The following is a 55746-nucleotide window of genomic DNA, read 5'->3' as shown; positions in this document are numbered from 1 at the left end:
ACCCGGGCACCCGCCGGATCAATCGCCGGCTTGCCGTCCTTGATCAGCGCCACATCGGTGGTGGTGCCGCCGATGTCGCTGACCAGCGCGTGATCCGCCCCGGTCATCCATCGCGCGCCGACGATCGAGGCCGCCGGCCCCGACAGGATCGTCTCGATCGGCCGCTCCCGCGCCTGTTCGCCGCTCATCAGCGCGCCGTCGCCGCGCACCACCATCATCGGCGCCTCAATGCCCAGATCGCGCAGCGTATCCTGCGCCCGGCCGATCAGCCGGTCGATCATCCCGATCAGGCGGGCGTTCAGAACCGCCGTCACCGCCCGCTTGGGCCCGTTCAGCTTGGCCGACAGCTGATGCGAACAGGTTGCCGGCGCGCCGGTCAGCTCATGAATGATCCGCGCGGCTTCCATCTCATGCGCCGGGTTGCGGGTGGCAAAGACCCCGGCCACGGCAAAACCCGTCACCCCTTGCCCCTCGGTGCGCAGAAACTTCTCCAGCGACTCCAAGTCCAGCGGCGCCGCCTCGCTGCCCGCATGGGTATGGCCGCCCGCCAGCACCAGCGCCGGATCGCCCTTCAGGGCATCCTTCAGCCCATGCCGGTCCAGATCGGCCTCGGCAAAGCCGATATAGATCAGCGCCACCCGGCCGCCCTGGCCCTCGACCAGCGCATTGGTGGCCAGCGTGGTGGACAGGGCCGCCAGCGACACCTCCTGCGGCTGCACTCCGGATTGCTCCAGAACCGCCCGGATCGCGCCGCCAACGCCAATCGCCAGATCCTGGCGCGTCGTCAGAGACTTGGCGGAGGCGATCACCTCCTTCTCGTCGCGGATCAGCACCGCATCGGTATAGGTTCCGCCCGTGTCCACTCCCAGCAGCAGCGCCATGCCCAGCCCTCTCAAACTCTGTTCGCCGGACCGGGTGTAACGCCTATTTGCGCCGCGTCCATCCTGTTTGCGTCACGAAAGCCTTTGAACTGCCCAAGCCGCTGCGTCGGCCACCGCCGGGTCCGGATCCTCCACCAGCCCCTGCGCCGCCGGCCGCAGCTCTGGCAGCCCGGAATTGCCAATCGCATAAAGCACATTGCGCACAAAGCGGTCGCGCCCGATGCGCTTGATTGGCGAACCCGAGAACATCGCCCGGAACGCCGCATCATCCAAAGCGGCAAGCTCCTCCAGCTTCGGCGCCTTCAGCTCCTCGCGCGCGGCATAGCGCATGTCGCTGGCCGCCACCGCAAACTTGTTCCACGGACAGGCCGCCAGACAGTCGTCGCAGCCATAAATCCGGTTGCCCAGCTTGCCCCGCAGCTCTTCGTCCACCGGCCCCTTGTGTTCAATGGTGAGGTAGGAAATGCAGCGCCGTGCATCGACCTGGTAGGGCGCCGGAAAGGCATCGGTCGGGCAGCTGTCCAGACAGGCCCGGCAGGATCCGCAGCGGTCCGGTTCTGCCTTGTCCGCCGGCAGCTCCAGCGTGGTGAAAACAGACCCTAAAAAGGCCCAATTCCCCCAATCCCGGCTCACCAGATTACTGTGCTTGCCCTGCCAGCCCAGCCCCGCCGCCATGCCCAGCGCCTTTTCCGGCACCGGCGCGGTGTCGACAAAGACTTTCACCTCGCAGTCCTCTCCCGCCTCGGCAATCAGCCAGCGCGCCAGCCGCTTCAGCCGTTTCTTGACCAGGTCGTGATAATCCTTATTGCGGGCATAGACCGACACCGCACCGCGGTCCGCCTGCCCCACCACCGCCATTGGGTCTTCCTCGGGCGTGTAGCTTTCGGCCAGCATGATCACCGACCGCGCCTCGGGCCACAGCTGCGCCGGGTCGCCCCGCCAATGGGTGCGCTCTGCCATCCAGCCCATCTGCCCGTGATAGCCCGCGTCCAGGAACGCCCGCAGCCGTCCAGGCACCTCCGGCACATCCCACGGGCGGCAGATCCGGCAGGAGACAAACCCCTCCGAGAGCGCCTGAGCAACCAGTCTTTGCTTGATGCCGGATCCGTCTTTCATCTGGCTGAAAATATCCTCGGGGGTGAATTGAGCCGCAGGCTCAAGAGGGGGCAGACAGCCCCCTAACCCCGTTGATATCAGAAATCCAGGTCAGTGTAATGCGGCGGCGGCCGGAAGCCCGGCACCTGATCCGCCAGGATCGACCGGAACGCAGGCCGCGACTTGATCTTGGCGTACCAGTCCTTGACCACTGCCGACCGGTTCCAGTCCACGTCCGAAATGTAATCCAGCGACGACAGATGCGCTGCAGCGGCGAAATCCGCCAGCGTCATCATGTCCCCGGCCAGCCAGCGCCGGTGGTCCAAGAGCCAGGCCATGTAATCCAGATGGTATTTGATCGCCTTAGCGCCGGCCTTCACGTTACGGCTGTCCGGATAGCCCTCACCGGTGATCTTCTTGTTCACCCGCTCATACAGCAGCTTGGAGGTCACCTCGTGGTGGAACTTGTCGTCAAACCAGCTCACCAGCCGGCGCACTTCATACCGGCCCTCGGCATCCTTCGGCATCAAGGGCGGCTCCGGCCGCGTGTCTTCCAGGTATTCGCAGATCGCCGCGCTTTCGGCCATCATCTGGCCGTCCAGCCGGATCACCGGCACCTTGGCGGCCGGGTTGCGGCGCAGGAAGTCGGGATCCTGCTCCCAATAACGCTCCTCGACCAGCTCAACCTCGATCTTCTTTTCCGCCAGCGACAACCGCACCTTGCGGCAAAAGGGGGACAGCGGAACGTGGTACAGGCGCGCCATGGCTACAGGAAATCTCCAGAAACGTTACTACGGATACCCAGCAATGCCTTGGCCGGGAGAAAGATTCAATCCTCGAAACAATCGGCCCGCCCATCTGCGCGAATGGTGGCCGCCCCATCCATGATCTGCCCCGCCCGGCGCTGCACGAAACTGCTGGGACGGCGGGCCGAACGCTCTTTGGGATTGGGCAGAACCGCGGCAATCAGCGCCGCCTGGCGTGAGCTCAGCTGATCCGGGCCCACCCCGAAATATTTGCGCGCCGCGGCCTCGGCGCCGAACACACCCTCGTCCATTTCGGCAACGTTCAGATAGACCTCCAGGATGCGCCGCTTGCTCCAAACGATCTCCACCACCGGAGTCAGCAGCGTCTCCAGCACCTTGCGCGGCCAGCTGCGGCCCTGCCACAAAAACACATTCTTCACCACCTGCTGCGAAATCGTTGAACCGCCGCGGGCGCCGCCTGCCTCGATCGCGGCCTGAATGGCGCGGGCGTCAAATCCCCAATGGCGGCAGAACTGCGCATCCTCCGCCGCCACGACAGAGCGCGCCAGCACCGGCGCCATCTCCTCCAGCGGCACCCACATCCGGTCCACCTCGCCCAGCCGCCGCTTCTCGGCCCAGATGGTATGGGTAACCGGCGGGTTCACCACGGAAAACAGCAGGATCAGGAAAAGAAACACTGCCGCAACCGCAAGCACTGCGCGCAAGACCCAGCGCCGCAGACTGCGCAGCGGCTGAATCCGCCGCTTCGCCGTCTTCTTGCTGCTCCTGGTTTTCTTCTTTTTTGCAACTGCCTTGGCCATGACTCTCTATAGGATGGCAGCCAGGCATTCACAAAGGGTCAGTTGCCTTGCTGCCGCAATCTGCCGGTCCGGCGTTTTCGGGGGCCCGGAAGGGGCGCTGTCCCTCTTGAGCCTGCGGCTCAATTCACCCCGGGATATTTCGGGCCAGATGAAGGCCTGATCCGGCTGCGCGGCGGCGCGCGGGACAAGAAAAACCCCAGCAAGCCTGCGCCTGCGGGGGTCACTTTCAGTCTTTGGGCCGGCTTATTCCGCCGGAACGGCAGCCTGTTCCTGCATCACAGGATGCGCCAGCTTGTCGAGCATCTCTTTCGGGCAGACTTGCAGGAAGTTGCTCTTTTCGATGTCCCAGTGCTGCAGGATCTCCGCGGCCTTGCGGCTGCCGGTTTCCTCCAGGTGGCGTTCGATGAGGCTTTTCAGCTCCGCCTCCCAATGCGCCACGGTGACCGGGCAGGTGACCAGGGATTCCATGTTCATCAGGGTCTCGGCCTTGCCCTCAGGGTCATAGAGATAGGCCATGCCGCCGGTCATGCCCGCGCCGAAATTGGCACCGATGGTGCCCAGGATCACCGCTACGCCGCCGGTCATGTATTCGCAACCGTTGGAGCCGCAGCCCTCGATCACCACCTTGGCGCCGGAGTTGCGCACCGCAAAGCGCTCACCCGCGCGGCCGGCCGCAAACAGGTAGCCGTCGGTGGCGCCGTACAGCACGGTATTGCCGATGATGGTGTTTTCCGAGGCCACCAGCGGGCTCACCTGCGGCGGGCGCACCACAATGGTGCCGCCCGACAGGCCCTTGCCGACATAGTCGTTGGCATCGCCCGACACTTCCAGCTTCAGCCCCGGGGCCGCAAAGGCGCCCAGCGCCTGGCCGGCAGAGCCCTGCAGCTTCACCGTCAGGTGATCCGGCTGGAAGGAATTCCGCATCCCGAAGTTGCGAACAATGTGGCTGGAGGTGCGGGTGCCCACGGTGCGGTGGGTGTTCTGGATCGCATAGGACAGCTGCATCTTCTCGCCGTCCTGCAGGAAGCGGGCGGCGTCGCGCACGATCTCCGCATCCAGCGTGTCCGGCACCGCATTCCGCTCCTTGTCACGGTTGTAGACGATATTGGCAGAGCCATCGACAGTTATCAGCAGCGGGTTCAGGTCCAGATCGTCCAGATGGGCAGAGCCGCGCGACACCTGTGCCAGCAGGTCGGCCCGGCCGATCACCTCATCCAAGCTGCGGGCGCCGATGGAGGCGAGGATTTCCCGCACTTCCTGGGCGTAGAAGGTGATCAGATTCACCACCTTGTCCGCATTGCCGGTAAACTTGGCGCGCAGGGATTCGTCCTGGGTGCAGACGCCCACCGGGCAGGTGTTGGACTGGCACTGGCGCACCATAATGCAGCCCATGGCGATCAGCGCAGCGGTGCCGATGCCGTACTCCTCGGCGCCCAGCATTGCGGCCATCACAATGTCGCGCCCGGTGCGCAGGCCGCCGTCGGTGCGCAGCGTCACCCGCTCGCGCAGGTTGTTCATCGCAAGCACCTGATGCGCCTCGGTCAGGCCCATCTCCCACGGAAGGCCCGCGTATTTGATCGAGGTCGCAGGCGACGCCCCGGTGCCGCCGTTGTGACCCGAGATCAGGATGATGTCAGCCTTCGCCTTGGCAACGCCCGCGGCGATTGTGCCAACGCCCGAAGACGCCACCAGCTTCACCGTCACCTTGCAGCGCGGGTTGATCTGCTTCAGGTCGTAGATCAGCTGCGCCAGGTCCTCGATCGAGTAGATGTCGTGGTGCGGCGGCGGCGAGATCAGGGTCACACCCTTGGTGGAGTGGCGCAGGCGGGCGATCAGGTCGGTGACCTTCATGCCCGGCAGCTGGCCGCCCTCGCCGGGCTTGGCGCCCTGGGCCACCTTGATCTCCAGTTCTTCACACTGGTTCAGGTATTCCGCGGTCACACCAAAGCGGCCCGACGCCACCTGCTTGATCTTCGCAGACGGGTTGTCACCGTTCGGCTCCGGCACAAAGTGCGCCGGATCCTCGCCGCCCTCGCCGGAGTCGGACTTGGCACCGATCCGGTTCATCGCCACGTTCAGGGTCTTGTGCGCCTCAGGGCTCAGCGCGCCCAAGGACATGCCCGGCGTCACGAACCGCTTGCGGATCGCGGTGATGCTCTCCACTTCCTCCAGCGGGACCGGCTTGCCCAGCGGCTTGATCTGCAAGAGATCGCGCAGGTGGATCGGCGGGTTCGACTGCATCTTCGCAGAATACTGCTTCCACAACTCATAAGACGCGCGGTTGCAGGCCATCTGCATCATATGCATCGAGGTGGCTTCCCAGGCGTGGGTCTCGCCCGACTTGCGTGCCTTGTAGAAGCCCCCGATGGGCAGCACGCCTTCCTGAGTTTTCCAGGCTTTGGCGTGAATTTCCTCCGCCTTGGTCTGGATGCCGGTCACACCGATACCGGAGATGCGCGAGGTCATGCCGGGGAAATACTCGGCACACATGGCCCGGGACAGACCCACCGCCTCAAAATTCAGGCCGCCGCGGTAGGAGGACACTACCGAAATCCCCATCTTCGCCATGATCTTCAAGAGACCCTGGTCGATGGCCTCGCGGTAGCGCGCGACGTTCTCGGTCAGGCTGCCGTCCAGCAGGCCGCGCTCGATGCGGTCGGCCAGCGAATCCTCGGCCAGATAGGCGTTCACCACTGTGGCGCCGCAGCCGATCAGCACCGCGAAATAATGCGGGTCGATACATTCGGCAGAGCGCACGTTCAGCGAGCAGAAAGTTCGCAGCCCCTTGCGGGTCAGATGCGAATGCACGGCGGATGTCGCCAGGATCATCGGCATCGCGACCTTGCTGGCGTCCGAATACTGGTCGGTCAGCACGATATGGCCCGCGCCCGAGCGCACCGCCTCCTCGGCCTCAGCCCGGATCCGCTCCAGCGCCGCGCTGAGGGAGCCGCGGCCCGGTGCAAAGGTACAGTCAATCTCGGCCAGCGGTGCGTTGAACTGCTGCACCAGCATGTCCCACTGGGCGTTGCCGACAAAGGGGCTTTCCAACACTATGATTTCAGTCTGGGAGCTGTCCTCGTCCAGCACGTTCTTGAGGTTGCCAAAGCGGGTCTTGAGCGACATCACCCGGAATTCGCGCAAGCTGTCGATCGGCGGGTTGGTCACCTGGCTGAAGTTCTGGCGGAAGAAGTGGCTCAGCGGGCGGTACATCTTGGACAGCACAGCAGAGGGCGTATCATCACCCATCGAGGCCAGCGTTTCCTTGCCGTCCTCGGCCATCGGCGCCAGGATCTGCTCCAGCTCCTCAATCGAATAGCCAGCCGCGACCTGGCGGCGGCGCAGCTCTTCGCCCGAGAACAGCGGCTGTTCGGTGACGCTGGCGAGGGTTGTGTCCAGATCGTTGATCCGCTTGACCCAGTCGCCGAACGGCAGCGCGCGGGACAGCTTGTCCTTGATCTCGGTATCGCGGAACAACTTGCCCTTATCCATGTCCACGGCCAGCATCTGGCCCGGGCCCAGCGCGCCCTTCTCGACCACCGATGCCTCGTCAATCGGCACCATGCCCGCCTCGGACCCTGCAATCACCAGCCCATCGCCGGTGACGACATAGCGCATCGGGCGCAGGCCGTTGCGGTCCAGGCCCGCGCAGACCCAGCGGCCGTCGGTCATCGCCAGCGCCGCTGGGCCGTCCCAGGGCTCCATCACGGAGTTGCAGTAGGAATACATGTCGCGCCAGGCCTGCGGCAGCTCCACCGCCTGCTTGGACCAGCTTTCCGGCACCAGCATGGTTTTCGCCATCGGCGCCGAACGGCCCGCGCGTACCAGAACCTCAAACACGCCATCCAGCGCGGCAGAGTCGGACGCGCCGCCCGGCACGATCGGCTTGATGTCCTCGGCATAGTCGCCAAAGGTCGAGGAGGCCATGCGGATCTCATGGCTCTTCATCCAGTTCAGGTTGCCCTTCAGCGTGTTGATCTCGCCGTTATGCGCCAGCATCCGGAACGGCTGCGCCAGCCACCACTGCGGGAAAGTGTTGGTGGAATAGCGCTGGTGATAGATCGCGAATGCGCTCTCGAACCGCTCATCCATCAGGTCCGGGTAGAACACCGCCACCTGCTCCGCCAGCATCATGCCCTTGTAGATGATCGAGCGGCAGGACAGCGACGCGATGTAAAGGCCCGAGATGCCAGCCGCTGCCGAGGCCTTCTCGATCCGGCGGCGGATCACGTACAGCTCGCGCTCAAAGGTTTCCTCATCCACACCTTTGGCGTTTGAGATCAGGATCTGCTCAATCTCGGGGCGGGTCGCGTTGGCCTTCTCCCCCAGGCAGGACACATCCACCGGCACGTGGCGCCAGCCATAGATGGAATAGCCCATGCGCAGAACTTCGGTTTCCACGATGGTCCGGCAGCGCTCCTGGGCGCCGAAATCGGTGCGCGGCAGGAACACCTGGCCCACTGCCATCAGCTCATCCTGGCGCGGCTCGTGGCCGGTGCGGCGGATCTGGTCATAGAAGAACGGCACCGGGATCTGCACATGGATACCCGCGCCGTCGCCGGTCATGCCGTCGGCATCCACCGCGCCGCGGTGCCAGATCGCCTTCAGTGCGTCGATGCCGGCCTCAACCACCTTGCGGCTCTTCTTGCCGTCGACCGAGACCACCAGCCCCACACCGCAGGACGAATGCTCTTCTTCCTCGGAATAGAGACCGTTCTCGGCCATCCACTTGCGCTTGGCTTCCTCAGCCTTGACCCATGCGGCATCAAATTTGGTCATGACGTTCTCCGATTAACTGATGGCGCAGCATGCGGCTGCGGCCGGTTGAGTCTGCAGATCCAGGGCGCGTTCGCCCCAGGCGCGGGGCACCGCGCGGATCCGTTGCATAAGGGTTTTCACCCGGTCCTGATCGTCCTGCCAGACGGCGCCGATCACCGGATAGAGGATGCCCGCTTCGCGCAGCGGGTCGATGACATCGTGGCTGTCGCGGTCCGCCAGGTAGTGGTGGATGCCGGGCCCCTGCGGGAAGGCCTGCCAATGCTGCGCGTCCTCAGCGTTATGGCGGCCGTGCAGCAGGGTGCACTGCACCTGCCCGCCCATCGCCTGATCCAGCGCCGGGCGGGTGAAATCCGCGATCCGGCTGCGCGCCTCGATCCAGCGCTGATCAGCTGGGAAAGTCCCGGGGCGCGGGCAGTATTGCGGCGCCAGCGCCAGGGCGCGGCCTGCGCCCAGCTCCGCAGCATAAGACAGCGCCCCGTAACCGCCCATCGACACGCCCACTGTCATCAGGCGGCGCAGGCCGTGCCGCCGCACGTAGCCGGAAACAGCCCGCAGGATCGCTGCCGCAACCCCCTCGCCCTGAAACCAGCCCTGGCGGCGGTCGGTGACAAAGATGCAATGCCGCGCACCGCCGTCCGAGGCACTGGCAGCAAACTCCAGAAGCCCGCGCTTGGCGGCATTGGCGTGATAGCTGGTGAACACAATCATGCCGCCTTCCCCGCGCCCTTCCAGCGCACGGATCTCTACCGCCGCATCCGCGTGGAGGCGGCGGGATCTCAGGCGGAACATCGCCTGGCGGAGGGATTTGCGGATCATCAGCGGCATGGCAGTCACGTCAGCAGAGGGCCGGGCGGGCCTCAGGCCTCTCCATCAGCGGTTTCGGCAAACATGGCACGGCATTCCTCGCCAGTCATCCGCCGGTGGGCGCCGGCAAAGGCATAGCCCGCGGGCTTTTCGTCGATAAAGAATTCCAGCTTCAGCTCGGTGCCGCCTGCGTTCTCGAACAGGCCCGCCGACATCTGCGTCTGGCCGTGCATCCTGCCCGGCGCGGTCATCCGGTACCACAGCACCGATCCGCACTCGCCGCAGAAGGCGCGCTCTGCCCACTGCGAGGACTGGTAGGTCCGCACCGGGCCCAGCGCCGCATAGCCGGTGTCGGCCTGAAAGCTCAGGAACGGGCCGCTGGCCCAGCGTTGGCACATGGCGCAATGGCATGCGGTCACGGAGGCCTGAACCGGCGTCGCGGTGACGCTCACTGCGCCGCACATGCACTGTCCCTGCAATTCGCTCATATCCATTGTCCTTTGCTGGCTGGGTCAGCAAGGCTGACCTTGGCGCTGCTCTGTTGCTGCCCGCCGGTGCACAGGGGGTGCACAGGCGGTGTACGGGGGGTGCCGGGGTTATTCCGCGGCCACCGCGGCCTTGCTGTTCAGCTTTTCGATGATCGCCTCGGCGCAATCGCGGCCGTCCTTGATCGCCCAAACCACCAGCGACGCACCGCGCACGATGTCGCCCACCGCATAGACGCCGTCCAGCTCGGTGGCACCGGTCTGGAACGCGGCCTTGATGGTGCCCCAGCGGGTCACCGGCAGCTCCGGCTGGTCCCACAGGGCCGGCAGTTCTTCCGGCTCAAAGCCCAGCGCCTTGATCACCAGATCGGCTTCCTCGACGTAGTCCGCGCCTTCGATCACTTCCGGCGCCTGGCGGCCCGAAGCATCCGGCTGGCCCAGGCGCATCTTCTGCACCATCACGCCGGCAACCTTGCCGCCGTCGTCGGTGAAACCCTTGGGCGCCGACAGCCATTCAAAGACCACGCCTTCTTCCTCGGCGTTCTGAGTTTCACGCTGCGAGCCCGGCATATTGGCGCGGTCGCGGCGGTAGAGGCATTTGACAGAGGTCGCGCCCTGGCGGATCGAGGTCCGCACGCAGTCCATCGCGGTATCGCCGCCGCCGATCACCACAACCTTTTTGCCTTCTGCGTTCAGGCTGCCGTTGTCGAACTCCTCAACGTTGTCGCCAAAGCTCTTCTTGTTCGATGCACACAGGAAGTCGATTGCCTTGACGATCCCTTCGGAACCGCTGCCCGGCATCGCCAGATCGCGCGATTTATAGACGCCGGTGGCAATGATCACTGCTTCATGCTGGCTGCGGATCTCGTCAAACGAGATGTCCTCGCCCACGTTGCAGTTCAGCTTGAATGTCACGCCGCCGTCGGCCAGCAGCTTGTTACGGCGCTCGACCACGTCCTTTTCCAGTTTGAAGCTGGGGATGCCGTACATCAGCAGGCCGCCGGCGCGGTCATAGCGGTCATAAACGGTGACCTGCACGCCGGCCTTGCGCAGCATGTCCGCCGCCGCCAGGCCGCCGGGGCCCGCGCCGATGATGCCAACGCTCTCGCTCCGCTCGGCCAGCGGCGCTGCGGGCTTGACCCAGCCGTTTTCCCAGGCGGTGTCGGTGATGTATTTCTCAACCGAGCCGATGGTCACGGTGCCGTGGCCCGACTGTTCGATCACGCAGTTGCCTTCGCACAGGCGGTCCTGCGGGCAGATGCGGCCGCAGATCTCCGGGAAGGTGTTGGTGGACTGGCTGACCTCATAGGCCTCTTCCAGACGGCCGGTCGCGGTCAGGCGCAGCCAGTCGGGGATGTTGTTGTGCAGCGGGCAGTGGCTTTGGCAATACGGCACACCGCATTGGCTGCAACGGCTGGCCTGTTCCTCGGCCTTGGCAGCAGCGTACTCCGCGTAAATCTCATTGAAGTCTTCCTTGCGTACACTCGCGTCACGCTTTTGAGGCATGTCGCGTTCGATCTGCACAAATTTCAGCATCGGTTGCTTGGCCACGGGCTGGACTCCATCGTTTGTCTGGCTGCGAGAGCACCGTAAAGGTACTGGAGCGCTTTATGTCAACTTTGCTGACCTATTTTGCCAGCACTTTACTTCTGATACCGTGTTCAACGGAAATGTACAGAAATTTTAGGTCCGCATCGGACCATAATATCCGCTTCCCAATCCGGGGGCAGGATTTATACAGAGTCACGACTGTTTACGGCCCGTTCGCGGCCAGCAAAGGATGATTTCAGGATGCCGCTTTTCCAATTGATCCTGGTTGCGCTGATCCAGGGAATTACCGAATTCCTGCCTATCTCCTCCTCTGGCCACCTGATTCTGCTGCCCGGCCTGACCGGACTGGAAGACCAGGGCCAGGTGATCGACGTCGCCGTGCATGTGGGCACCCTGGCCGCCGTGATGATCTATTTCTGGAGCGACGTGCGCGAGGGTCTCGCGGGCCTGCCCCGCGCGCTCACGGGCCGCACGGACACGCCGGGGTCACGCCTTGCGATGGGGCTGATTATTGCCACCATCCCCACCGTTCTGTCCGGAGCTGTGCTGCATTTCACCGGCCTCAGCGATGCGCTGCGGTCAATGGCGGTGATCGGCTGGACCATGCTCGGCTTCGGGCTCGTGCTGTACTGGGCCGACCAAAGGGGCGCGGAGGTAAAGCAGACCGGCGACTGGGGCCCGCGCGACGCGCTGATCATGGGGCTGTGGCAGATGCTGGCCCTGATCCCCGGCACCTCGCGCTCCGGCATCACCATCACCGGCGCGCGCCATCTGGGCTACACCCGCGAGGACGGCGCCCGCATCGCCATGCTGATGTCGATCCCGACCATCATCGCCTCGGGCGTTCTGCTCGGAACGGAGGTGGCGCTGGAGGCCAACACAGCCCTGATGCGCGACGCAGCGATTGCAGCGGCCCTTGCCCTGCTGTCGGCACTGGCTGCGCTCAGCCTGATGATGCGGCTGCTGCGCTCTGTCAGCTTCACGCCGTATGTGATCTACCGGGTGATCCTGGGGAGCATCCTGCTCGCCATCGCCTACAGCAGCTGAGCCGGAAACGAAAAACGCGGGGAAATCCCCGCGCTTTCAGATCCTTGAACCGTTGGAAAAATCAGGCGCCGTTGCGCAGATTGCGGGCCGAGTTGGTCATCTCATCATACTGGCCGGAAGGGCGGAATTTCCACAAGTAGTCCGGCAATACCGCTTCCAGGCTGACCGGGCTGATACCCAAATCGCTAAATCCCTTGGCGCCCTCGGACACAACGTTGTCCGATTTCAGGCTCCGAAGCTGGTCACGGGTCAGCACCTTGTTTGCGATCAGCTGGAAGCTGGCTGCCTGCAGCATGTCGAAACCGAAGGCCACCAGCCAGGCAGCAAACCGCGGCAGCGACAGGATCAGGCGGCGGCGGTGGATCACCTCCAGCATCTGCTCCATCAACTCGCGGAAACTTTTGACCTCGGGGCCGCCCAGCTCATAGATGCCGCCCTCTGCCTCGCCCGTGGCGCCCAAGACCGCAGCCTTGGCCACATCGTCGACATAGACCGGCTGGAACCGGGTGCTGCCGCTGGCAATCGGCAACACCGGCGACAGGCGGGTCATGCCGGCGAAGCGGTTAAAGAACTCGTCCTCGGCCCCGAAGATCACCGAGGGGCGCAGGATCACCGCACCCGGAAAATGCTGCAGCACTGCCGCTTCGCCCGCAGCCTTGGTGCGGGAATACGCGCTGTCTGCGTCCGCATCGGCGCCGATCGCCGAGATTTGCACCAGGCTGGCAATGCCCTCCTGCGCGGCGATGCGGGCGATGCGCCCCGCGCCTTCGGCGTGAACGGCGCCGAACGTGTTCTTGCCCAGCTCGTTCAGGACGCCCACGCAATTTACCACCGCATCCGCGCCCTGCATCACCGCGGCCACGGACATGTCATCGCGGACATTGCAGAACACCGGCTCCACCTGGCCCGGAACACCGTAGGGTTTCACATGCATGGCTTCATTGGGACGGCGCACCGCGACCCGCACACGCCAGCCTGCCTTGGCCATGCGCCGCGCAATGTAGCGGCCCACGAAACCGGATCCGCCATAGATCGTGACCAGTTTGGACATCTTTTGGCTCCTGAACTTAGCTGCCCCTATGCCTTAGCGCCGCAAGGGGCGTCAAACAAGGCGCAAAACGTGGGATTACGGCCACAATGACGGCTGAAACCGCAAGGGACGTTAACAGCTTCCGGGAAATCAGCCGGTTTGGTTAACCCAGCCTTCAGCCTCCCCCTGTTAAGGCAAATTGATGTACCCGAAACACGCGTTTCGGCGGTTGTTCAGGAGGTCGGTTCCAATGGTCAGCGCACAGGATAAATCCCTGGTCCGCAAAACTTTCGAGAGCGAGCGGATGGATCTCGATGCCTTCGCCACCGCCTTTTACGCCAAGTTCTTTGCCGCCTGCCCCGAAGTCCGCCCCCTGTTTTCCCGCGACATGACCCGGCAGGAGGAAAAGCTGCTGGCCATCCTGACCCATGTGGCCGAGGCGCTGGACGATTCCGCACGGCTGGATGCGATCCTCAGGCAGCAGGGGGAGAAGCACCGCAAACGGGACGTGTCGGATGCGCATTTCAGGGGCTTCATCACTAGTTTCACCGGCGCCCTGTCAGACACGCTTGGCCCGGACTGGAGTGCCGAAGCAGAGCTGGCCTGGACCAGGTTCCTGACATTTGTGGCGGGCAAAATGAATTTTGTAGTGCAGCGCTAAGCAGCTCCAGGCGGCACCCTTGCGCATAGCCGGCCGCCCTTCCCTTTTCCGTTTGACGCCCCTTGCGAACCAGCTTATACGCCGGTTCCACGACACCTGCCCAGGTGGCGGAATTGGTAGACGCGCTAGCTTCAGGTGCTAGTGTCCGTATGGACGTGGAGGTTCGAGTCCTCTCCTGGGCACCATTTCCCCTCATTAGATGCACACGCTGTTGACCGGCACGGCGGCCTTTCCAGCCCCCTAACGCTGCCTGCAACGGTCTTGGGTTGTACCGCAAGACGGGTGGAACGGCAGGGAGGCCCCCGCCGTTCACATTCTTTCACGGTGTATCAGTTCGGCTCTTTCACCGCGTCCTGCTGTTCCGTTTTCACGTCCGCGTCAGAGTCAGGACCGGGTTCCGCGTCCAGGCCGGGTTCCGCAAAGTCTGCTTCTTCCACATCATGCGCTGTGTCAGCCTGCTTGCTGCCCAGCGCACCGGTGATCAGCGGCAGCATGTGGGCCGCTGCGTGGCTGGCAACCTCCGGCGTTTCCGGGCGCTTCCAGGACAGCGTGTCGAAGCTGGTGCAATGCTCGCAAACCGGCTCCCACTCGGCATGGATGTGGTTGCAGTTGGCGCAGACCCACTGCGGCCCGCGCGGAGCCGTCAGCGCCTTGGCCAGCCAGCCCTGCACAACCTTATCATCCGCACCTTCGCCGCGCTCAATCGCCGCCATCAGCGTCAGCGCCCGCGCATCCGGAGCGCGCTCTGTCAGATCACTCAGCCAGCGGCGGGCTTCGGGGAAGTCTTCGGCCACGATGTTCAGCTCTGCCATCACAAGCCGGGTTTCATCATCCTGCGGATTAAGCCGGGCCAGCTGGTCGAAACGCGCAACGCGCTCGGCGGCGCTTTCGTCCGGCTCAACCTCGGCAAAGGCATGCGCCAGATCGGGGTGCGGCTGGCTTTGCCAGGTCTTTTTCAGCAGCCGGACCGCCGGGCGCTTTTTGCCCTTGGCGAGATAGGCGCGGGCCGCCATCGCCGCGGCGGGCACCAGATCGGGTGACAGCCGGTTGGCTTCGATCGCCTGTTCACGCTGCTCGATCGTGGCGTTTTCGTCGATGACTCCCTTGGAGGCGGACAGCGCCAGCACCGCGTCGCGGCGCTTGTAGACATCGCGCGGCAGGGTGCCGGTCTTGAGCTTGGTCGACAATGTCTTGCGGGCGCCGGCCCAATCCTCGGCCTGTGCTTGCAAGCGCAAGAGAGTATCCTGCACCTCTTCATGCTTGGGCCGCAGCGCCAGCGCCTTCTCGGCCAGCTGGCGGGCGGTGTCGGTGTCACCTTGGGACAACTTCTGCTTCATAATCCCGCGCACGCCGACAAAGCGGGTCTGCTGGTTCGACAGCAGCCGTTTATAGGCATCGGCCGCCTTGTGGCTGTCGCCGCTCATTTCTGCAGCCTGCGCCACCAGAAGGTCGGTCAGCTCCGGATTCTGCAGGTATTTCTCCGCCCGCGCCGCCTTGGCCAGGGCCAGCCGCCCCTCGCCCGAGGCCAGCGCCATCAGGCCCTCCGACAGCGCCCGGTAGCCCTTGCGCTCGCGCCCCTTGTCCCAATAGCGCGACAAGGCGGTCTCGTCCCCGTTCAGGAACCGCAGCGTGGCCACCAGCAGCGACAGCAGTTTGAGAAACAACCAGACCGCCACAACAAGCACGCCCAGAGCGATCACCGATTGCAGTGCGCTGAGGGTGTATTCGGTGCCGGCAACGGTAATTTGCACACCGCCGGCGGTTTCCATCAAAAGGCCCGCACCAAATGCCAGGAGCGCGACAATCGCGACAAATACGAGGATTTTCAACAACGACCAGAGCATGGCGGCTTCCTTATTTGGCTTGCAGGCTTTGGGCCAGATCAGCGGCAGCGTTCACCGCTGCCACCCGCGCGTTTGCCGCCGCTTCCCAGCCGGTCAGGGCAGCGCGGGCTGTTTCCGGCAGCGCGGAGAGTTCGGCCAGCGCCTCCTCAATCCGGCCAGCGGCCACGGCGGCCTCAGCCCGGGACAGGATGGCATCCGGATCATCGCCGTCGCGCGGTGCAACTGAGCGGGCGCCAAGGTGGCGGTTCACATAATCCAGCAGGCTGCCGCTGCCCTTTGCCTCTTCGCGGGCTGCGGCCAGCGCCTCGCGGGCAGCCGGGGCAAAACCATCGCGCAGGGCGGTCAGCGTGGCCACACCGGTTTCCGCCGGTCCGGAGAGCGTTTCCGGAACCTCAACGCTCAGGAGTTCAAGCTGCTCCACGTTGGAGGCATAGCTGTTGCCGCTGTCCAGGGCGGACCGCAGCTGCGCCAGCTGGGTCTGGGCGCTGGCGATGCGGGCAGCTTCGGCGCTGGCGGTTTCCATTTCTTCGGCCTCGGCCAGCTTCTGATCAATCTCCGCACGCTGTGCCGCTAGGCTGTCCTGCAGCTTGCCCAGTTCCGCCTCAAACGCAGCAACCGCTTCGGGCGATGCGCCTTCCAGCGGGCGGGTTTCCAAAGCGGACACACGTTCGGCCAAGGCGTCCAGATCCGTGCGCAGCGCCTCATCCGGGGCCTGAACTGTTTGCGCCTGTTTCAGCGCCTCGATATCTGCTGCCAGGGTGTTTGTGCGTTCGGCGAGCGGAGCAAGGTCCGGTGCGCGGTTCTCCTCAACCTGCTGCTTCAGCGCGGCAAGCGCCGCTTGCATCTCCGATTGGCTGGTTTCCAGCGCCGTCAGATCCGCGCTGCTTCTCTGCAGCGACGGCGGCAGGACAGAGTCGAGCCAGCCAGCCTGTCCGGCCACAAAGCCAATCCCCGCCGCCACCACGCCACCCAGGAGGGCTGCGCCAAAGCCGCCGCGCTTTTCGACCACCCGCTCGATTTCACGGGGTTGTGCCGCCGCGGTGGCAGGTTCCGCGGTCTCAGCCGGCGTGCCGTCCTGCGTTGTTTCCCTGTCAAAGGGAGACACAAACTCGGTCTCGGTCTCGGTCTCGGTCTCGGTCTCGGTCTCGGTCTCGGTCTCGGTCTCGGTCTCGGTCTCGGTCTCGGTCTCGGTCTCGGTCTCGGTCTCGGTCTCGGTCTCGGTCTCGGTCTCGGAAAGCGGGGAGTCTGTATCCTCAGGCGTGTCAACCGCCTCTTCCGCCTGATCCCCGGTCACATCCTGTTCGGGCGCTTCCGTGGTCTCGTCAACCGGCTTGATTTCACCGGGGCCAGGCTCAGTCACGTCTTCCGGAGTTTTCTTATCAGCCACGCCGGCCTCCCCCTCGATTCCTAAAATACATTCTTGCGAACACGCTGGACACTACTCCGCACGCCTGTTCCCCTCAAGCTGCGACAGCTGCGCTGCGGCATCAAGGACAGCAGTTGCCAATGCCGCAGCGTCCAGAGTCTTACTGACCCGCAACGTCTTGCAATTCAAGCCTTTCAGCGGCTCCGCCACCGCTGGACTGAGGGCAATCAGATGCAAATGCGCGGCATCCCCGCACAGATTGGCAAAATGACGCGCAGTTCTGGGAGAGAAAAGCGGCACAATCACATCAGTTTGCGCAGCAAGCAACGACTTGGCCTCTTGGGTCAGCGGCAGAAGCACCTGATCATACAGGGTTTGCTCCTGGCAGGGGATGCCCTCGCTGGTAAGCCGCCCGGAAATGTCGCCCCGTGCATGGGCGCCGCGCAGATGCAGCAGCGGCACCTCGGGGCGCTGGCTGAGCAACGCCTGAACCAGTTCCTCAGCGCAACGGCCCAGGCAGGACGCCTGCCAGCCGGCCTCAGCCGCGGCTTGGGCCGTGCGCTCCCCCACACAATAGGCGGTCAGGCGCGCGGCGGTTTCACGTGAAGCGGCCTCGACCCCGTTGGCAGAGGTGAAGATCACCCCTTTCACACCGTCCAGACTGACCGGTGCCTGCGCCGGCCGGATCTCCATCAGCGGCGCATAGATCACCTGCAGCCCGGCGCGCGCCGCTTCGGGCAGACCGGCCACAAACCGCTCTGCCGCTGCCAGCGGGCGTGTCATCAGCAAAGGCACCATCGCGGGGCTCCCGGGATTGTTTGCAAGCCTCATAGGTGGTAGCCCCGGCGGCAATTCGATGCAACGGTAAGGCAATGACAGAGACCCTGACAATTCTGGGGCTGGAAAGCAGCTGCGACGACACTGCTGCCGCGGTGGTGCGGCAGGCAGAGGGCGCACAGCCCGAGGTTCTGTCGTCGGTCGTCTTCGGCCAGACTGAGCTGCACAGCGCCTTTGGCGGCGTGGTGCCGGAGATCGCGGCGCGCGCCCACGCCGAGAAATTGGACATCTGCGTGCGCGATGCGCTGGCAGAGGCCGGACTGACCCTGAAGGATATGGATGCCGTTGCCGTGACCGCCGGCCCGGGGCTGATCGGCGGGGTGATGTCGGGCGTGATGTGTGCCAAGGGGATTGCCGCTGCGACGGGCCTGCCGCTGATTGGTGTCAACCATTTGGCGGGTCATGCGCTGACCCCGCGGCTGACCGACGGAATTGCCTATCCCTACCTGATGCTGCTGGTCTCCGGCGGGCATTGCCAGTACCTGCTGGTGCGCGGGACGGAGGATTTCACCCGTCTGGGCGGCACCATCGACGACGCCCCCGGCGAGGCCTTTGACAAGACCGCCCGCCTGCTGGGCCTGCCGCAGCCCGGCGGCCCGTCTGTGCAGGCCGAAGCCGCAACCGGTGATCCCAAGCGGTTCCGCTTCCCGCGTCCCTTGCTGGACCGGCCGGATTGCAACTTGTCGTTTTCCGGTCTGAAGACCGCACTGATGCGGATGCGCGATCAAATCGCGGCAGAGAAGGGCGGCCTGACCCGCCAGGACCGGGCCGACCTGTGTGCCGGGTTTCAGGCCGCCGTTGTGGACACCCTAGCGGAGAAGACCCGCCGTGCCATCCGTCTGTATCTGGAAGAACAGCCCGCGGCGCCAACCGTCGCCGTCGCCGGCGGTGTCGCGGCGAATACCGCCATTCGTGCCGCGTTAGAGACTGTTTGCACGGAGTCCGGTGCTGCCTTTACCGCGCCGCCGCTGCGCCTGTGCACCGACAATGCCGCGATGATTGCCTATGCCGGGCTGGAACGGTTCAAAACCGGTGCCCGCGATAGTCTGGACCTCACCGCCCGCCCCCGCTGGCCCCTGGACCAAAGCAGCCCGGCACTGATCGGATCGGGCCGCAAGGGAGCCAAGGCATGAGCGTTTCGGTTCTGGGTTCCGGCGCCTTTGGCACTGCGCTGGCGATCTCGCTGGCCGGCAACGGGCCGGTGACACTGTGGGCGCGCAGTGCGGACCACGCCAAGGCAATGCAGGACAGCCGCCGGAATGAGGCCCGCCTGCCCGGTGTTGATCTGCCCGAAACCCTCACAGCCACTGCGGATGCGGCGCAGGCCTGCACCTCTGAGGCTCTGCTGCTGGCTGTACCCATGCAAAAGCTGCGCAGTGTCTTGGAAGAGCACAAGGCACATCTGACAGGAAAGACCCTGGTCGCCTGCTGCAAGGGCATTGAGCTGCATTCCGGACTGGGTCCGGTGGCGGTGATGCAGGAGGTCCTGCCAGAGTCTAATGCTGCGCTGCTGACTGGGCCGAGTTTTGCCGCGGATATCGCCTGCGGCTTGCCAACTGCGCTGACGCTGGCCTGCGGCGACGCGGACTTGGGCAAAGCGCTGCAGGAGCAGCTGACCACCGCCAACCTGCGTCTCTACCGTACCACCGACACAATCGGCGCCGAGCTGGGCGGGGCGCTGAAGAACGTGATGGCGATTGCCTGCGGTGCGGTGATCGGCGCGGGGCTGGGCGACAGCGCCCGCGCCGCGCTGATGACCCGCGGGTATGCCGAGATGCAGCGCATGGCGCTGGCCTGCGGCGCCAAGGCCGAAACGATGGCCGGGCTGTCAGGATTTGGCGATCTGGCGCTGACCTGCACATCCGACCTGTCACGCAACTACCGGCTGGGCCTGTCGATCGGGCGCGGCGAAACCTTTGATTCCAGCATCACGGTCGAAGGCGCCGCAACGGCGCATGCGGTGGCAGAACAAGCCCAAAAGATGCAGCTGGATATGCCGATCACGCAGACGGTAACCAATTTGCTCGATCAGCGCTTGACCATTTCCGAGGCGGCGGCTCAATTACTTAAAAGACCGTTAAAAGAGGAATAAAATGCTCATCGCATTGATCGCCCGCGACAAACCCGGCCATTTGCAGACCCGTCTGGACAACCGCGACGCCCATCTGGCCTATATCAACGACACCGGCGCCGTGGCGCAGGCGGGCCCGCTGCTGGATCAGGATGGCAATATGGCCGGCTCTCTGGTTATTCTGGACGTCGAAGACATGGCAGCAGGCGAGGCCTGGGCGGCCAACGACCCGTATAACAAGGCCGGCCTCTTTGAAGCTGTCGAACTGATCACCTGGAAGAAAGTTATCGGCTGATGCGCTACTGGCTGTTCAAATCCGAACCCTCCACCTGGAGCTGGGACGACCAGGTCTCCAAAGGCGAAACGGGTGAGGAATGGGACGGCGTGCGCAACTACCAGGCGCGCAACTTCATGCGCGAAATGAACATTGGCGACCGCGGGTTTTTCTATCACTCGCAGAAAGAGAAATCCGTGGTTGGAATCGTCGAGGTCTGCGCAGAGGCGCATCCGGACAGCACTACCGAGGACGATCGGTGGGAATGCGTCGACATCAAAGCGGTGCGCCCCTTTGCCAAACCGGTGAGCCTGGACCAGATCAAAGCCGACCCGCGCCTGGAAGAGATGGTGCTGGTGAAAAACTCCCGCCTTTCGGTGCAGCCGGTGAGCGAAGCGGAATGGGCCGCCGTCTGCGCGCTGGGGGAGACAGATCCAGGCTGATCTGCCACTCTGCTCTCAAGCGGCTGAAACCATTGAGGGAAGCATTATGGAATTTCTGAGTGTGATTGCGGCAGCAGCGGCAGCGTTTGTGCTGGGAGCGGCCTATTACGGTGCCCTGGCCCAGCCTTGGGTCGAAGCCTCTGGCGTGGAATGCGACGAGACTGGCAAGCCGAAAGGCGGTCAAAGCCCGATGATCTTTGCCATGGCGATTGTCCTGCAGCTGATTGTTGCGGGCATGATGCGGCATGTATTCAGCCTGTCCGGGATCGAATCCCTGGGCGCCGGGCTGATTGGCGGCGCAGGCATCGGCCTGTTTTTCATCAGCCCCTGGATTGCCCTGAACAACATGTACGGGATGCGGCCGGTGAAGCTGACGCTGATTGACGGCGGTTACGCCACGCTGGCCTGCGCGGCGGCCGGTCTGGTTCTGACCATGTTCTGAAACAAAAAAGGGAAGGACCCGCGGACAAGCAGGACCTTCCCTTCCACCCCGCGTGCTCCAATCCACCACACGCGTATGAAAATCTGGTTCCTGGCCATCCTAGCCGGTGACTCCTGTATAGCGGCCGGTGGTGCGATTCCGCAAAGCAATAACCCGGACAATGTGAGCTAAATGAAATGCTCCAGCGAACGGAGGTTTTCAGTTTCAACCTAAAGTGTGATGTCAGCAAAATGAGGCTCCATAGCAACTGCCCCTCGCTGCGCGAAGGGGCGCCTCTGAATGAGACGCCCCTTTAAAGAGACTTACATGTAGTCGCTGATAAGGAGACTTACATGTAGTCGCCGAGGATGACTTCGCTCTTTACCGGCTCAATTGCGTTCTCGTCAATTTCCGGCATCGCCTTCAGCTGTGCTTCGGACTGAGCGGTCAGCCGCAGCTGGCCGTTTTTTGTAACCTCGAAGTCTGTCAGCGGGATCGCAACCGAGTGTTCGCCCATACCCAGGAAGCCGCCGACACCGACAACGCCGGACAACTTGTTGTCGTGAACGATCACATAGTCGATTTCGCCAACGTCAGCATTGGAGGCGCTCAGAACGTTTTTCCCGACCAGATCGCCAACGGTCATGGCACGGATGTCCATCGCGCCCTCAGTATTAGGAAGCGAGGGAGAATTGGTCGTTTCTGCGGTCTCGCTGATGTTTGTGCCCGCAACTGGCTCAGTGCCTTCTTCGCCGTCACGCGTCCGCGACCGGTCCACGCCCGCGGAAGCGCCGGCAGGATCACTGTCATTTGTTTCGGTGACGGTTTCCGCATCGCCGACTTCTTCCAGAACGGTGCCTTCGCCCTCGTTACCAAAAGTGCGCGAACGGTCCGCGCCGGCAGATGCTCCAGCAGATTCGTCTTCGTTGGCGGCAAGGATGATCTGCGCTTCCGCACCTGCGGAAGCATCGCTGCTTGCCGCGTACCCGGTGCCAGCCATCAGCGCGGCGGCAGCAGCGGTTACCAGCATACGGACGTTCGATTTCATTTCGATCTTCATAACAATAAATCCTCAGCCTTAAGTTGTTGATGCTGGGTCAACGCGGCATCCTCCTAAACCGTTCCATCACGAAAATGGGAACAGAATTATTTAGACTACATGCATTTGTTCTATCTGCCCTTTTCAGTTCTTCTCCTGGAGGCTGAACCGCCCCACCGGCAGCGCGGCAATAAAAAAGCCCCGCCAAATGGCGGGGCCTGTCAGTGCGTTGCGATCAGCACAATTAGTAGCGGTAGTGCTCCGGCTTGAACGGGCCTTCCGGCTTGACGCCGATATAGGCGGCCTGCTCGGCGCTCAGCTGGGTCAGCTTGACGCCGATGCGGCCCAGGTGCAGGCGGGCGACCTTCTCGTCCAGGTGCTTGGGCAGGATATAGACCTGGTTTTCGTAGTTGTCGCCACGTGTCCACAGCTCAATCTGAGCCAGCACTTGGTTGGTGAAGGAGGCCGACATCACAAAGGACGGGTGGCCGGTGGCGTTGCCAAGGTTCAACAGGCGGCCTTCGGACAACAGGATAATCCGGTTGCCGGAGGGCATCTCGATCATGTCCACCTGGTCCTTGATGTTGGTCCATTTGTGGTTCTTCAGGCTGGCGACCTGGATCTCATTGTCGAAATGGCCAATGTTGCCGACGATTGCCATGTCCTTCATCTCGCGCATGTGCTCGATGCGGATCACGTCCTTGTTGCCGGTGGTGGTGATGAAGATATCGGCGGAGGACACGACATCCTCCAGCAGCACCACCTCAAAACCGTCCATTGCAGCCTGCAGGGCGCAGATCGGGTCGGCTTCGGTGACTTTCACACGGGCGCCGGCGCCGCGCAGGGATGCGGCGGAGCCTTTGCCAACGTCGCCATAGCCGCAGACCACGGCGACCTTGCCGGCCATCATGGTGTCGGTGGCGCGGCGGATGCCGTCTACCAGCGATTCCTTGCAGCCGTATTTGTTGTCGAACTTCGACTTGGTGACCGAGTCGTTGACGTTGATAGCCGGGAACGGCAGCTGGCCGTTCTTCTGCAGATCATACAGGCGATGGACGCCAGTGGTGGTTTCCTCGGACACGCCCAGGATCGCGTCGCGGGTCTTGGTGAACCAGCCCGGGGAGGCTTCCATGCGTTTTTTGATCTGAGCCTTGATGACCGCTTCCTCTTCGGACTGCGGCACCGGCATGATGCCCTCGCCTGCTTCGGCACGTGCGCCCAGCAGCACATAGAGGGTGGCATCGCCGCCGTCGTCGAGGATCAGGTTGGCGCCCTCAGGGAACATAAAGGATTTATCCAAGTAATCCCAATGCTCTTCCAGCGTCTGGCCTTTGATCGCAAAAACCGGGATGCCGGCTTCTGCAATTGCCGCGGCGGCGTGATCCTGGGTCGAGAAGATGTTGCACGACGCCCAGCGCACGTCCGCGCCCAGCGCCACCAGGGTTTCGATCAGAACCGCAGTTTGAATGGTCATGTGCAGCGAGCCGACGATGCGCGCGCCTTTCAGCGGCTGGCTTTCGCCGTACTCCTCGCGCAGGGCCATCAGGCCCGGCATTTCTGTTTCGGCGATATCCAGCTCTTTGCGGCCAAAGCCGGCCAGCGCGATGTCTTTGACGATATAATCCCCGGCCATAGTCTGCTCCATTCCGGTTACGTGTACACTTGCTGCAGGGCCTAACACTGCATGTGTTGATATTCAACGAAGATACCCGCAACCGGAGCCGAAGGCTCTGGCTTTTTGTGGTCGGTCAGGCTGTAGGGGGGATAGCCTGTCACGCTGGCTGTATCAGCTTGGCGTGCCCGGGTCCGGCGCTTTTTCCGCAATGTGGAAGAACGAGGATCCGGTTGCGACAACGCAGCTGATCCCGTTTGCATGTGTCACCAGAACGGTGAAAGTCCCGGTTTCATCCGACGCCCAGACCTCGATCACAGTGGCCTCGGTCCGGCCTTTCTGCAAACCGCCGGCGGTCAGCCGTTCGGAATAACCGCTTGCCAGCTTCTCGGTCATCACCTCGCGGTCGCCGCAGCTGGCGGCCAGCGCAGGCGGCGCGGTCGCGGCCATGCCGAAAAGCAAAGAAACACCAAGCAGACGTTTGAACATGACAAACTCCTTTCCGTTATGTGAGTCACGTCACAAAAAGGGGTTTGCCGCGCAGAGGGGGCGGAGCCCCTTATACCTATATAATATTGGGTCTTAACGCGGCAGTTTCAAATTCACAGCTTATAAACAGTCGGTTTTCACCCGTGTCCGGACCGTGAACACGAGACATCCCACAGCATTGCCCGCACCCTGTTCAGGCGGTAATCAATGGGGGATCGCAGCGACAGGACACACCCCATGCCCGCTAAAACCGTCCGCGCCTGGCAGCGCATGCTCTCCGGCCGCCGGCTGGATCTGCTGGACCCGACCCCGGTGGACATAGAGATCGAGGATATCGCTCACGGGCTGGCCTTTGTGGCGCGCTGGAACGGTCAGACGCGCGGGGATTTTGCCTATTCGGTGGCGGAACATTCGCTGCTGGTCGAGGACATCTTTGCCCGGATGCACCCCAAGGCTCCGGTCAAATGGCGGCTGGCGGCGCTGCTGCACGATGCGCCGGAATATGTGATTGGAGACATGATTTCCCCGGTCAAAGCCGCGGTGGGTCCGGGGTATGGCGATTTGGACCAGCGGCTGACGGCCGCCATTCATCTGCGGTTCGGTCTGCCCGCAGCCCTTCCAAAGACGGTGAAGGCGCAGATCAAGCGCGCCGACAGGGTCAGCGCTTGGATGGAGGCGGTGCAGATCGCAGGGTTTTCGGAGCAGGAGGCCAGCCGCTTTTTCGGACGCCCTAAATCGGAAACCGTGGACGGCCTGCATATCGTGCTGCGGCCGCCGGTGGAAACCCGCATGGCGTTTCTGCACCGCCATGCGGAATTGATGGAGCAGCTGTAAGGCTCAGCGCGGGCTGCGCTTGGCCAGGATCCGCTGCAGCGTGCGGCGGTGCATGTTCAGGCGCCGGGCGGTCTCTGAGACATTGCGGTCGCACAGCTCATAGATCCGCTGGATGTGCTCCCAGCGCACGCGGTCCGCGCTCATAGGATTATCCGGCGGCGGCGGCAGCTCATCCTCGGTGGCCAACAGCGCATTCATGATGTCGGTGGCATCAGCCGGCTTGGACAGATAGTCCGTCGCGCCGATCTTGACCGCGGCCACCGCCGTGGCGATGGCGCCATAGCCGGTCAGCACCACCACACGGCTGTCCGGGCGTTTTTCGCGCAGCACCTCGACAACATCCAAGCCATTGCCGTCTTCCAGCCGCAGATCCACCACGGCATAGGCCGGCGGGCGGGCGGTGGCGATGGCGCTGCCAGCAGCGACAGAGCCCGCGGTTTCCACCTCGAAGCCGCGTTTCTCCATTGCCTTGGCCAGACGCCGCAGGAACGGCTCGTCATCATCGACCAGCAGCAGCGATTTGTCGGGTCCAATGTCCTGCAGAGCAGTTTCGGCCATGCCCGGTCCTCCGCGAAGTATTTCAGTTCACGCAAGAATATGTCCGGGCAAGGGGAAAGGTCAAACAGCTATCCTGCTTCAGATTTTTTCAATGAAACAGGCGGCCTTGTCGGCCATCTGCTCTGCGGTTTCGTCGCGGCGGAAGAATTCCACGAAACCCTCTTCTGGCAGCACCAGATAAGAGAAGGTGGAATGGTCGACCAGGTAGTAGTCCTCATCGCCGTCGTTCTTCTTGAAATAGGTCTTGTAGGCTTTGCTGGCGGCCTTGACCTGCTCCAGCGAGCCGGTCAGCCCGATCATCTTCTCATGCAGGTTCGCGGCAAAATCGCCAACCGCTTCAGGGGTATCGCGGTCCGGGTCGATGGAAATGAACACAGGGGTCACGCTGATGCCGCGCTCGGCCAGCACGTCCACGGCATCGGCGTTGCGGGCTGAGTCCATCGGGCAGACGTCGGGACAGAAGGTGTAGCCGAAATAAACGATCGACGGCTCGGTGATCACGTCCTTGTCGGTGACTGTCTCGCCCTTGGCGTTGACCAATTCAAACGCCCCGCCAATGGTATCGGTGCCGCCGGCGATCTGGCTACTGCGGCACTGTGCGAATTTGTCACCCCCGCTGCCTCCGCGCGTCAGGAACCAGGCGCCGCCCACCAGGGCAGCAACAAAAGCGGCAGCAAGCAGAGCATAAACGCGGGTCATGAGATCACACTTTTCGTCAGGGAAGGGTTGTTGATCGTTTGCGGCGCCAGACCTATCAAGAAATACAGCCGATGCAACTGGCGCACGGCGTCACATCTGCGGGAGCAGCAGACCATATGAGCGATCGCATCTTCAGGCTGGCGAGCAGCCATGAACACAGCCACTGGATCCGGCTGCGGACCTTGATTCTGCTGCGCTGGGTGGCAATAGCCGGGCAGATCACCGCCATTGCGGTGGCACAGCACCGCTTCAACCTGCAGCTGGAGCTGGGCCTGTGCTACCTCGCCATCGGTATCTCGGCGGCGGGCAACCTGATCGCCATCTTTGCCTTCCCCGAGAACAAGCGCCTGACAGAATTCGAGAATTTCCTGATGGTGCTGTTCGACCTGCTGCAGCTGGCGTTCCTATTGTATCTGACTGGCGGGCTGAACAACCCCTTTGCGCTGCTGGTGCTGGGGCCGGTGACCATCTCTGCTGCGGTGATGGGGCTGCGCTCCACCCTGATTATCGGTGCCACGGCGATCATTCTGGTCACTCTGATGGCGGAATTCCACCTGCCGCTGCGCACTGAGCAAGGCTTCATCCTTCGCATCCCGGATGTTTTCATCTTCGGCAACTGGATCGCCATCGTCATCGCCATCCTGTTCATCGGCGCCTATTCTTTTCGCGTCAGCAACGAGATGCGCTCGATGTCGGACGCGCTGAGCGCCACCCAGCTGGCCCTGTCGCGCGAGCAGAAGCTGACTGACCTGGGCGGCGTGGTCGCTGCCGCCGCGCATGAGCTGGGCACGCCCCTGGCCACCATCAAGCTTGCCAGCGCCGAGCTGATCGAGGAGCTGGACGACCGCCCCGACCTGCGCGAGGATGCTGCGCTGATCCGCGAGCAGGCCGACCGCTGCCGCGACATCCTGCGCAGCATGGGACGGGCCGGCAAAGACGATCTGCATTTGCGCCAAGCGCCGTTCTCGACCCTGGTGACCGAAGCCGCGGAGCCGCATATGAACCGGGGCAAGACCGTCATCTATCATGAGGAACCGCTGGAAGGCGGCGATTTCCAGCAGCCAACTGTGCTGCGCAAGCCCGAGATCATCCACGGGCTGCGCAATCTGGTCCAGAACGCCGTCGATTTTGCCCAATCCACAGTCTGGATTGATGCCGCCTGGAACGGCGACCGGATCATCCTGCGGATCTGTGACGACGGCCAGGGCTTCCCGCCGCATTTGCTGGGACGTATCGGCGATCCCTTCGTGCGCCGCCGCCGCGGTGAGAGCGAATTGAAGCAAAGACCGGAATACGAAGGCATGGGGCTGGGCCTCTTCATTGCCAAAACGCTGCTGCAGCGCACCGGCGCCCAGCTGAGATTCGCCAACGGCTCAGACCCGTTCCAGACCCTCAGCCCCTACCGCGACCGGCGCGGCGCCATTGTCGAGGTCGCCTGGCCGCGTGAAAAAATCGACGCCATGGAGGACGGCGGCCCTGTTATCGGGAAAAATATCCCTTTAGAAATTTAACTATTCACTTTTGGGCAACCAATTAAACTTCATTTAACCATTATTGGGGAACCATGCGGGTAAACGAGAGCTGAACGGGCAGGACGAGATGCAGGACTTCGCTTCGATCGAATGGTTTGTACTGGCGGCGCTGTGCGCTGCAACGGCTGCCGCAGCGGTCTGGTGGCTGTCGCCCACACCCCGCCGCCGCGGCATGGGGCACGACCTGCTGGCCGCCGATGGCCGCACCGATGCTGTGTTCCTGTTTGACGACAACAGCCTGATCGGCTGGTCTTCGGGCGCGCGGAAATTCATTGGCGACCAGGCAGAGAACTTCGACTGGAGCATGCTGCGCGACCAGCTTGCCCGCAGCTACCCGGGCCTGCCGCAATCGCCGGGTTTCCTCAAAGACGTCGGCCCGCTGGTTCTGTCCGGCACTGCCGCCGCCGAAAGCCGCGAAGCGCATTGCGAATGGATTGACGGGGTGACCCGGGTGCAGCTGCGCCGCAGCACCCTGGAAGAGCAGAACAAATCCCTGGATCAGGAGCTGACCACCCTGCGCGCCGCGGTCCACCAGGCGCCCTACCCGGTCTGGCTGCAATCGGAAGAGGGCAATGTCACTTGGTCCAACCTCGCCTACGACAACCTGAGCCAGAAGATCCGCGGCCGGAATGCGGATTTTTCCGATCCCCTGTTTACCGACCTGCATGATCCAATGACCAGCGGCAAGCCGGAGCGGATCTCCATCCCGCTGCCGGAAAGCAAGAAAAAGCTGTGGTATAACGTCTCGACCACCGAGACCGAGGCCGGCTGGCTGTGCCATGCGGTCGACGTGAACGCTGTGGTCGATGCCGAAGTGGCCCAGCGCAATTTTGTGCAGACACTGGCCAAGACCTTTGCCCAGCTGTCGATCGGCCTGGCGATTTTCGACCGCAACCGCCAGCTGGTGCTGTTCAACCCGGTGCTGATCGACCTCACCGCCCTGCCCGCGAACTTCCTCAGCTCGCGGCCCAACCTGCTCACCTTCTTCGACCGGCTGCGCGATCAGCGGATGATGCCGGAGCCCAAGAGCTATTCCAGCTGGCGCCACCAGATGGCAGACCTGCTGGAAGCTGCCGCTGAAGGCCGGTACCAGGAAACCTGGTCGCTGCCGTCGGGCTCAGTCTACAAGGTATCCGGCCGCCCGCACCCGGATGGTGCTATCGCCTTTCTGTTCGAGGATATCACCGCCGAAGTGACTCTCACCCGCCAGTTCCGCTCAGAGCTGGAAATGGGGCAGTCGATCCTGGACCAGATGGACGAGGCCATCGCGGTCTTTGCCAGCGACGGCACAATGACTTTCTCCAACACCGCCTATGGCAGCCTGTGGCAGATGGACCCGGAGGCGAGCTTTGCCAAAGTGTCGATCATGGATGCCAGCCGGGTATGGCAGAACACCAGCGCCCCGACCCCCGTCTGGGGAGAGATCCGCGACTTTGTCGCCGGCTGCGACGGACGTGAGGCCTGGTGGTCGCGCGTCCAGCTGCGCGATGGCACCCCGCTGATCTGCAAGGTCTCCGCAATCCAGAATGGCGCCACTATGGTCAGCTTCCGCACGCCGGAAACCGCTGCCCTGCCGGCATGCCAGGAACGCTTCCCCGCGATCACCCAGGGCTGAGCAGGGAAACCGGCTTGCAGCAGTCCGGCTGCGGCGGCATTGTACCGCCATGACCACCCATACTGCGGCCTGCACGCTGAACTCACCGGATGACACGGCCCGCTTGGCCGCTCAAATCGCCGGGGCCCTGCGCCCCGGCGATTGTCTGCTGCTGGAGGGTGTGATCGGCGCCGGCAAGACCCATTTCGCCCGCCACCTGATCCAATCGCTGATGGAAGTGCCCGAGGACGTGCCCTCCCCCACTTTCACATTGGTACAGACCTATGACGTGCCCGCCGGCGAGCTGTGGCACACTGACCTCTACCGGTTGTCCTCGCTGGACGAACTGGAGGAGCTGGGCCTGACCGAAGCGTTCGACTCCGCGATCTGCCTGGTAGAATGGCCGGACCGGCTGGCCGAACTGACGCCTGCTCATGCCCTGCATCTGACGCTGGTGCTGGACCCCGAACACGAAGACCGCCGCCATCTGACGCTCCGCTGGAGCGATCCGAAATGGCAGCCCCTGATGGAGCGCATCTGCGCATGACTGACCGCAAAACCCTTTGCGAAACTTTCCTGTCCGCAACGCCGTATGCCGCCTGGCAGCGCGGCCCGCTGGCCGACGACGCCTCCAACCGCCGTTATGAGCGGCTGACAGGTGCCGATGGCAAGACAGTGGTGCTGATGGACGCACCGCCGGAAAAGGGCGAGGACGTCCGCCCGTTCATCCACGTTGCCGGGTATCTGCGGGACCAGGGCCTTAGCGCTCCGGAGATCCTGGCTCAGGATATTGAACACGGCTTTCTGCTACTGGAGGATCTGGGCGACGATCTCTATGCCCGGGTCATCCTGCGGGAACCAGCGCTGGAAATGGAGCTGTACGAAGCGGCAACCGATGCGCTGGCGGCGCTGCACCAGGCGCCGATGCCGGATCTGGAGCCGTACGGCCCGCGGATCATGGCGGAGATGTCCGGGCTGGCGCTGTCGAAATACCGTGCCGGTATCCTCGGCAGCCAGGATCCGGATCTGCAGGCCCGGTTCGAGGATCTGTTCGAAGACATCCTGCGCGGGACCGTCAAGGGCGACCCGGTGCTGGTGCAGCGCGATTATCACGCCGAAAACCTTCTTTGGCTGCCAGACCGCGAGGGCGTTGCCCGCGTCGGCCTCTTGGATTTCCAGGACGCCCGCGCAGGCCATCCAGCCTATGATCTGGTGTCGCTGCTGCAGGATGCCCGCCGCGACGTGCCCGCCGGCATCGAAATGCAGATGATCGACCGCTATATCGCAGCCTCTGGCGCAGATGAAACCGGCTTCCGCACCGCCTATACTGTGCTCGGCGTGCAGCGGAATATGCGTATTCTCGGCGTCTTCGCCCGGCTCAGCATGGATTACGGAAAACCCCATTACGTGGACCTGATCCCGCGGGTTTGGGACCATTTCATGCACGGGCTGGAACACCCTGCGCTGGCCCCGATCGGAGACCTGCTGCGCGAGAACCTGCCGGCCCCGACCCCGGAAAACCTGGATAAGCTGAGGCCCTGATGCAGCGCTCCCCCGATGCCGTCATGCTGTTTGCCGCAGGTTTTGGCACCCGCATGCGGGAGCTGACGCGCGACAAGCCAAAACCAATGATCGAGGTGGCGGGCCGGCCGCTGATCGCCCATGCGCTGGAGCTTGTGCGCGAAGCAGGCCCAGCACGCATAGCGGCTAACCTGCACTACAAGCCAGAGCCTTTGAAGGCCTTGTTAGAGCCTGAAAAGGTGCTTCTTAGCCATGAGACACCAGACATTCTCGACACCGGCGGCGGGCTGCGAAAAGCCTTGCCGCTTCTTGGGGACAGCCCGGTCTTCACCATGAACACCGACGCCATCTGGAAGGGCCCGAACCCGCTGCAGATGGCGCAGGATGCCTGGGATCCAAAGCGCATGGATGCGCTGCTGGTCTGCGTGCCGCTGAACCGTGCCGTTGGCCGCACCGGCGGCGGTGATTTCTCGGCAGATGCCGAGGGGCGCATACGCCGCGGCGGCGATCTGGTCTATGGCGGGGTTCAGATCCTGAAAACGGAGGGTCTGCATCAGGTTGAAGACAGGGTTTTCTCCCTGAACGTTCTCTGGAACCAGATGGCGGCAGACGGCCGGCTGTTTGCGCTGGAATATCCCGGCCGCTGGTGCGATGTGGGCCACCCCGAAGGGATCACACTGGCCGAGGATCTGATAGCCGCAGATGATGTTTGAACCATCCACCAAACCGCGCCTGTTTGCCGTGCCCTGCGGCGCCGATTTCCCGCGAGCGCTGGTCGAGGGCTTGCGCAGCCGCAGCCAGGACCTGCCGCCGGAGGCACTGGCGCGGGCCGAACTGATCGTCAACACCTCCCGCATGGCGCGCCGGGTGCGCAGCCTGTTTGACGCAGGCCCAGCCATGCTGCTGCCGCGGATGCTGCTGCTGACCGATCTGGCCCAGCGCGCCACGCTGGACGGCCTGCCGCCGGCCCTGCCCCCTTTGCGGCGCCGGCTGGAACTGTCGCAGCTGATTGCGAAACTGCTGGACGCCCAGCCCGACCTCGCCTCCCGCGCCTCGCTCTATGATCTGTCCGACAGCCTGGCTGCGCTGATTGACGAGATGCAGGGCGAAGGCGTCAGCACCGATACGATCCGCACGCTGGATGTGTCTGACATGTCGGGCCATTGGGCCCGCGCGCAGGCCTTTATCGGAATCGCGGATGAATTCACCGGCCTGCATGAGGGCGCGATGGATGCTCAGGCCCGGCAGCGCCAGGTGGTGCTGAACTTGATCGAACAATGGCAAGACAGCCCGCCGCAGCATCCGGTGATCCTGGCCGGCTCCACCGGCTCGCGCGGCACGACGCTGATGCTGATGCAGGCCATCGCGCGGCTGCCGCAAGGGGCTGTGGTGCTGCCCGGCTTCGACTTTGATCAGCCGGAGCATGTCTGGAGCGGGCTGGATGATCCGCTGATCTCGGAGGATCACCCGCAGTACCGGTTCCACAAGCTGATGAAGGATCTGGAGCTGTCACCGGGCGACGTGCAGCCCTGGACAGACACCCCGCCGGTCTCGCCCGAGCGCAACCGGCTGGTCTCGCTGGCGTTGCGCCCTGCCCCGGTCACCGATGCCTGGATGAACGAAGGCCCGCTGCTGACCGGTTTGGACAGGGCCACCGAAAACCTCACCCTTGTCGAGGCCCCCAGCCCCCGCGCCGAGGCGCTGGCCATCGCGCTGCGGCTACGGCAGGCGGCAGAGGACGGGCAGACCGCGGCGCTGATCACCCCGGACCGGATGCTGACCCGCCAGGTTTCTGCCGCGCTCGACCGCTGGGACATCCTGCCCGATGACTCGGCCGGCCAGCCCTTGCAGCTGTCGCCGCCGGGCCGGTTCCTGCGCCATGTGGCGGGGCTGTTCTGCAAACCGCTGGCCTGCGACAGCCTGCTGACCTTGCTGAAACACCCGCTTACCCATGACGGCGCGGATCGCGGCGACCATCTGCGCCAGACGCGCGAGCTGGAGCTGTCCCTGCGCCGCAATGGCCCGCCCTTCCCGGATGCCGCGGCCTTTGCCGGTTTTGAAAACGGCCGTGACCTGACGCCCGGCTGGACCGCATGGCTGTCAGCTTGTTTTGCGGATCAGGAGATCGCCGGCACCCTGCCCCTGACGGATTGGGTGGAGCGGCTGCGCGGTCTGGCCGAACGCATTGCCGCCGGCAGCCAGGCCGAGGGCGCTGGCACCCTGTGGCACAAGAAGGCCGGCCAGGCCGCCCTTGCCTGCATCGAAAATCTGGAAGCTGAGGCACCGTATGGCGGTGAAATGTCCGCCCGCGACTTCGCTGACTTGCTGGGCGCGCTGCTGAGCCAGGGTGAGGTGCGCGACCGCGATGCGCCTTACGGATCGATCATGATCTGGGGCACATTGGAAGCGCGTGTGCAAGGAGCCGATCTGGTGATCCTTGGCGGCCTGAACGAAGGCAGCTGGCCCGAAGCCGCCAGTCCCGACCCCTGGCTGAACCGCCAGCTGCGCAATCAGGCGGGGCTTCTGCTGCCCGAACGGCGCATCGGCCTGTCGGCGCATGATTTTCAGCAGGCCATCGCCGCGCCAGAGGTCTGGCTGACCCGCGCCGAACGCTCGGAAGAAGCCGACACCGTACCCTCGCGCTGGCTGAACCGGCTGACCAACCTGCTGTCCGGCCTGCCGGACCAGGGCGGCCGTGCGTCCCTGGAAACGATGCGGGCCAAAGGCCGCCAGTGGCTCGGCTGGGCGGAAGCGCTGGAGGAACCGACGCCGCTTCCGCAATACCCCCGCCCGTCCCCGTGCCCGCCGGTGGCGGCCCGCCCGCGGCGGCTGACGATCACCGAAATTCCGCGTCTGATCCGCGATCCTTATGCGATCTACGCCAAACATGTCCTGCGGCTCAAACCGCTTAACCCGCTGGTGCAGGAACCCGACGCCCTGCTGCGCGGGATCGTGGTGCATGAGGTTTTTGAGCATTTCATCAAGGAAGCCCAAGCAGACCCTTCGCTGCTGACCACCAGTCATCTGATCGGAAAAACCCGCGAGTTGCTGGAAATCCACGTGCCTTGGCCAGTCGCCCGCATCCTGTGGCACAGCCGCATCCGCAAGATTGCCGGCGACTTCGTCCTGGCCGAGCAAGAGCGCCAGGCCCGAGCCAAACCAGTTGCTTTCGAAGCCAAGGGCAGCGCCCGGCTGGATCCGCTGGACTTCACCATCGCCTGCCGCGCCGACCGGATCGACATGGACGACCGCGGCTTTCTGCATCTCTACGACTATAAAACGGGCACGCCGCCCAGCGAGACGCAGCAGAAGAAGTTTGAAAAACAGCTGCTGATCGAGGCTGCCATGGCCGAAGAAGGCGCCTTTGACGACCTCGGCGCGGCGGAAGTGGCGCGCGCTATGTTCATAGGATTGGGCAGCAAGTTGAGCGAAGTGCGCGCACCGCTGGAGGACGAGCCGCCCGCCAAAATCTGGGATGAGCTGCGCACGCTGATCGGAGCCTACTTCGAGCCTGATCAAGGCTATTCCAGCCGGCGCATGGTGCACCGCGACGACATCGCCGGCGACTATGACCACCTCGCACGCTACGGCGAATGGGACCGCAGCGCCACACCTCAGCAGGAGGATCTGGCATGACTATCCGCGACGCCGCCTCTGAGGCGCAATTCCGCGCCGCGCGCCCCGACGCCTCTACCTGGCTGGCGGCAAATGCAGGCTCGGGGAAGACGAAGGTGCTGACGGACAGGGTGGCGCGGCTGTTGCTGAAAGGCGTGCAGCCGCAGCACATCCTGTGCCTCACCTACACCAAGGCCGCCGCCAGCGAGATGCAGAACCGGCTGTTCAAACGGCTGGGGGAATGGGCGATGCTGGGCGATCCCGCGCTGATCGCTGCACTGACCGAGCTGGGGGAGGTCAGCACAGCAGCCGAGGATCTGGCCCAAGCGCGCACCCTGTTTGCCCGCGCTATCGAGACACCGGGCGGACTGAAGATCCAGACCATCCATTCGTTCTGTTCCTCGCTTCTGCGAAGGTTTCCGCTGGAGGCCGGCGTCAGCCCGCAATTCTCCGAGATGGACGACCGCGCGGGCCAACTGCTGCGGGCGGAGATCATGGAGGACTTTGCCCAAGGGGGCGAGGCGCCGCTGGTCGATGCCCTGGCGCGCCATGTAAGCGATAGTGATTTTGAGACGCTCACCGCCGCCATTTGCCAACGCCGCGCTGATTTCGGCGAGCCGCTGGACTGGAACGGACTGCTGGAGCTGTTCGGGCTGCCTGAGGGATTTGACGAGACCGCGCTAGAGGCACTGGTGTTCCTCGGCGGCGAGGAAGAGCTGCTGCAGCGCACCCGCGAGATGCTGGGGCAGGGCGGTTCGACCGACCAGAAGGCCGCGGCAAAGCTGGCTGGCATCACCAAGCCCGCGCTTGCGGACTTAGGCACATTGGAAAGCGTGTTTCTGACTGGCGCCAGCGCCAAGGAGCCTTTCACCGCAAAAATCGACAAGTTCCCGACCAAGAAGCTGCGCGAATCCCATCTGTCCCTGATGGATCAGCTGGAACCGCTAATGCGGCGGGTCGAGGATGCCAGGGCGAAACGCCTGGCACTGACAGCAGCGCGCAAGAGCCACTGTCTGCACCGCTTTGCCGCGGCCTTCCTGCCGGAATATGAGCGCCGCAAGCAGCTGCGCGGCTGGCTCGACTTTGACGACCTGATACTGAAGGCGCGCCAGCTGCTGAACGATCCGGGTGTTGCCGCCTGGGTGCTGTACCGTCTGGACGGCGGCATCGACCACATCCTGGTGGACGAGGCGCAGGACACCAGCCCGGTTCAATGGGACGTGATCGAGAAGCTGGCACAGGAATTCACTGCCGGCGAGGGTGCGCGCTCGGACGTGGAGCGCACGATCTTTGTGGTCGGCGACAAGAAACAGTCGATCTATTCTTTCCAGGGCGCCGACCCGGACGCATTCGACCGGATGCAGCAGGAGTTCGGCAACCGGCTGGCGGAAACCGGGGCAGGGTTGCAGGATGCCTCGCTCAATTTTTCTTTCCGCTCGTCCGCCGCTATCCTGAAACTCGTGGACCTGGTGTTTCGCGACAGTCCCCGCGCAGGTTTCCGCAAGGAGGCGCTGCACCGCGCCTTCAAATCCGACCTGCCGGGCCGGGTGGACCTGTGGCCGGTCGTCGGCAAGGTCGAGGATGACGAGGACCCCGACTGGACCAGCCCGGTCGACCGTCCCAGTAGCCGTCACCACACGGTGATCCTGGCCGAGCGCATCGCGCGCTCAATCAAGCAGATGATCGACTCTGGCGTCACGATCCCCGAAGACGGCCCTGAACGCGGCACCTTCCAGCGCCGACCGGTGCAGGCTGGCGATTTCCTGATCCTGGTGCAGCGCCGCTCTGACCTGTTCTCGGAGATCATCCGCGCCTGCAAGAAGGTCGAACTGCCCATCGCCGGCGCCGACCGGCTCAAGGTAGGGGCCGAACTGGCGGTCAAGGACATTGCCGCGCTGCTGCGGTTCCTAGCGTTGCCGGAAGACTCTCTATCGCTGGCCGAGGCTCTGAAATCACCGCTGTTTGGCTGGACGGAGCAGGCGTTGTTCGACCTCGCGCACCGGCGGGAGGCGATGTACCTGTGGCCGGCGCTGCGCGAGCGGGCAGGGGAGTTCCCTGAAACAATGGCGGTGCTGAATGACCTGCGCGCCAATGCCGATTTTCTGCGCCCCTATGACCTGATCGAACGCATTCTGACCCGCCACGGCGGCCGTCAGAAACTGCTGGGCCGGCTGGGGCCGGAGGCTGAGGACGGCATCAACGCGCTGCTGTCTCAGGCGCTGGCCTATGAGCGCACCGATGTGCCCAGCCTCACAGGTTTCCTGGTCTGGATGCAAACCGATGACCTTGAGATTAAGCGCCAGATGGGGGCGGCGGGAGACATGATCCGGGTGATGTCGGTGCATGGCTCCAAGGGGCTGGAGGCGCCGATCGTGATCCTGCCGGACACCGCGAAACGGCAGGCACCGCGGGATGCGGAAATCATGCTGGCTGATGGCACACCGGTCTGGAAACTGGCCAAGGATCAAATGCCAAATGCAATGCTGGCGGCCCGCGAAGCCGCACAGGAGAAACTGCAGAATGAACGGCTGCGCCTGTTGTATGTGGCTCTGACCCGGGCGGAAAAATGGCTGATTGTCGCTGCTGCCGGCGAGGTGGGCGAGCAGGGCGACAGCTGGTACCGGCTTACGGAACGCGCCATGCGCGACGGCGGCGCAGTGGAATTCGACGCGGAAGGTGGCACCGGCCTCCGGCTGCAGCATGGTGATTGGGACGGCCTGCCGCTGGTCGCGCCGACCATTCATGAAGCTGAAAAACACACGTTGCCCGAAGTCTTCACGCGCCCGGCCACACCTTATGCAGCGCCGGCCCAGGCGCTCAGCCCATCCGACTTGGGCGGAGCCAAGGCCTTGCCCGGCGATCAAGGGCTAGATGAGGAGGCCGCCAAGGCCCGCGGCAGCCGGCTGCACCTGCTTTTGGAGCATCTGCCGGGACGAGCGGAAGCAGACTGGCCGAAACTGGCACAGAACCTGCTGCAAGGAGCCGGCGACTGTGCGGAACTGCTGACCGAGGCCTCCGCGGTTCTGAACAATGCTGCCCTGGCAGATGTGTTTAACCCGGATACGCTGGCCGAGGTCGCTGTCACCGCTGACCTGAACGGCGCCCGCCTGCATGGCGTCATCGACCGGCTGATCATTACCCCGGAAAATGTCCTGGCGGTGGATTTCAAATCCAATGCCACCGTGCCGGCAGCGCCTGAACAATGCCCCGAGGGCCTGCTGCGGCAGATGGGGGCCTATGCCCATGCGCTGGCTCTGATCTATCCGGGCCGAACCGTTGAGACCGCACTGCTCTGGACCCGGACTGCAACCCTGATGCCGCTGCCGCACGACCTTGTGACTGCGGCATTGAAGCGGCAGTTGGAACCTTGACGATCGGTTAAGCCGTACCTAGGTTCCGACTCCAGTTGCCACACACTCATGGAGACATGCATATGTCCACCGTTGCCGTCACCGACGCCACTTTTGACGCCGAAGTCAAGAACTCCGACATCCCCGTTGTGGTGGATTTCTGGGCTGAGTGGTGCGGTCCCTGTAAGCAGATTGGCCCGGCTCTGGAAGAGCTGGCCGCGGAATTCGACGGCAAGGTCAAGATTGCCAAGGTCGATGTAGACAGCAACCCGAACGCCGCCGCTGCCATGGGCGTGCGCGGCATCCCGGCGCTGTTCATCTTCAAGGACGGCCAGGTGATTTCCAACCGCGCCGGCGCCGCCCCCAAGGCTGCGCTGCAGAGCTGGATCGAAGAGTCGATCTAAGCCTGATCCATTTACCGGATTTCATAGGGCTGTCCCCGCGGGGGCAGCTCTTTTTTGTCTGGCAAGTTCTGGTGCTGCGGAACGGGTCAAACTGGCTCTTCCCTTGGCCCGGCCACCCTGCAAGTGTCCCTCCCGGAACAGGTACAGGAGGCGATATGGCCAAGACACGGGTCCTGGTGGAATTCGGCATGGGCACATCGCTCAGGCGCGAGGACTACACCGAAGCCGCCCGGCGCGCCATCACGGACGCGCTGTGGCACAATTCCGTCAACATGGCGGAACTGTTTGATTTCTCAAAAGAAGACATGATTATCGAAGCCGAAATCGGCGTGCAGCAGCCGGACGCTGTGGATAAGGAGCTACTCCTGGAAATCTTTCCCTACGGCCAGCCCAGCATCCGCGTCGTGAAAGGCGGGCTCGACATTGAAAAGCCCCACGGCGGGCGCACAGTGATCGCCAATGCAGCGGTGGTCGTGTCATTTGACATGGAGGCCGCGGAATGAGCGAAAAGCGCATCATCCTTGAAATGGGCACGGGTAACGACCTTTATGGCCAGGACTACACCAAGGCGGCCCGCCGCGCGGTGCAGGATGCGCTGCACCATTCCTCGATCACACTGTTTTCCAAGCTGAGACTCGATCACAGCGAAATGCGGGTGGAAGTGACCATCGGCGTGCAGCAGCCGGAGGCGGTGGATTGCAACCTTGTGGCCCAGGACCTGCCGCGCGGCCGGGCCAGCGTGCAGGCCGTGAAGGGCGGTCTGGATGTGGAGGATGCCGAAGAGGGCACCCGTCATGTAATCGCCACCGCGGCGGTCGAAGCCTGGCTGCCGGACCAGGCCGGAAAATACAAAACCAGCACCCCGGAATGAACAAAGCCGCCCGTGCAGGGCGGCTCATTCAAGGTTCTTGATCATCAAAGATCAGAGCTTGGTGATGTCGGAACGGTCCAGACCGATATCTTCAAGCTGGGCATCGGTCAGCTGTGCCAGAACCTTGCGGGTTTCGCGGGCCTCATACCATTCCACAATGGTGTTTTTGACATTGGCCACTGCGTCGACCACGCGGAGAACGGTGACTGCTCCGAGCGGCGCATGAATATTTGCGGTCGTCATTTGCGCATATCCTTCTGAGAAACAGCCGACCCTGTGCCGGTTGTGAGGCTGATTTAGGGTGTGGTGCCGAGACTCACAATTGCCGGTTCATCAGCCCCGATTTGCAATTGCTGCATAGCAGCGAATTGCCAAGCAGGTGCTGCATGACGGCGGAAGTCGGCCGCTCTCTTGTGCCGGCGGGGGGATGGTTCCATATAGGGGGCAACCAAACGGAGGCATAAATGGCAGACGATCAATTCCCCGGCTGGCACGGCACCACCATCATCGGTGTCAAGAAGGGTGGCCAGGTTGTCATCGCCGGCGACGGCCAGGTGTCGCTGGGGCAAACGGTGATTAAGGGAACGGCCCGCAAGGTGCGCCGCCTGTCGCCCGGCGGGTTTGACGTGGTGGCAGGCTTTGCCGGATCGACCGCTGACGCCTTTACCCTGCTGGAACGGCTGGAGACCAAACTGGAAGCCACCCCCGGCCAGCTGGCGCGGGCCAGCGTGGAACTGGCCAAGGACTGGCGCACCGACAAGTACCTGCAGAAACTGGAGGCGATGCTGATCGTCACCGACGGCAGGGACATGTTCGTGATCACCGGCGCCGGCGACGTGCTGGAGCCTGAACATGACGTGGCGGCCATCGGCTCGGGCGGCAATTTTGCCCTGGCAGCTGCCCGCGGCATGATGGACAGCGGCCGATCCGCCGAAGACGTGGCGCGGGACGCCATGGCCATCGCCGCCGACATCTGCGTCTACACAAATGGAAACCTGACCGTCGAAACCATCGGCGGCTAAGAATTTCGAAAAAATTCTTAGCAAAACTTTTCGCTGAAAGTTTTGTCCCCGGGAAAGGACTGACATGACCGATCTGACCCCCCGCGAAATCGTCTCGGAACTGGACCGCTTCATCATCGGCCAAAAAGAGGCCAAGCGTGCCGTGGCAGTAGCCCTGCGCAGCCGCTGGCGGCGCAAACAGCTCGCAGACGATCTGCGCGACGAGGTATATCCGAAGAACATCCTGATGATCGGCCCCACCGGGGTCGGCAAGACCGAGATCTCCCGCCGCCTGGCTAAACTGGCCCGCGCGCCTTTTATCAAGGTGGAAGCCACCAAATTCACCGAGGTCGGTTATGTCGGCCGGGACGTGGAGCAGATCATCCGTGATCTGGTTGACAGCGCTATTGCGCAGACCCGCGAGTACATGCGCGAAGACGTGAAAGCGAACGCACACAAAGCCGCCGAGGAGCGGGTCTTGGAAGCCATCGCCGGCACCGATGCGCGCGAAGCCACCCGCGAGATGTTCCGCAAGAAGCTGAAGGCGGGAGAGCTGGACAATACCGTGATCGAACTGGATGTGGCCGACACCTCCAACCCGATGGGCATGTTTGAAATTCCCGGCCAGCCTGGCGGCGGCAATATGGGCATGCTGAACCTTGGAGATTTGTTCGGCAAGGCGATGAGCGGGCGCACCACCCGCAAGAAGCTGACTGTCGCCGAGAGCTATGAAGTGCTGATCGGCGAGGAGGCCGACAAACTGCTGGATGACGAGACCGTCACCCGCACCGCACTGGAGTCGGTGGAGCAGAACGGCATCGTTTTCCTGGATGAGATCGACAAGGTCTGCGCCCGTCAGGAGACACGCGGCGGCGATGTCAGCCGCGAAGGCGTTCAGCGCGACCTGCTGCCGCTGATTGAGGGCACCACCGTCAGCACCAAGCACGGCCCGGTGAAGACCGACCACATCCTGTTCATCGCCTCGGGTGCCTTCCACATTGCCAAGCCGTCGGACCTGCTGCCGGAACTGCAGGGCCGCCTGCCGATCCGGGTGAACCTGCGGGCGCTGACAGAAGAAGACTTTGTGCGGATCCTGACCGAGACCGACAACGCGCTGACCCGCCAGTACACTGCGCTGATGGGCACCGAAGAGGTTGAGGTCACCTTTACCAAAGACGGGATCGCGGCCTTGGCCAAGATCGCTGCCGAGGTTAACCAGACGGTGGAAAACATCGGTGCGCGTCGGCTTTACACGGTAATGGAGCGGGTGTTCGAGGAGCTGTCCTTTACCGCGCCAGACCGCTCGGGCGAAGCTGTGACCGTGGACGCAGCCTTTGTGACGAAGAACCTGGGCGAGCTTGGCCGCTCATCCGACCTCAGCCGTTACGTGTTGTAAACCGCCAATGCGGATTGCAGGCGCTGGACATCGGCGGCAGGTGCAGTAGCCTGCCGCTAGGTCATCAAGGTGGGACAATATGCTAAGGCTGCGCCTGATTTGCGGTGTGATGCTGGTACTTTTGACAGCTTGCACTGACAGGTCTTATTCCCCCACCTTTCCCGCGGCCTTGAACGTGGGCACCCCCAAGACCGTATTCGCCGCCACCAACCGCGACCAGCTGCCGGATGGTACCTTTGGCGCGGAGCGGGCAGAGGGGTACAGCCTGCTTGAACTTACCGTTTCAATTCCGCCGGAGCATACTCCCGGTTCATTGAAATTCGGCTACCGGAACCCGGATCCCGTCACTGAGTTCACCATGGCGGGACGGAAGAAATTCGAAAGCGACGCCGCATTCGGCACACGGCTGCAGCAGGAACTGGCCAAGTTCCCGCCAAAGGAGCGCGACATTACCGTGTTTGTGCATGGCTTCAACTCTACCCAGGCCGAGACTGCATTCCGGGCGGCTCAGCTGACCCATGACATCGACGTTCCCGGCGCCACGGTGATCTATTCCTGGCCCAGCAAGGGCCGGCCGCTTGGCTATGCCTATGACGGCGACAGCGTCCTGTTTGCCCGCGACGGACTGGAACAGTTGCTGCGAAAGCTGCGTGTCGCCGGTGCGGGCCGGGTGGTGGTTGTCGCGCATTCCATGGGCGGGCTTCTGACCATGGAGACATTGCGCCAGATTGAAATCCAGACACCGGGGTGGACCTCCAGAAACCTGGGCGGCGTGGTGCTGATGTCGCCGGATCTGGATATTGATGTGTTCAAAACCCAGATGCGCCGGTTCCGCACGGTACCGCAGCCGTTTCTCATCTTTGTTTCCCGCAAGGACAACGTGCTTACGCTGTCGCAGCGCCTGCGCGGGCTGGACGGGCGCGAGCGGCTTGGCAATCTGGATAATATTGAGGAGCTCAGCAGCCTGCCGGTGGAAATCATCGACACCACCGCCTTTGCGGACGAGGCGGAGTCACAGCATTTTGTGACAGCCACCTCGCCGGCGCTGCTGGCCCTGCTGAACGGCGCACGGGAAACCGCGGATACGTTTGCCGACGACCCTGAGCGTTTGCAGGCCATTCTGCCGGGGCAGATCGTTATTCGGGAGAATGCCGTCAAAGTGGCCCTGACAGGCAGGCCCGCGGACAACAAGTAATGGGCCAGTCCTCAGCGGTTGCGCCGCAAGTAGACGTAATAGGCGCCCTCGCCGCCATGGCTGATGTGCGCCGGCGTGATCTGCAGCACCGCTTGCGCCAAGGGCGGGAGCGCCAGCCATTGCGGCACCTTGTGGCGCAGCACCCCGCGCGGCACAGGCATCGGCCCAGGCGCGTCGCGATCCTTGCCTTTGCCGGTCACCACCAGCACCAGCCGCTTGCCGGACGCCTGAGCCGACAGGATGAACCGGGTCAGGGCAGGGTGCGCCGTGTCGATGCGCATCCCGTGCAGGTCCAGCTTGCCCTCCGGCTTCAGCTTGCCGCGCTTCATGCGGCGGAAAGCTTTTTCATCCATTTGCAGCGGGTCACTGGCCAGGCTGCGGGCAATCGAAGGTTTCAGATCGTGCTTCACCGGCTTGGGTTTGGCCCGGCTGCCGACCTCGAACGGGTCCAGGCGGGGTTCGGGCTGCTTGACCGGTTTGGGTTTCGGCATTGGGTGGGCAGGCGGCGACGAATGGGTGCCCGGATGCAAACGCTCCGTGTGCTTTACGACCTTGTGCCAGAGGTCGATCTCATCGCCTGTCAGTTTTCGCCGTGTCATTCAAAGGTCTTCCGGCAGCATCGCATAGGCCCGCTGGATTGGCAGCAGCACTACCATCCGGCCCGGGTCTTTCATCGTGCCGGCGGTCTCGCCGGCCTTGTCGCCGGTGCCGACAAAGATGTCAGCCCGCTGAGCGCCCTTGATGGCAGAGCCGGTGTCCTGCGCCACCATCAGCCGGCGCAGTGGCATGTGGCCGTCCTTTTCCACCCAGACCGGCGCGCCCAGCGGGGTATAGGCTGGGTCGGCGGCAATTGTGCGCATCGGAGTGACTGAGCGGTTCATGGCGCCAAGCGGCCCCTTGGAGGCCGCCACTTTGCGCACCTCGCGGAAAAACACATATGACGGGTTGTGAAACAGAAGTTCCTTGCCATCCGCGGGATTGCGCCGGACCCAGGACTTGATCACCTGTGCGCTGACCTGATGGGCGTTATAGACGCCGCGGCGCACCAGCTCTTTACCGATGGATTTATACGGGTGTCCGTTGGCGCCACCATAACCGACGCGGATCATGGAACCATCCGGCAGGCGGATCCGGCCGGAGCCCTGGATCTGCAGAAAGAAAAGCTCCACCGGGTCGTCCACCCAGGCGATTTCCAGCCCGCGGCCCTGCATCACATCACCGGAGAGGATATCGCGGCGGGGCAGCCAAAGACTGGTGCGGCGGGCCTCCGGCGGCATCTTGTAGACCGGATAGCGGAAGCGGCTGGTCTGATACCGGGAGCCATTCAATTCCGGCTCAAAGTAGCCGGTGAACAGGGCAGGGTTTCCATCCTCGATCAGCACAGGGCGGAAGAACAGCTCAAAGAAGGCGCGGGCGCCTTCAGGCGGCTGCGACTGGGCGGCCTTGCACAAGGCAGCCCAGTCCGGATCCCTGAGGTCTCTGCACGTCCCTAGAAATACCTGCAGCGCCTGCGCGTGATCGTCCTGCGCCCAGCCATCGAGCTGCCCAAAGTCCAGAATGCTGGACACGGTCTCGGAGTGCGCCCCGGAGGCGGTCATCGCGGCACCTGCAATCGCAGCTGCCCCAAGTGCCCCCCGAAGCGCCGCAATCATGCGTCCGTCGCAACCAGCTGCCAGTTGGGGTCGTCACTGCCCATGTTGCGGGCAAAGACCCAAGTGTCCTTCTGGCGCTTGATCGCCTTGGGGTCGCCCTCGACGATGTCGCCGCCGCGATCGCGTACCACCGAGGTCATCTCGCCGACAAAGCGCATGGTGATTTCAGCGCGGCCGCTCTGCGGGTCGAACTGCGCGTCCTGCAGGGTGGTTTCCCGGACGCCGATGAAGTCGGCCTCGATCTTGTAGCCCTTGTCCTCGCGCTGCGCGACGGCATCCACGAAGCTGTCGAAGACATCTTCCGCCAGGAACGGCTGGATGTCGTCCAGATTGCCATGCTCGAAGCCCATCAGGATCATTTCATAGGCGCCGCGCGCGCCTTGCACGAATTCCTGAACCTGGAACGAGGGTTCAGCCCGCTTCATTGCCGCCAGCGCCTGGGCCTGCTGGCTGCCTTCCGCCACATAATCGGTGATGTCGCGGTCCGGGCCGCCCTCGATCACCTCCAGATCCGGGCGGCGGCCCCGGGCTTCGGATTGCGGCAGCGGCGGCTTTTCAAAGCCTTCGCGTGTTCCCAGAACGCTTTTTAAGCGCAGGATCAGAAACACAGCAATACCGGCCAGAACCAAAAGCTGAATCACAGGCGACTCCATGGATACCTCATGCTAGGCGTTCGTGCTTTGTTTGAAACCAAAGCTGTCACGTCTTATGTAGGTGACGGGCGGGGGCAAGTCTACCGCCCGGGTGTATGATCTCAAGGAATCCCCGATGTATCTCTTCCTGGCCTTTCTGATGGTTCCCATCATTGAAATCGCTCTGTTTATTCAAGTTGGCGGTGCCATCGGCATGTGGCCGACCCTGGCCATCGTGGTTCTGACTGCGGTTCTGGGCACTTGGCTTGTGAAAACCCAAGGGCGTATGGCCATGGGACAGTTGAGATCCTCGTTCCAGCAACTGTCCGATCCGGCAGAGCCTTTGGCCCATGGCGCGATGATCCTGGTAGCCGGTGCGCTGCTGCTGACCCCGGGTTTCTTTACAGATGCCGTCGGTTTTGCGCTTCTGATGCCACCAGTGCGGTTGGCGGTTTACCGCTACCTGCGCGCCCGTGTCACAGTCGCGCAGTTCCAGATGGGCCCCGGCAGCATGCAGGGCCGGCATTATCCCGGTACAGCAGGCCGGCCCGATGACGTGATCGACGGCGACTATGAAGATGTGACCCCCGCCGACCGGCGCGGCCGGCCCTCCGGCTGGGTTGACGGTCCCCGTTGAGGAACCTGGACCAAGCTGGTAAGCACGGTCCAAAGCATATTTTCAGGAGTATCTACATGGCCGAAAACGGCGAAGCCCAGCAGCAGCCGCAAGTCCAGATGAACATTCTGGGCCAGTTCATCCGCGACATGTCGTTTGAAAACGTGATGGCGCAGAAAGGCACCGGCGGCGAGGTTCAGCCCGACGTCAGCGTGCAGGTGAACCTGGATGCGAAGAAGCGCTCGGCCGAGAACCAGTATGAGGTTGTCACCAAGCTGACCGTCGAGTCCAAGAATAAGGAAGCCGGTAACGTCCTGTTCGTGCTGGAACTGGAATATGTCGGCGTGTTCAATATCGTCGGCGTGCCGGAAGACCAGCTGCACCCGTTCCTGCTGATCGAATGCCCGCGCATGACCTTCCCGTTCCTGCGCCGCATCGTGTCCGATGTGACCCGCGACGGCGGCTTCCCGCCGCTGAACCTGGACAATATCGACTTTGTGGCAATCTACCGCAACGAACTGGCCCGCCGTCAGTCCGAAGCGGCAGCAGCGGCTCCGACACAGTAAAGTTTCAAACCATTGAAACAGAAAACGCCGCTGAAGTTCAGCGGCGTTTTTCTTTTGCGGACCTTCCCGGGATCAGGAGGCTTTCCACAAAGCCTCATCTCCCAGCTTGTCCACAAATGCCTCATGCGCTGCCATTTCGTCTGCGGTGATCCGTGCGGGCAGAGGGGCTGGACGCGGCACAGGGCGCCAGTCATCTTCTACCTGCGAAGAAGTGGAAGAAGACTGGGAGGACAAGCCAAAATCCGGCTGGCGGCCGCCGATCAGCTCCAGATAGACATCCGCCAAAATTTCAGAGTCGAGCAGCGCCCCGTGCAAGGTCCGGTTGGAGTTGTCGATGTTGAAGCGGCGGCACAGCGCATCCAGCGTCGCCGGCGAGCCTGGGAACCGCTTACGGGCCATGGCCAGCGTATCAAGCGCCTGATCCATCGGCAGTTTCGGCAGCCCCATCCAGTCCAGTTCCGCGTTCAGGAACTTCATATCAAAGCTGGCATTATGAATGACCAGCCTGGAGTCCTGAACAAAATCCAGGAACTTTTGCCCGACCTTGGCAAAGACCGGCTTGTCCCGCAGCGTCACCGCACCGTGTTCCGGCTTTTGCGGCGGCTCCAGCAAGTCGGGACCGATACCGTGGACCGAAAACGCCTCCGCCGGCATCGAGCGTTCCGGGTTGATGTATTCGTGAAACGTCTTGCCGGTGGGCATGTGGTTGTACAGCTCCACCGCACCGATCTCGACAATCCGGTCGCCGGAGAACGGATCAAACCCGGTGGTCTCGGTATCAAGAACGATTTCACGCATGGCTCAGTTTACTCCTGATATCTGCAAGGATCTCCGCCACCTGCGCCTCGGCATGTTCGAGCGTGTCCGTCTCAATCACGTAGTCGGCGCGGGCCATCTTCTCCTCAATCGGCATCTGTTTCTGCAGGATATGGCGGAATTGCTCAAACGTCATTGTGCCGCGGGCAAGAACCCGCTCCTGCTGGGTCTGTGCATCCACGGTCACGCAGGCCACGGCGTCCATTTCAGCGTTGCCGCCGGTTTCAAACAGAAGCGGGATATCAAAGACCAGGATATCGCTTTGCGCTTTGTCCCGGAAGGCCGCGCGGTCCTGCGCCACCAAAGGATGCACGATTGCTTCAATCCGCTTCAGCGCCGCCGGATCCTTGCCGATAATCAGCTTCAGCGCAGCGCGGCTGACCTCTCCATTCTCTACAGCCCCGGGAAAAGCCGCTTGCATCAGTCCTACAGCTGCACCGCCTTTGCCATAGAGTCGGTGAACAGCCGCATCCGCGTCCCAGACCGCGCAGCCCTGATCGGCAAACAGCTGTGCCGTAGTGCTTTTGCCCATGCCAATGGACCCGGTGAGGCCAAGGCAAAAGCTCATCCGAGCACCGCAGCCCGGGTGGCATCATCAACTTCGGGCCGGCGGCCGAACCAGCGCTCAAACCCTGGGACCGCCTGGTGCAGCAGCATGCCCAAACCGTCGACCACAGTGCAACCCGCCTCTTCCGCTGTTTGCAGCAGGCTTGTTTTCAGGGGTGCATAGATCAGATCAGTCACTACAGCACTGGACCGCAGACCGTCCAAAGGCACCCGCAGCCGCGGTTTGCCCACCATGCCAAGCGAGGTGGTGTTCACGATCAGCCTGCCTTCCTCGATGGCGTTGCCGGCCTGGAGCCAATCCACCACCCGGATCCGGTTGCCAAAATCCTCTTGCAGCTGCTCCGCCCGCTCACGCGTGCGGTTGCTTAGAAGGATCTCCGGCACGCCGGCCTCCAAAAGCGAGGCGACGACCGCACGGCAGGCGCCGCCAGCCCCCAGTACAACTGCCGGCCCTGATTGCGGGTCCCAATCCGGAGCGCCCTGATGCAAGTTGGTGATAAATCCATAACCGTCAGTATTGTCGGCCAGGATGGTGCCGTCATCACGGAAAATCAGAGTGTTTGCCGCGCCGATCAGTTTGGCCCGGTCGGTGACCGTGTCGGCAATGTCCATCACCGCCTCTTTATGCGGGATCGTGACATTGGCCCCCACGAACCCCATTTTTGGCATCGTCCGGATGGTTTCCGCCAGGTCCTCAGGCTCCACATGCATCGGCACATAGTGCCCGGCGATACCATGTGTTTGCAGCCAGTGGCCGTGCAGCTGCGGGGATTTGGAATGCGCAACCGGACAGCCGATCACGCCGGCGAGCGGGATTTTTGCTTCTGTCATTGCTCGATCACCCCTTGCAAACCCAGGTAACTGATAATCTCCATCAGCGGCAATCCCAAGACATTAAAGTAACTGCCCTCGATGGAGGCGAACAGCCGAACGCCTTCTTCCTCCAGCTTGTAAGCTCCCACCGCATGGCGGATGCTGTCCCAGTTGCGGCTGACATAATCTTCCAGATAGGCGTCCGAACACTTGCGCATTACCAGACGAACCTGGCCAACATGCCTCCAGATGGGCTCACCTTCACGATAGATCACCGCCGCCGACAGCAGCATGTGCCGCTTGCCGCGCATTTCCTTCAGCTGGGCCAGCGCGACCTCTGCGCTCGCCGGCTTGGAGAGCAGTTGTCCCTCGAAATCCAGAACTTGGTCGCACCCCAAAACCAATTTACCTGGATGCTTGGCGCTGACTTTGCGCGCCTTGGCTTCTGCCAGCGTATCGGCAATGTCCCGCGGCGGCGCTTCCTCGGCCAGCAGCGCGGCCTTAATCGCTTGTTCGTCCAGTCTCGGCACATCCGTTTCAAATTCGATCCCGGCCTGACGCAGCAGATGCGCCCGGATTTCGGAACCAGAAGCCAGCACAATGTGGGCAGTCATGTGGAAAACCCCGTGGGAAAGAAGCAGACGGTTTCAGGACGTTTTGTATGGTTTTCCACGCTCAAGTAAAGACTCCAGGGGTTGACGCAAATCCCGGGATTCAACCCGCTGAGTCGTCCTTTGTGAGTCAGGATAACTTTGAATCCGTGGATATGCCGGCTCTCCCGGGATCATCCCGCTGTTATCCCCAAGCACGGGAAGGTAAAGACATCCTTAACACGCCTTATTTTCCAGGCTCCGGCGGGAAATCCAAGACTCCTTTCCCATCAATGCTGGAATCTTATCCCTGCTGGGGATAAGCGAAGGAGGATTCACTTATCCACCGGAATCCACGCACACTACAAAAACATCATCCTTCTAATATTCTTTTATTTATTAGGGTGATCAGATCTGACCGGGGAGAACTGCCCATGGACCTGACAGACGTGATGTTCACGCTCTACCCATATGCCAAATCTCTGCACATCATGGCGGTACTCAGCTGGATGGCGGGTCTATTCTACCTCCCCCGTCTGTTCGTGTATCACGTGGAGCAGGCTGAGAATGTGCAGGAAGCCATTCCGATCTTCCTTACCATGGAGGAGAAGCTTCTCAGGATCATCATGCGCCCTGCCATGTACGTGTCCTGGGCCGCAGGGCTGTTCATCGTGCTGACCCCAGGGATCGTGGACTGGAGCTATGTGTGGCCCTGGACCAAGGGCGTTTCAGTGATTGCCATGACCTGGTTTCACCACTGGCTGCTGTTCCGCTACCGCGATTTCCAGGAAGGGCGGAACAGGCTGACAGGCAGGCAGTTCAGGCTGATGAATGAGGTGCCGACAGTGCTGATGCTGGTGATCGTTGTTTCAGTTATCTTCAAATTCTAGCGCAAAGGCGCAGAAACGGGCCCAGCATCGCCGGAACGCTTGCAGCCGGCGTTTGACTCACCTGAAACGAGTCCCTATGTATGGCTCTCAACGGACCCGTCCGGGTATCCCGTGTTTTCCAAACCTGTCGTGTGACCGACCCCCGGCTAAGCGGGGAGTAGAGGCCGTATCTATATGACCGTGCAATCCCTGAACCTGTCTGATCTCAAGGCGAAAAGCCCCAAAGCGCTGCTGTCGATGGCAGAGGAGCTGGAGATCGAAAACGCCTCGACCATGCGCAAGGGCGAGATGATGTTCCAGATCCTGCGGGAACGCGCGGATGAGGGCTGGGACATTGGCGGTGACGGGGTGCTGGAAGTGCTGCAGGACGGCTTTGGCTTCCTGCGTTCGCCGGAGGCAAACTACCTGCCGGGTCCGGACGACATTTACGTCTCCCCAGATATGATCCGCCAGTATTCCCTGCGCACAGGCGACACGGTCGAAGGCCAGATCAAGGCGCCGCTGGAGACAGAGCGCTACTTTGCGCTGACCAATGTCACCATGATAAATTTTGAAGAGCCGGAAAAGGCACGTCACAAGATCGCCTTTGACAACCTGACCCCGCTCTACCCGGATGAACGCCTGAAGATGGAGATCGAGGATTCCACCATCAAGGACCGTTCAGCCCGGGTGATCGACCTTGTGGCCCCCATCGGCAAAGGCCAGCGCTCGCTGATCGTGGCACCGCCGCGCACCGGTAAGACTGTGATCCTGCAGAACATCGCGCATTCGATCGAAAAGAACCATCCGGAGTGCTACCTGATCGTCCTGTTGATCGACGAACGCCCGGAAGAGGTGACCGACATGCAGCGGTCCGTGAAGGGCGAGGTTGTTTCCTCTACCTTTGACGAGCCGGCCACCCGCCACGTCGCAGTGTCGGAAATGGTCATCGAAAAAGCCAAACGCCTTGTCGAACATAAGCGAGATGTTGTTATTCTTCTTGATTCGATCACAAGACTTGGTAGGGCTTTCAACACCGTGGTGCCATCTTCGGGTAAAGTTCTGACCGGTGGCGTCGACGCCAACGCCCTGCAGCGGCCTAAACGCTTTTTTGGTGCCGCCCGGAACATCGAAGAAGGCGGCTCGCTCACGATCATCGCCACCGCGCTGATCGACACCGGTTCGCGCATGGACGAAGTGATCTTCGAAGAGTTCAAAGGTACCGGCAACTCGGAAATCGTGCTGGACCGCAAGATTGCCGACAAGCGCGTGTTCCCGGCCATCGACATTCTCAAGTCCGGCACCCGCAAGGAAGACCTGCTGGTCGACAAGGGCGATCTGGCTAAGACCTTTGTGCTCCGCCGGATCCTGAACCCGATGGGAACCACCGACGCGATCGAGTTCCTGCTGTCAAAGCTGAAGCAGACTAAGTCGAACTCCGAGTTCTTCGATTCGATGAACACCTGATCCGGGCCGGCGAGAGAGAAAGGCCATCCCATGGACACGATCTTTGCGCTGGCCTCCGCCCAAGGGAAGGCCGGGGTCGCGGTTATCCGCGTCTCCGGTCCGCTTGCATTAGATGCCGGCGCGCAGCTTTGCGGCGGCGCCTTACCGGGGCGGGGAACCAGCCTGAGAATCCTGAAAGACGAATCAGGAGAGCGGCTGGACGAGGCACTGGTTCTGAGCTTCACCGCTCCGAACAGCTTTACTGGTGAAAATACTGTTGAATTTCAGACGCATGGCAGTACCGCGGTGATCTCCGCAGTGCTTGAAACACTGCGTCGAATAGATGGCCTGCGAATGGCTGAACCCGGAGAGTTTACACGCCGGGCGCTGGAGAATGGCAATCTGGACCTGGCACAGGTCGAGGGTCTTGCAGATCTGATTGATGCCGAAACCGAAGCGCAGCGCAAGCAGGCGCAAGTCATCCTTGCCGGCGGGCTGGGGCAATTGGCAGAAACCTGGCGGACCAAGCTGATCCGCGCGGCTTCCCTGATAGAAGTGACCATCGACTTTGCCGACGAGGAAGTACCAGTAGACGTCACACCTGAGGTTTCGTCGCTGCTGTCGGATGTTCAGGCCGGCCTCGAGCAAGAGACAGCGGGCGTTAAGATTGCCGAACGGATCCGCAGCGGGTTTGAAGTGGCAATTGTGGGTGCACCGAATGTTGGCAAGTCCACGCTGTTGAATGCGCTTGCCGGCCGGGAAGCTGCGATCACGTCCGAATACGCCGGCACCACCCGCGATATCATCGAAGTCCGCATGGACCTTGCCGGCTTGCCTGTCACGCTTCTCGACACCGCCGGTTTGCGCGATACTGATGATCACGTCGAGGGAATCGGTATCGCCTTAGCGCGTAAACGGGCCGAAGATGCGGACCTGCGCGTCTTCCTCGCGGAAGAGGATGATGTTTTGGATGTTGAGATGCAGCAGGGCGATATCCGGCTGCTCCCGAAGGCGGACCTGCGCGACGACGTCGGTAATGCCATTTCCGGCCGGTCGGGGCAGGGGATCGACAGGCTTGTCGAGCATGTTTCAAAGATTCTGCAGCAGCGCTCGGCTCAGGCCGGTATCGCAACCCGCGCGCGGCACCGAGATGCAATGGTCTCAGCGCTGGCCAGTCTAGGGGATGCACAACAAATACTGCAGCGCGGCCCGGAATTCTATGATATAGCCGCCGAGGAAATGCGCTCGGCCATCCGAGCACTGGAAATGCTGGTTGGGCGGATCGGAGTAGAAAATCTCTTGGATGAGATCTTTTCTAGTTTCTGCCTTGGTAAATGAAGGAGTGTTTCACGTGAAACATTCGGCTTATGACGTGATTGTAGTGGGTGGCGGCCACGCCGGCACCGAGGCTGCCCATGCCGCGGCCAGGATGGGGGTCCGCACCGCTTTGGTGACGCTGGATCGCAATGGTATTGGTGTCATGTCCTGCAACCCGGCTATTGGCGGGCTTGGCAAGGGTCATCTCGTCCGGGAAATCGACGCGCTCGATGGAGTTATGGGCCGCGCCGCTGATCTAGCCGGCATACAGTTTCGCTTGCTGAACCGACGAAAGGGTCCCGCAGTGCAAGGACCCCGGGCGCAATCGGACAGGGCGATCTACCGGCGCGAAATTCTCCGGATGACAGAAAACCAGGAGAACCTAGACATCCTCGAAGGCGAGGTTACGGACTTTCTTATGAACGGTCAGGCCGTCGCCGGCGTGATCCTAGCAGATGGCAGTGTAATCCCGAGCACGTCAGTTATTCTTACGTCAGGAACTTTCCTGCGCGGGGTCATTCATATTGGCGACGTTTCTAAGCCTGGCGGACGTATGGGCGATAAGCCCTCCATCAAACTTGCGGAAAGGTTGGACAGCTTCAACCTGCCGCTCGGCCGTTTGAAGACCGGCACGCCGCCGCGGCTGGATGGGCGGACTATCAATTGGGAAATACTTGATGAGCAGCCGGGGGACGATGATCCTGTCTTCTTCTCCTTCCTGACAAGATCAGTGAGCGCAAAGCAGGTATCATGCGGTATCACCCACACAAACGCCCGCACCCATGAGATCATCCAGAAAAACCTGGAGCGGTCAGCGATGTATGGCGGCCACATCGAAGGCGTTGGGCCGCGTTACTGCCCTTCGATTGAAGACAAGATCGTCCGATTTGCCGAGAAAGACTCGCATCAGATCTTCTTAGAGCCCGAGGGCGCATCAGATCACACCGTTTACCCCAACGGCATATCCACCAGTCTGCCGCAGGATGTGCAGGAAGCCTATGTGCGTTCGATCCGCGGGCTGGAGCAGGCTGTCATACTGCAGCCCGGTTATGCCATTGAATATGACTATGTCGATCCTCGCTCCTTGACGCTGGAACTGAGGCTCAAGGACGTTCCCGGACTGTATCTTGCCGGACAGATCAACGGCACCACGGGCTATGAAGAGGCAGCAGCCCAGGGAATGGTTGCCGGCCTTAACGCAGCGCGTGAATGCTTGGGGGAGGGACCTGTGAGCTTCAGCCGGTCCAACAGCTATATTGGGGTTATGATCGACGACCTCACTACAAATGGTGTTGCGGAACCTTACCGGATGTTTACCTCCCGGGCGGAGTTCAGGTTGTCTTTGCGTGCCGATAATGCGGACCAGCGGTTGACACCTCTAGCTATTGAAATCGGCTGCGCCGGCGAAGGTCGACGGTCTGCGTTTCTGGAGAAAAGCAACCGCCTCCAGCAAGCCCGCTCTGTTTTGGAAACACAGAGCTTTACCCCGAAACAGGTCGCAGCGGCAGGAATCCGGGTGAATCAGGATGGAAACCGTCGGACAGGGTTGGATATTCTTGCGTTCCCAGACGTGGTATTCGAGGATGTCGTGCCCCTGATGCCCGAGCTGTCCGGAGTAGATGAAGGTATCCGCCGTCAGGTTGAGCGCGACGCGCTTTATGCCAACTATATTGCGCGTCAAGAGCGGGAAATCTCTGCGATGAAGCGGGATGAGGGCTATGTTATCCCCGAGAGCTTCTCCTATGAAGGTATTGAGGGGCTATCGAAAGAGCTGCAGCAGAAACTTACTCGCGCTCGGCCTGAAACTTTGGCACAAGCAGCGCGAATTGACGGGATGACGCCGGCGGCACTGGCATTGCTTCTTGCCCGGCTGAGGCGGGATCGGACACAGCAGGGCAAAACTGCATGAATGAAAAGAGTATTCTGGAAGGGCTCAATGTTTCACGTGAAACACTGCAGCGGCTGGAGCGCTTTGAGCAGGTCATTCTGAAGTGGAACCCCAAGATTAACTTGGTGTCCAGATCAAGCTTGAAGCAGATTTGGACGCGGCATATCGCGGATTCTGTCCAGGTGTTCCGCTGCGCTGAACGCCCCGATCATTGGGTTGATATCGGGAGCGGCGGGGGATTTCCCGGTTTGATTGTCGCGATCGTCGCGGTCGAAGAAGCCCCGGACATGAAGGTCACGTTAGTTGAAAGTGACCAGCGCAAATCGGCATTCTTGCGCACCGCCGCGCGGGAGTGCGGTGCTAGGGTTACGGTGGTTTCCAAACGCATTGAGGAAGCGGATCCTCAAAATGCGGGAGTTCTTTCGGCACGGGCACTCGCGGATTTGTCGCTTTTGCTGGAGTTCGCCGAGCGGCATCTAGGCGCCGGCGGGACAGCGCTGTTCCCGAAGGGGGAAAGCTGGAAAAAAGAAGTGGATAACGCGCGGCAGCGATGGCAGTTCGAGGCAGAACCGGTTAAAAGTCTGACAGAACCAGAAGCAGTAATCCTGAAGATAAGGGGAGTGGCACGTGTCTGATTATTCCCGCCCGGAGGGGCCTCGTATTATCGCGGTCGCAAATCAAAAAGGCGGGGTAGGGAAGACAACAACAGCCATAAACCTCGCTGCCGCTCTGGTGGAATGCGGGTTGCGGGTCTTAGTTGTTGATCTGGACCCGCAGGGCAATGCTTCGACAGGTCTGGGAATTGAACCGTCGGACCGGGACCTGACGACTTACGACCTTTTGGTCGAAGATGCCTCCCTCGTAGATGTCATTCGCCAGACCGAAATCGAAGATCTGTGCATTATCCCCGCTACGGTGGATCTCAGCTCCGCAGACATCGAACTTTTCACAAACGAAAAGCGCAGCTTCCTGCTGCATGATGCGCTGCGCCAGACGGCCATGGATGACTATGATTGGGACTATGTTCTTATTGATTGTCCGCCGTCTTTGAACCTTCTGACCGTGAACGCGATGGTGGCGGCACATTCAGTGCTTGTCCCGCTTCAAAGTG

The 55746-nt window shown here is 62.4% G+C and carries 54 protein-coding genes and 1 tRNA gene (2 of these 55 cut by a window edge); 30 read left to right on the top strand and 25 right to left on the bottom strand.

Going from position 1 to position 55746, the window contains the following annotated elements:
• The 8 genes from ACTRWG_RS01810 to ACTRWG_RS01775 form a co-directional block, all read right to left on the bottom strand.
• Positions 1 to 881: the beginning of a hydantoinase/oxoprolinase N-terminal domain-containing protein gene (locus ACTRWG_RS01810; protein WP_462828871.1), read on the bottom strand. The gene continues 1126 nt to the left of window position 1, outside the view; 881 of the gene's 2007 nt are visible here — the first part of the coding sequence; it begins with the start codon at positions 879 to 881; its stop codon lies off the left edge, out of view.
• A 72-nt stretch (positions 882 to 953) separates the two neighbouring features.
• Positions 954 to 1997: a tRNA epoxyqueuosine(34) reductase QueG gene (gene queG, locus ACTRWG_RS01805; RefSeq protein WP_462828870.1), complete on the bottom strand. Its 1044-nt coding sequence runs from the start codon at positions 1995 to 1997 to the stop codon at positions 954 to 956.
• 77 nt (positions 1998 to 2074) lie between these two features.
• The gene (gene fzlA / locus ACTRWG_RS01800) at positions 2075 to 2740 is read right to left on the bottom strand and encodes an FtsZ-binding protein FzlA (protein WP_027235874.1); all 666 of its coding nucleotides are present in this window, start codon (positions 2738 to 2740) and stop codon (positions 2075 to 2077) included.
• Between the two features lie 65 nt (positions 2741 to 2805).
• Positions 2806 to 3543: a monofunctional biosynthetic peptidoglycan transglycosylase gene (gene mtgA, locus ACTRWG_RS01795; protein ID WP_259957827.1), complete on the bottom strand. Its 738-nt coding sequence runs from the start codon at positions 3541 to 3543 to the stop codon at positions 2806 to 2808.
• 243 nt (positions 3544 to 3786) lie between these two features.
• Positions 3787 to 8319: a glutamate synthase large subunit gene (gene gltB / locus ACTRWG_RS01790; RefSeq protein WP_027235876.1), complete on the bottom strand. Its 4533-nt coding sequence runs from the start codon at positions 8317 to 8319 to the stop codon at positions 3787 to 3789.
• A gap of 12 nt (positions 8320 to 8331) precedes the next feature.
• The gene (locus ACTRWG_RS01785) at positions 8332 to 9144 is read right to left on the bottom strand and encodes an alpha/beta fold hydrolase (RefSeq protein WP_027235877.1); all 813 of its coding nucleotides are present in this window, start codon (positions 9142 to 9144) and stop codon (positions 8332 to 8334) included.
• A gap of 32 nt (positions 9145 to 9176) precedes the next feature.
• A complete protein-coding gene (locus ACTRWG_RS01780; RefSeq protein ID WP_036797709.1) occupies positions 9177 to 9611 on the bottom strand; it encodes a GFA family protein in 435 nt (144 codons plus the stop codon).
• Between the two features lie 108 nt (positions 9612 to 9719).
• The gene (locus tag ACTRWG_RS01775) at positions 9720 to 11159 is read right to left on the bottom strand and encodes an NAD(P)-dependent oxidoreductase (RefSeq protein ID WP_027235879.1); all 1440 of its coding nucleotides are present in this window, start codon (positions 11157 to 11159) and stop codon (positions 9720 to 9722) included.
• 240 nt (positions 11160 to 11399) lie between these two features.
• Between ACTRWG_RS01775 and ACTRWG_RS01770 the strand changes: the two genes are divergently transcribed.
• The gene (locus ACTRWG_RS01770) at positions 11400 to 12206 is read left to right on the top strand and encodes an undecaprenyl-diphosphate phosphatase (protein ID WP_027235880.1); all 807 of its coding nucleotides are present in this window, start codon (positions 11400 to 11402) and stop codon (positions 12204 to 12206) included.
• Between the two features lie 61 nt (positions 12207 to 12267).
• Here ACTRWG_RS01770 and ACTRWG_RS01765 read toward each other — a convergent pair whose 3' ends face one another.
• Positions 12268 to 13257, bottom strand: a complete 990-nt coding sequence (locus ACTRWG_RS01765; RefSeq protein ID WP_027235881.1) for a complex I NDUFA9 subunit family protein — start codon at positions 13255 to 13257, stop codon at positions 12268 to 12270.
• Between the two features lie 229 nt (positions 13258 to 13486).
• Between ACTRWG_RS01765 and ACTRWG_RS01760 the strand changes: the two genes are divergently transcribed.
• Positions 13487 to 13897, top strand: a complete 411-nt coding sequence (locus tag ACTRWG_RS01760) for a globin domain-containing protein (protein ID WP_027235882.1) — start codon at positions 13487 to 13489, stop codon at positions 13895 to 13897.
• Between the two features lie 98 nt (positions 13898 to 13995).
• Positions 13996 to 14082: transfer RNA gene (locus ACTRWG_RS01755), tRNA-Leu, on the top strand.
• A gap of 144 nt (positions 14083 to 14226) precedes the next feature.
• Here ACTRWG_RS01755 and ACTRWG_RS01750 read toward each other — a convergent pair.
• Genes ACTRWG_RS01750 through ACTRWG_RS01740 form a run of 3 tightly spaced genes read right to left on the bottom strand, consistent with a single transcriptional unit; the run spans position 14227 to position 17890 of the window.
• Positions 14227 to 15741: a heme biosynthesis protein HemY gene (locus ACTRWG_RS01750; RefSeq protein WP_027235883.1), complete on the bottom strand. Its 1515-nt coding sequence runs from the start codon at positions 15739 to 15741 to the stop codon at positions 14227 to 14229.
• A gap of 10 nt (positions 15742 to 15751) precedes the next feature.
• Entirely contained in the window at positions 15752 to 17128 is a 1377-nt protein-coding gene (locus ACTRWG_RS01745; protein WP_462828869.1) for a COG4223 family protein, read from the bottom strand.
• A 51-nt stretch (positions 17129 to 17179) separates the two neighbouring features.
• On the bottom strand, positions 17180 to 17890 hold the full coding sequence (locus tag ACTRWG_RS01740; RefSeq protein ID WP_435661423.1) for a uroporphyrinogen-III synthase: 711 nt from the start codon (positions 17888 to 17890) through the stop codon (positions 17180 to 17182).
• An 89-nt stretch (positions 17891 to 17979) separates the two neighbouring features.
• Between ACTRWG_RS01740 and tsaD the strand changes: the two genes are divergently transcribed.
• From tsaD to ACTRWG_RS01715, 5 genes are read left to right on the top strand one after another with little or no spacing between them, the layout of a single operon-like run.
• Positions 17980 to 19077 (top strand): tRNA (adenosine(37)-N6)-threonylcarbamoyltransferase complex transferase subunit TsaD, encoded by a 1098-nt coding sequence (gene tsaD, locus ACTRWG_RS01735; RefSeq protein ID WP_027235886.1) that lies wholly within the window; start codon positions 17980 to 17982, stop codon positions 19075 to 19077.
• Positions 19074 to 20036 carry an NAD(P)H-dependent glycerol-3-phosphate dehydrogenase gene (locus tag ACTRWG_RS01730; RefSeq protein ID WP_027235887.1) on the top strand — a complete coding sequence of 321 codons (963 nt, stop codon included), beginning with the start codon at positions 19074 to 19076 and terminating at the stop codon, positions 20034 to 20036. Before tsaD ends, ACTRWG_RS01730 begins: the two co-directional genes overlap by 4 nt.
• 1 nt (position 20037) lies before the next feature.
• The gene (locus ACTRWG_RS01725) at positions 20038 to 20310 is read left to right on the top strand and encodes a YciI family protein (RefSeq protein ID WP_019295350.1); all 273 of its coding nucleotides are present in this window, start codon (positions 20038 to 20040) and stop codon (positions 20308 to 20310) included.
• Positions 20310 to 20732: an EVE domain-containing protein gene (locus ACTRWG_RS01720; protein ID WP_027235888.1), complete on the top strand. Its 423-nt coding sequence runs from the start codon at positions 20310 to 20312 to the stop codon at positions 20730 to 20732. The genes ACTRWG_RS01725 and ACTRWG_RS01720 overlap by 1 nt, the downstream gene beginning before the upstream one ends.
• 46 nt (positions 20733 to 20778) lie before the next feature.
• Positions 20779 to 21174: a DUF1761 domain-containing protein gene (locus ACTRWG_RS01715; RefSeq protein WP_027235889.1), complete on the top strand. Its 396-nt coding sequence runs from the start codon at positions 20779 to 20781 to the stop codon at positions 21172 to 21174.
• Between the two features lie 328 nt (positions 21175 to 21502).
• On the opposite strand, the gene ACTRWG_RS01710 is transcribed toward ACTRWG_RS01715, so the two are convergent.
• The 3 genes from ACTRWG_RS01710 to ACTRWG_RS01700 form a co-directional block, all read right to left on the bottom strand.
• A complete protein-coding gene (locus ACTRWG_RS01710) occupies positions 21503 to 22213 on the bottom strand; it encodes a PRC-barrel domain-containing protein (protein WP_036797308.1) in 711 nt (236 codons plus the stop codon).
• Between the two features lie 223 nt (positions 22214 to 22436).
• Positions 22437 to 23825, bottom strand: a complete 1389-nt coding sequence (gene ahcY, locus ACTRWG_RS01705; protein ID WP_462828868.1) for an adenosylhomocysteinase — start codon at positions 23823 to 23825, stop codon at positions 22437 to 22439.
• A 153-nt stretch (positions 23826 to 23978) separates the two neighbouring features.
• On the bottom strand, positions 23979 to 24293 hold the full coding sequence (locus tag ACTRWG_RS01700; RefSeq protein ID WP_027235892.1) for a hypothetical protein: 315 nt from the start codon (positions 24291 to 24293) through the stop codon (positions 23979 to 23981).
• A 237-nt stretch (positions 24294 to 24530) separates the two neighbouring features.
• Here ACTRWG_RS01700 and ACTRWG_RS01695 point away from each other — a divergent pair, with 237 nt between their 5' ends.
• Entirely contained in the window at positions 24531 to 25127 is a 597-nt protein-coding gene (locus tag ACTRWG_RS01695; protein ID WP_027235893.1) for an HD domain-containing protein, read from the top strand.
• Positions 25128 to 25130: 3 nt separating this feature from the next.
• Here the strand turns inward: ACTRWG_RS01695 and ACTRWG_RS01690 are convergent, their stop codons facing one another.
• The gene (locus ACTRWG_RS01690) at positions 25131 to 25685 is read right to left on the bottom strand and encodes an ActR/PrrA/RegA family redox response regulator transcription factor (RefSeq protein ID WP_027235894.1); all 555 of its coding nucleotides are present in this window, start codon (positions 25683 to 25685) and stop codon (positions 25131 to 25133) included.
• Positions 25686 to 25763: 78 nt separating this feature from the next.
• Positions 25764 to 26384, bottom strand: a complete 621-nt coding sequence (locus ACTRWG_RS01685) for an SCO family protein (RefSeq protein WP_027235895.1) — start codon at positions 26382 to 26384, stop codon at positions 25764 to 25766.
• A 116-nt stretch (positions 26385 to 26500) separates the two neighbouring features.
• On the opposite strand from ACTRWG_RS01685, the gene regB reads away from it, so the two are divergent.
• The 10 genes from regB to ACTRWG_RS01635 all read left to right on the top strand — a co-directional run bounded on the left by regB (position 26501) and on the right by ACTRWG_RS01635 (position 39271).
• Complete coding sequence (regB, locus tag ACTRWG_RS01680) at positions 26501 to 27895, top strand: sensor histidine kinase RegB (protein ID WP_027235896.1); 1395 nt, start codon at positions 26501 to 26503, stop codon at positions 27893 to 27895.
• Between the two features lie 88 nt (positions 27896 to 27983).
• The gene (locus ACTRWG_RS01675) at positions 27984 to 29531 is read left to right on the top strand and encodes a PAS-domain containing protein (RefSeq protein WP_027235897.1); all 1548 of its coding nucleotides are present in this window, start codon (positions 27984 to 27986) and stop codon (positions 29529 to 29531) included.
• Positions 29532 to 29580: 49 nt separating this feature from the next.
• Positions 29581 to 30057 (top strand): tRNA (adenosine(37)-N6)-threonylcarbamoyltransferase complex ATPase subunit type 1 TsaE, encoded by a 477-nt coding sequence (gene tsaE, locus ACTRWG_RS01670; protein ID WP_027235898.1) that lies wholly within the window; start codon positions 29581 to 29583, stop codon positions 30055 to 30057.
• Positions 30054 to 31052, top strand: coding sequence for an aminoglycoside phosphotransferase family protein (locus tag ACTRWG_RS01665; protein ID WP_027235899.1), 999 nt, complete (start codon positions 30054 to 30056; stop codon positions 31050 to 31052). Before tsaE ends, ACTRWG_RS01665 begins: the two co-directional genes overlap by 4 nt.
• Positions 31052 to 31744 carry a nucleotidyltransferase family protein gene (locus ACTRWG_RS01660; protein ID WP_245597364.1) on the top strand — a complete coding sequence of 231 codons (693 nt, stop codon included), beginning with the start codon at positions 31052 to 31054 and terminating at the stop codon, positions 31742 to 31744. The genes ACTRWG_RS01665 and ACTRWG_RS01660 overlap by 1 nt, the downstream gene beginning before the upstream one ends.
• The gene (gene addB / locus ACTRWG_RS01655; RefSeq protein WP_027235901.1) at positions 31734 to 34667 is read left to right on the top strand and encodes a double-strand break repair protein AddB; all 2934 of its coding nucleotides are present in this window, start codon (positions 31734 to 31736) and stop codon (positions 34665 to 34667) included. The genes ACTRWG_RS01660 and addB overlap by 11 nt, the downstream gene beginning before the upstream one ends.
• Positions 34664 to 38017 carry a double-strand break repair helicase AddA gene (gene addA, locus ACTRWG_RS01650; protein WP_027235902.1) on the top strand — a complete coding sequence of 1118 codons (3354 nt, stop codon included), beginning with the start codon at positions 34664 to 34666 and terminating at the stop codon, positions 38015 to 38017. Before addB ends, addA begins: the two co-directional genes overlap by 4 nt.
• 62 nt (positions 38018 to 38079) lie before the next feature.
• Positions 38080 to 38400 carry a thioredoxin gene (gene trxA, locus ACTRWG_RS01645; protein WP_027235903.1) on the top strand — a complete coding sequence of 107 codons (321 nt, stop codon included), beginning with the start codon at positions 38080 to 38082 and terminating at the stop codon, positions 38398 to 38400.
• 155 nt (positions 38401 to 38555) lie between these two features.
• The gene (locus ACTRWG_RS01640; RefSeq protein ID WP_027235904.1) at positions 38556 to 38903 is read left to right on the top strand and encodes a Lin0512 family protein; all 348 of its coding nucleotides are present in this window, start codon (positions 38556 to 38558) and stop codon (positions 38901 to 38903) included.
• A complete protein-coding gene (locus tag ACTRWG_RS01635) occupies positions 38900 to 39271 on the top strand; it encodes a Lin0512 family protein (RefSeq protein ID WP_462828867.1) in 372 nt (123 codons plus the stop codon). Before ACTRWG_RS01640 ends, ACTRWG_RS01635 begins: the two co-directional genes overlap by 4 nt.
• A gap of 51 nt (positions 39272 to 39322) precedes the next feature.
• Here the strand turns inward: ACTRWG_RS01635 and ACTRWG_RS01630 are convergent, their stop codons facing one another.
• Positions 39323 to 39514 (bottom strand): DUF1127 domain-containing protein, encoded by a 192-nt coding sequence (locus ACTRWG_RS01630; protein ID WP_027235906.1) that lies wholly within the window; start codon positions 39512 to 39514, stop codon positions 39323 to 39325.
• Positions 39515 to 39735: 221 nt separating this feature from the next.
• On the opposite strand from ACTRWG_RS01630, the gene hslV reads away from it, so the two are divergent.
• The 3 genes from hslV to ACTRWG_RS01615 all read left to right on the top strand — a co-directional run bounded on the left by hslV (position 39736) and on the right by ACTRWG_RS01615 (position 42863).
• Positions 39736 to 40293 carry an ATP-dependent protease subunit HslV gene (gene hslV / locus ACTRWG_RS01625; protein ID WP_027235907.1) on the top strand — a complete coding sequence of 186 codons (558 nt, stop codon included), beginning with the start codon at positions 39736 to 39738 and terminating at the stop codon, positions 40291 to 40293.
• 64 nt (positions 40294 to 40357) lie between these two features.
• Positions 40358 to 41668 (top strand): ATP-dependent protease ATPase subunit HslU, encoded by a 1311-nt coding sequence (gene hslU / locus ACTRWG_RS01620; protein ID WP_027235908.1) that lies wholly within the window; start codon positions 40358 to 40360, stop codon positions 41666 to 41668.
• A gap of 79 nt (positions 41669 to 41747) precedes the next feature.
• Positions 41748 to 42863 carry an alpha/beta hydrolase gene (locus tag ACTRWG_RS01615; protein WP_462828866.1) on the top strand — a complete coding sequence of 372 codons (1116 nt, stop codon included), beginning with the start codon at positions 41748 to 41750 and terminating at the stop codon, positions 42861 to 42863.
• 11 nt (positions 42864 to 42874) lie between these two features.
• Here ACTRWG_RS01615 and ACTRWG_RS01610 read toward each other — a convergent pair whose 3' ends face one another.
• The 3 genes from ACTRWG_RS01610 to ACTRWG_RS01600 are packed head-to-tail and all read right to left on the bottom strand — an operon-like array spanning position 42875 to position 45168.
• On the bottom strand, positions 42875 to 43462 hold the full coding sequence (locus tag ACTRWG_RS01610; protein WP_462828864.1) for a Smr/MutS family protein: 588 nt from the start codon (positions 43460 to 43462) through the stop codon (positions 42875 to 42877).
• Positions 43463 to 44515 carry a murein transglycosylase A gene (mltA, locus tag ACTRWG_RS01605; RefSeq protein WP_027235911.1) on the bottom strand — a complete coding sequence of 351 codons (1053 nt, stop codon included), beginning with the start codon at positions 44513 to 44515 and terminating at the stop codon, positions 43463 to 43465.
• Positions 44512 to 45168 carry a Tim44/TimA family putative adaptor protein gene (locus ACTRWG_RS01600; protein ID WP_462828863.1) on the bottom strand — a complete coding sequence of 219 codons (657 nt, stop codon included), beginning with the start codon at positions 45166 to 45168 and terminating at the stop codon, positions 44512 to 44514. The genes mltA and ACTRWG_RS01600 overlap by 4 nt, the downstream gene beginning before the upstream one ends.
• 115 nt (positions 45169 to 45283) lie before the next feature.
• On the opposite strand from ACTRWG_RS01600, the gene ACTRWG_RS01595 reads away from it, so the two are divergent.
• Positions 45284 to 45784: an FxsA family protein gene (locus ACTRWG_RS01595; RefSeq protein ID WP_462828862.1), complete on the top strand. Its 501-nt coding sequence runs from the start codon at positions 45284 to 45286 to the stop codon at positions 45782 to 45784.
• 56 nt (positions 45785 to 45840) lie between these two features.
• Complete coding sequence (secB, locus tag ACTRWG_RS01590) at positions 45841 to 46329, top strand: protein-export chaperone SecB (RefSeq protein WP_058287379.1); 489 nt, start codon at positions 45841 to 45843, stop codon at positions 46327 to 46329.
• Positions 46330 to 46401: 72 nt separating this feature from the next.
• Here secB and dnaQ read toward each other — a convergent pair whose 3' ends face one another.
• From dnaQ to ACTRWG_RS01570, 4 genes are read right to left on the bottom strand one after another with little or no spacing between them, the layout of a single operon-like run.
• A complete protein-coding gene (gene dnaQ, locus ACTRWG_RS01585) occupies positions 46402 to 47127 on the bottom strand; it encodes a DNA polymerase III subunit epsilon (RefSeq protein ID WP_462828861.1) in 726 nt (241 codons plus the stop codon).
• Positions 47120 to 47713, bottom strand: coding sequence for a dephospho-CoA kinase (gene coaE, locus ACTRWG_RS01580; protein ID WP_027235916.1), 594 nt, complete (start codon positions 47711 to 47713; stop codon positions 47120 to 47122). Before coaE ends, dnaQ begins: the two co-directional genes overlap by 8 nt.
• Positions 47710 to 48543: a shikimate dehydrogenase gene (locus ACTRWG_RS01575; protein WP_027235917.1), complete on the bottom strand. Its 834-nt coding sequence runs from the start codon at positions 48541 to 48543 to the stop codon at positions 47710 to 47712. The genes coaE and ACTRWG_RS01575 overlap by 4 nt, the downstream gene beginning before the upstream one ends.
• The gene (locus ACTRWG_RS01570) at positions 48540 to 49139 is read right to left on the bottom strand and encodes a Maf family protein (protein ID WP_027235918.1); all 600 of its coding nucleotides are present in this window, start codon (positions 49137 to 49139) and stop codon (positions 48540 to 48542) included. The genes ACTRWG_RS01575 and ACTRWG_RS01570 overlap by 4 nt, the downstream gene beginning before the upstream one ends.
• Before the next feature lie 410 nt (positions 49140 to 49549).
• Here ACTRWG_RS01570 and ACTRWG_RS01565 point away from each other — a divergent pair, with 410 nt between their 5' ends.
• The 6 genes from ACTRWG_RS01565 to ACTRWG_RS01540 form a co-directional block, all read left to right on the top strand.
• Positions 49550 to 50005, top strand: a complete 456-nt coding sequence (locus ACTRWG_RS01565) for a CopD family protein (RefSeq protein WP_027235919.1) — start codon at positions 49550 to 49552, stop codon at positions 50003 to 50005.
• 174 nt (positions 50006 to 50179) lie between these two features.
• Positions 50180 to 51451, top strand: a complete 1272-nt coding sequence (rho, locus tag ACTRWG_RS01560) for a transcription termination factor Rho (RefSeq protein WP_027235920.1) — start codon at positions 50180 to 50182, stop codon at positions 51449 to 51451.
• A gap of 30 nt (positions 51452 to 51481) precedes the next feature.
• A complete protein-coding gene (gene mnmE / locus ACTRWG_RS01555; RefSeq protein ID WP_027235921.1) occupies positions 51482 to 52768 on the top strand; it encodes a tRNA uridine-5-carboxymethylaminomethyl(34) synthesis GTPase MnmE in 1287 nt (428 codons plus the stop codon).
• Positions 52769 to 52781: 13 nt separating this feature from the next.
• Positions 52782 to 54656: a tRNA uridine-5-carboxymethylaminomethyl(34) synthesis enzyme MnmG gene (gene mnmG, locus ACTRWG_RS01550; protein ID WP_027235922.1), complete on the top strand. Its 1875-nt coding sequence runs from the start codon at positions 52782 to 52784 to the stop codon at positions 54654 to 54656.
• Entirely contained in the window at positions 54653 to 55270 is a 618-nt protein-coding gene (rsmG, locus tag ACTRWG_RS01545; protein WP_027235923.1) for a 16S rRNA (guanine(527)-N(7))-methyltransferase RsmG, read from the top strand. Before mnmG ends, rsmG begins: the two co-directional genes overlap by 4 nt.
• Positions 55263 to 55746: the 5' portion of a ParA family protein gene (locus ACTRWG_RS01540; RefSeq protein WP_027235924.1), read on the top strand. It continues 326 nt past the right edge of the window; only the first 484 of its 810 coding nucleotides appear in the window; it begins with the start codon at positions 55263 to 55265; its stop codon lies beyond the right edge, outside the window. The genes rsmG and ACTRWG_RS01540 overlap by 8 nt, the downstream gene beginning before the upstream one ends.

The sequence above is a fragment of the Leisingera sp. G5_S3_59_S7 genome, from assembly GCF_054968485.1.
This window is presented reverse-complemented; position numbering and strand designations above follow the sequence as displayed.

Excerpts from the sequence above, each read along its gene's own strand:
- queG (WP_462828870.1), bottom strand. The coding sequence starts at position 1,997 with ATGAAAGACGGATCCGGCATCAAGCAAAGACTGGTTGCTCAGGCGCTC.
- fzlA (WP_027235874.1), bottom strand. The coding sequence starts at position 2,740 with ATGGCGCGCCTGTACCACGTTCCGCTGTCCCCCTTTTGCCGCAAGGTG.
- mtgA (WP_259957827.1), bottom strand. The coding sequence starts at position 3,543 with ATGGCCAAGGCAGTTGCAAAAAAGAAGAAAACCAGGAGCAGCAAGAAG.
- gltB (WP_027235876.1), bottom strand. The coding sequence starts at position 8,319 with ATGACCAAATTTGATGCCGCATGGGTCAAGGCTGAGGAAGCCAAGCGC.
- ACTRWG_RS01785 (WP_027235877.1), bottom strand. The coding sequence starts at position 9,144 with ATGCCGCTGATGATCCGCAAATCCCTCCGCCAGGCGATGTTCCGCCTG.
- ACTRWG_RS01780 (WP_036797709.1), bottom strand. The coding sequence starts at position 9,611 with ATGAGCGAATTGCAGGGACAGTGCATGTGCGGCGCAGTGAGCGTCACC.
- ACTRWG_RS01770 (WP_027235880.1), top strand. The coding sequence starts at position 11,400 with ATGCCGCTTTTCCAATTGATCCTGGTTGCGCTGATCCAGGGAATTACC.
- ACTRWG_RS01765 (WP_027235881.1), bottom strand. The coding sequence starts at position 13,257 with ATGTCCAAACTGGTCACGATCTATGGCGGATCCGGTTTCGTGGGCCGC.
- ACTRWG_RS01760 (WP_027235882.1), top strand. The coding sequence starts at position 13,487 with ATGGTCAGCGCACAGGATAAATCCCTGGTCCGCAAAACTTTCGAGAGC.
- ACTRWG_RS01750 (WP_027235883.1), bottom strand. The coding sequence starts at position 15,741 with ATGCTCTGGTCGTTGTTGAAAATCCTCGTATTTGTCGCGATTGTCGCG.
- ACTRWG_RS01740 (WP_435661423.1), bottom strand. The coding sequence starts at position 17,890 with ATGACACGCCCGCTGGCAGCGGCAGAGCGGTTTGTGGCCGGTCTGCCC.
- tsaD (WP_027235886.1), top strand. The coding sequence starts at position 17,980 with ATGACAGAGACCCTGACAATTCTGGGGCTGGAAAGCAGCTGCGACGAC.
- ACTRWG_RS01730 (WP_027235887.1), top strand. The coding sequence starts at position 19,074 with ATGAGCGTTTCGGTTCTGGGTTCCGGCGCCTTTGGCACTGCGCTGGCG.
- ACTRWG_RS01725 (WP_019295350.1), top strand. The coding sequence starts at position 20,038 with ATGCTCATCGCATTGATCGCCCGCGACAAACCCGGCCATTTGCAGACC.
- ACTRWG_RS01720 (WP_027235888.1), top strand. The coding sequence starts at position 20,310 with ATGCGCTACTGGCTGTTCAAATCCGAACCCTCCACCTGGAGCTGGGAC.
- ACTRWG_RS01715 (WP_027235889.1), top strand. The coding sequence starts at position 20,779 with ATGGAATTTCTGAGTGTGATTGCGGCAGCAGCGGCAGCGTTTGTGCTG.
- ACTRWG_RS01710 (WP_036797308.1), bottom strand. The coding sequence starts at position 22,213 with ATGAAGATCGAAATGAAATCGAACGTCCGTATGCTGGTAACCGCTGCT.
- ahcY (WP_462828868.1), bottom strand. The coding sequence starts at position 23,825 with ATGGCCGGGGATTATATCGTCAAAGACATCGCGCTGGCCGGCTTTGGC.
- ACTRWG_RS01700 (WP_027235892.1), bottom strand. The coding sequence starts at position 24,293 with ATGTTCAAACGTCTGCTTGGTGTTTCTTTGCTTTTCGGCATGGCCGCG.
- ACTRWG_RS01695 (WP_027235893.1), top strand. The coding sequence starts at position 24,531 with ATGCCCGCTAAAACCGTCCGCGCCTGGCAGCGCATGCTCTCCGGCCGC.
- ACTRWG_RS01690 (WP_027235894.1), bottom strand. The coding sequence starts at position 25,685 with ATGGCCGAAACTGCTCTGCAGGACATTGGACCCGACAAATCGCTGCTG.
- ACTRWG_RS01685 (WP_027235895.1), bottom strand. The coding sequence starts at position 26,384 with ATGACCCGCGTTTATGCTCTGCTTGCTGCCGCTTTTGTTGCTGCCCTG.
- regB (WP_027235896.1), top strand. The coding sequence starts at position 26,501 with ATGAGCGATCGCATCTTCAGGCTGGCGAGCAGCCATGAACACAGCCAC.
- ACTRWG_RS01675 (WP_027235897.1), top strand. The coding sequence starts at position 27,984 with ATGCAGGACTTCGCTTCGATCGAATGGTTTGTACTGGCGGCGCTGTGC.
- tsaE (WP_027235898.1), top strand. The coding sequence starts at position 29,581 with ATGACCACCCATACTGCGGCCTGCACGCTGAACTCACCGGATGACACG.
- ACTRWG_RS01665 (WP_027235899.1), top strand. The coding sequence starts at position 30,054 with ATGACTGACCGCAAAACCCTTTGCGAAACTTTCCTGTCCGCAACGCCG.
- ACTRWG_RS01660 (WP_245597364.1), top strand. The coding sequence starts at position 31,052 with ATGCAGCGCTCCCCCGATGCCGTCATGCTGTTTGCCGCAGGTTTTGGC.
- addB (WP_027235901.1), top strand. The coding sequence starts at position 31,734 with ATGATGTTTGAACCATCCACCAAACCGCGCCTGTTTGCCGTGCCCTGC.
- addA (WP_027235902.1), top strand. The coding sequence starts at position 34,664 with ATGACTATCCGCGACGCCGCCTCTGAGGCGCAATTCCGCGCCGCGCGC.
- trxA (WP_027235903.1), top strand. The coding sequence starts at position 38,080 with ATGTCCACCGTTGCCGTCACCGACGCCACTTTTGACGCCGAAGTCAAG.
- ACTRWG_RS01640 (WP_027235904.1), top strand. The coding sequence starts at position 38,556 with ATGGCCAAGACACGGGTCCTGGTGGAATTCGGCATGGGCACATCGCTC.
- ACTRWG_RS01635 (WP_462828867.1), top strand. The coding sequence starts at position 38,900 with ATGAGCGAAAAGCGCATCATCCTTGAAATGGGCACGGGTAACGACCTT.
- ACTRWG_RS01630 (WP_027235906.1), bottom strand. The coding sequence starts at position 39,514 with ATGACGACCGCAAATATTCATGCGCCGCTCGGAGCAGTCACCGTTCTC.
- hslV (WP_027235907.1), top strand. The coding sequence starts at position 39,736 with ATGGCAGACGATCAATTCCCCGGCTGGCACGGCACCACCATCATCGGT.
- hslU (WP_027235908.1), top strand. The coding sequence starts at position 40,358 with ATGACCGATCTGACCCCCCGCGAAATCGTCTCGGAACTGGACCGCTTC.
- ACTRWG_RS01615 (WP_462828866.1), top strand. The coding sequence starts at position 41,748 with ATGCTAAGGCTGCGCCTGATTTGCGGTGTGATGCTGGTACTTTTGACA.
- ACTRWG_RS01610 (WP_462828864.1), bottom strand. The coding sequence starts at position 43,462 with ATGACACGGCGAAAACTGACAGGCGATGAGATCGACCTCTGGCACAAG.
- mltA (WP_027235911.1), bottom strand. The coding sequence starts at position 44,515 with ATGATTGCGGCGCTTCGGGGGGCACTTGGGGCAGCTGCGATTGCAGGT.
- ACTRWG_RS01600 (WP_462828863.1), bottom strand. The coding sequence starts at position 45,168 with ATGGAGTCGCCTGTGATTCAGCTTTTGGTTCTGGCCGGTATTGCTGTG.
- ACTRWG_RS01595 (WP_462828862.1), top strand. The coding sequence starts at position 45,284 with ATGTATCTCTTCCTGGCCTTTCTGATGGTTCCCATCATTGAAATCGCT.
- secB (WP_058287379.1), top strand. The coding sequence starts at position 45,841 with ATGGCCGAAAACGGCGAAGCCCAGCAGCAGCCGCAAGTCCAGATGAAC.
- dnaQ (WP_462828861.1), bottom strand. The coding sequence starts at position 47,127 with ATGCGTGAAATCGTTCTTGATACCGAGACCACCGGGTTTGATCCGTTC.
- coaE (WP_027235916.1), bottom strand. The coding sequence starts at position 47,713 with ATGAGCTTTTGCCTTGGCCTCACCGGGTCCATTGGCATGGGCAAAAGC.
- ACTRWG_RS01575 (WP_027235917.1), bottom strand. The coding sequence starts at position 48,543 with ATGACAGAAGCAAAAATCCCGCTCGCCGGCGTGATCGGCTGTCCGGTT.
- ACTRWG_RS01570 (WP_027235918.1), bottom strand. The coding sequence starts at position 49,139 with ATGACTGCCCACATTGTGCTGGCTTCTGGTTCCGAAATCCGGGCGCAT.
- ACTRWG_RS01565 (WP_027235919.1), top strand. The coding sequence starts at position 49,550 with ATGGACCTGACAGACGTGATGTTCACGCTCTACCCATATGCCAAATCT.
- rho (WP_027235920.1), top strand. The coding sequence starts at position 50,180 with ATGACCGTGCAATCCCTGAACCTGTCTGATCTCAAGGCGAAAAGCCCC.
- mnmE (WP_027235921.1), top strand. The coding sequence starts at position 51,482 with ATGGACACGATCTTTGCGCTGGCCTCCGCCCAAGGGAAGGCCGGGGTC.
- rsmG (WP_027235923.1), top strand. The coding sequence starts at position 54,653 with ATGAATGAAAAGAGTATTCTGGAAGGGCTCAATGTTTCACGTGAAACA.